This window comes from Terriglobales bacterium (assembly GCA_035567895.1).
Lineage (GTDB): Bacteria > Acidobacteriota > Terriglobia > Terriglobales > Acidobacteriaceae > Gp1-AA112.
In genome coordinates, this window is sequence record DATMPC010000103.1 from 1 (window position 1) to 57,671 (window position 57,671).

The 57,671-nt window shown below is 55.1% G+C and carries 53 protein-coding genes (1 of these 53 running past the window's edge); 14 read left to right on the forward strand and 39 right to left on the reverse strand.

The window, feature by feature from the left end:
• Positions 1–597 precede the first annotated feature (597 nt).
• The 3 genes from VNX88_21415 to VNX88_21425 form a co-directional block, all read right to left on the reverse strand.
• The gene (locus VNX88_21415) at positions 598–1,008 is read right to left on the reverse strand and encodes a hypothetical protein (protein HWY71239.1); all 411 of its coding nucleotides are present in this window, start codon (positions 1,006–1,008) and stop codon (positions 598–600) included.
• Between the two features lie 8 nt (positions 1,009–1,016).
• Entirely contained in the window at positions 1,017–1,397 is a 381-nt protein-coding gene (locus VNX88_21420) for a hypothetical protein (GenBank protein HWY71240.1), read from the reverse strand.
• Between the two features lie 479 nt (positions 1,398–1,876).
• Complete coding sequence (locus VNX88_21425) at positions 1,877–2,032, reverse strand: hypothetical protein (protein HWY71241.1); 156 nt, start codon at positions 2,030–2,032, stop codon at positions 1,877–1,879.
• Positions 2,033–2,497: 465 nt separating this feature from the next.
• Here VNX88_21425 and VNX88_21430 point away from each other — a divergent pair, with 465 nt between their 5' ends.
• The 3 genes from VNX88_21430 (at position 2,498) to VNX88_21440 (ending at position 5,025) form a co-directional block, all read left to right on the forward strand.
• Positions 2,498–3,001: an Hsp20/alpha crystallin family protein gene (locus VNX88_21430; protein ID HWY71242.1), complete on the forward strand. Its 504-nt coding sequence runs from the start codon at positions 2,498–2,500 to the stop codon at positions 2,999–3,001.
• 122 nt (positions 3,002–3,123) lie between these two features.
• Positions 3,124–3,486, forward strand: coding sequence for a DUF6804 family protein (locus tag VNX88_21435; protein HWY71243.1), 363 nt, complete (start codon positions 3,124–3,126; stop codon positions 3,484–3,486).
• A gap of 477 nt (positions 3,487–3,963) precedes the next feature.
• Positions 3,964–5,025 (forward strand): rod shape-determining protein, encoded by a 1,062-nt coding sequence (locus tag VNX88_21440; protein ID HWY71244.1) that lies wholly within the window; start codon positions 3,964–3,966, stop codon positions 5,023–5,025.
• 54 nt (positions 5,026–5,079) lie between these two features.
• On the opposite strand, the gene VNX88_21445 is transcribed toward VNX88_21440, so the two are convergent.
• The 12 genes from VNX88_21445 to VNX88_21500 form a co-directional block, all read right to left on the reverse strand.
• A complete protein-coding gene (locus tag VNX88_21445; protein ID HWY71245.1) occupies positions 5,080–5,310 on the reverse strand; it encodes a hypothetical protein in 231 nt (76 codons plus the stop codon).
• Positions 5,311–5,330: 20 nt separating this feature from the next.
• On the reverse strand, positions 5,331–5,564 hold the full coding sequence (locus VNX88_21450) for a hypothetical protein (protein HWY71246.1): 234 nt from the start codon (positions 5,562–5,564) through the stop codon (positions 5,331–5,333).
• Positions 5,565–5,574: 10 nt separating this feature from the next.
• Positions 5,575–5,820: a hypothetical protein gene (locus tag VNX88_21455; GenBank protein ID HWY71247.1), complete on the reverse strand. Its 246-nt coding sequence runs from the start codon at positions 5,818–5,820 to the stop codon at positions 5,575–5,577.
• A gap of 77 nt (positions 5,821–5,897) precedes the next feature.
• Positions 5,898–6,743 carry a hypothetical protein gene (locus VNX88_21460; GenBank protein HWY71248.1) on the reverse strand — a complete coding sequence of 282 codons (846 nt, stop codon included), beginning with the start codon at positions 6,741–6,743 and terminating at the stop codon, positions 5,898–5,900.
• A gap of 101 nt (positions 6,744–6,844) precedes the next feature.
• Positions 6,845–7,048 (reverse strand): hypothetical protein, encoded by a 204-nt coding sequence (locus VNX88_21465; GenBank protein HWY71249.1) that lies wholly within the window; start codon positions 7,046–7,048, stop codon positions 6,845–6,847.
• Between the two features lie 160 nt (positions 7,049–7,208).
• Positions 7,209–7,574 (reverse strand): hypothetical protein, encoded by a 366-nt coding sequence (locus VNX88_21470; GenBank protein HWY71250.1) that lies wholly within the window; start codon positions 7,572–7,574, stop codon positions 7,209–7,211.
• A gap of 240 nt (positions 7,575–7,814) precedes the next feature.
• The gene (locus VNX88_21475) at positions 7,815–8,591 is read right to left on the reverse strand and encodes a hypothetical protein (protein ID HWY71251.1); all 777 of its coding nucleotides are present in this window, start codon (positions 8,589–8,591) and stop codon (positions 7,815–7,817) included.
• Positions 8,592–8,637: 46 nt separating this feature from the next.
• The gene (locus tag VNX88_21480; protein HWY71252.1) at positions 8,638–9,087 is read right to left on the reverse strand and encodes a hypothetical protein; all 450 of its coding nucleotides are present in this window, start codon (positions 9,085–9,087) and stop codon (positions 8,638–8,640) included.
• Positions 9,088–10,222: 1,135 nt separating this feature from the next.
• Complete coding sequence (locus VNX88_21485; GenBank protein HWY71253.1) at positions 10,223–10,960, reverse strand: Crp/Fnr family transcriptional regulator; 738 nt, start codon at positions 10,958–10,960, stop codon at positions 10,223–10,225.
• Positions 10,961–11,022: 62 nt separating this feature from the next.
• Positions 11,023–11,220, reverse strand: coding sequence for a hypothetical protein (locus VNX88_21490; protein HWY71254.1), 198 nt, complete (start codon positions 11,218–11,220; stop codon positions 11,023–11,025).
• Positions 11,221–11,337: 117 nt separating this feature from the next.
• The gene (locus VNX88_21495) at positions 11,338–11,820 is read right to left on the reverse strand and encodes a hypothetical protein (GenBank protein HWY71255.1); all 483 of its coding nucleotides are present in this window, start codon (positions 11,818–11,820) and stop codon (positions 11,338–11,340) included.
• Positions 11,821–11,971: 151 nt separating this feature from the next.
• A complete protein-coding gene (locus tag VNX88_21500) occupies positions 11,972–12,580 on the reverse strand; it encodes a hypothetical protein (GenBank protein HWY71256.1) in 609 nt (202 codons plus the stop codon).
• A 711-nt stretch (positions 12,581–13,291) separates the two neighbouring features.
• Here VNX88_21500 and VNX88_21505 point away from each other — a divergent pair.
• Together VNX88_21505 and VNX88_21510 are read left to right on the forward strand one after the other, a co-directional pair.
• Positions 13,292–13,492 (forward strand): hypothetical protein, encoded by a 201-nt coding sequence (locus tag VNX88_21505; GenBank protein HWY71257.1) that lies wholly within the window; start codon positions 13,292–13,294, stop codon positions 13,490–13,492.
• 135 nt (positions 13,493–13,627) lie between these two features.
• Positions 13,628–15,760, forward strand: a complete 2,133-nt coding sequence (locus tag VNX88_21510) for a PAS domain S-box protein (GenBank protein HWY71258.1) — start codon at positions 13,628–13,630, stop codon at positions 15,758–15,760.
• Positions 15,761–15,898: 138 nt separating this feature from the next.
• Here the strand turns inward: VNX88_21510 and VNX88_21515 are convergent, their stop codons facing one another.
• From VNX88_21515 to VNX88_21525, 3 genes are read right to left on the reverse strand one after another with little or no spacing between them, the layout of a single operon-like run.
• Positions 15,899–16,057 (reverse strand): hypothetical protein, encoded by a 159-nt coding sequence (locus tag VNX88_21515; GenBank protein HWY71259.1) that lies wholly within the window; start codon positions 16,055–16,057, stop codon positions 15,899–15,901.
• Between the two features lie 25 nt (positions 16,058–16,082).
• Positions 16,083–16,946, reverse strand: coding sequence for a transaldolase family protein (locus tag VNX88_21520; protein HWY71260.1), 864 nt, complete (start codon positions 16,944–16,946; stop codon positions 16,083–16,085).
• A 35-nt stretch (positions 16,947–16,981) separates the two neighbouring features.
• Positions 16,982–17,143: a hypothetical protein gene (locus tag VNX88_21525; protein ID HWY71261.1), complete on the reverse strand. Its 162-nt coding sequence runs from the start codon at positions 17,141–17,143 to the stop codon at positions 16,982–16,984.
• 412 nt (positions 17,144–17,555) lie between these two features.
• Here VNX88_21525 and VNX88_21530 point away from each other — a divergent pair, with 412 nt between their 5' ends.
• The 6 genes from VNX88_21530 (at position 17,556) to VNX88_21555 (ending at position 21,273) form a co-directional block, all read left to right on the forward strand.
• Positions 17,556–18,221 carry an SDR family oxidoreductase gene (locus tag VNX88_21530; GenBank protein ID HWY71262.1) on the forward strand — a complete coding sequence of 222 codons (666 nt, stop codon included), beginning with the start codon at positions 17,556–17,558 and terminating at the stop codon, positions 18,219–18,221.
• A gap of 637 nt (positions 18,222–18,858) precedes the next feature.
• Positions 18,859–19,185 (forward strand): hypothetical protein, encoded by a 327-nt coding sequence (locus VNX88_21535; protein HWY71263.1) that lies wholly within the window; start codon positions 18,859–18,861, stop codon positions 19,183–19,185.
• An 85-nt stretch (positions 19,186–19,270) separates the two neighbouring features.
• The gene (locus VNX88_21540; GenBank protein HWY71264.1) at positions 19,271–19,453 is read left to right on the forward strand and encodes a hypothetical protein; all 183 of its coding nucleotides are present in this window, start codon (positions 19,271–19,273) and stop codon (positions 19,451–19,453) included.
• A 158-nt stretch (positions 19,454–19,611) separates the two neighbouring features.
• Positions 19,612–20,100, forward strand: a complete 489-nt coding sequence (locus VNX88_21545; GenBank protein ID HWY71265.1) for a hypothetical protein — start codon at positions 19,612–19,614, stop codon at positions 20,098–20,100.
• 56 nt (positions 20,101–20,156) lie between these two features.
• Entirely contained in the window at positions 20,157–20,636 is a 480-nt protein-coding gene (locus VNX88_21550) for a hypothetical protein (GenBank protein ID HWY71266.1), read from the forward strand.
• Positions 20,637–21,072: 436 nt separating this feature from the next.
• Positions 21,073–21,273 carry a hypothetical protein gene (locus VNX88_21555; protein ID HWY71267.1) on the forward strand — a complete coding sequence of 67 codons (201 nt, stop codon included), beginning with the start codon at positions 21,073–21,075 and terminating at the stop codon, positions 21,271–21,273.
• Positions 21,274–21,454: 181 nt separating this feature from the next.
• Here VNX88_21555 and malQ read toward each other — a convergent pair whose 3' ends face one another.
• From malQ to VNX88_21655, 20 genes are all read right to left on the reverse strand, one after another.
• Positions 21,455–23,059: a 4-alpha-glucanotransferase gene (gene malQ / locus VNX88_21560; protein ID HWY71268.1), complete on the reverse strand. Its 1,605-nt coding sequence runs from the start codon at positions 23,057–23,059 to the stop codon at positions 21,455–21,457.
• A gap of 2 nt (positions 23,060–23,061) precedes the next feature.
• The gene (pgm, locus tag VNX88_21565) at positions 23,062–24,750 is read right to left on the reverse strand and encodes a phosphoglucomutase (alpha-D-glucose-1,6-bisphosphate-dependent) (GenBank protein HWY71269.1); all 1,689 of its coding nucleotides are present in this window, start codon (positions 24,748–24,750) and stop codon (positions 23,062–23,064) included.
• Complete coding sequence (locus VNX88_21570; protein HWY71270.1) at positions 24,735–27,263, reverse strand: glycogen/starch/alpha-glucan phosphorylase; 2,529 nt, start codon at positions 27,261–27,263, stop codon at positions 24,735–24,737. The genes pgm and VNX88_21570 overlap by 16 nt, the downstream gene beginning before the upstream one ends.
• A gap of 69 nt (positions 27,264–27,332) precedes the next feature.
• A complete protein-coding gene (locus tag VNX88_21575; protein ID HWY71271.1) occupies positions 27,333–27,932 on the reverse strand; it encodes a histidine phosphatase family protein in 600 nt (199 codons plus the stop codon).
• Between the two features lie 49 nt (positions 27,933–27,981).
• Complete coding sequence (locus VNX88_21580) at positions 27,982–28,323, reverse strand: hypothetical protein (GenBank protein ID HWY71272.1); 342 nt, start codon at positions 28,321–28,323, stop codon at positions 27,982–27,984.
• A gap of 291 nt (positions 28,324–28,614) precedes the next feature.
• A complete protein-coding gene (locus VNX88_21585) occupies positions 28,615–29,847 on the reverse strand; it encodes an acetate kinase (GenBank protein ID HWY71273.1) in 1,233 nt (410 codons plus the stop codon).
• Between the two features lie 58 nt (positions 29,848–29,905).
• On the reverse strand, positions 29,906–30,826 hold the full coding sequence (locus VNX88_21590; GenBank protein ID HWY71274.1) for a universal stress protein: 921 nt from the start codon (positions 30,824–30,826) through the stop codon (positions 29,906–29,908).
• A gap of 32 nt (positions 30,827–30,858) precedes the next feature.
• Positions 30,859–31,728, reverse strand: coding sequence for a hypothetical protein (locus VNX88_21595; protein ID HWY71275.1), 870 nt, complete (start codon positions 31,726–31,728; stop codon positions 30,859–30,861).
• A 127-nt stretch (positions 31,729–31,855) separates the two neighbouring features.
• The gene (locus VNX88_21600) at positions 31,856–32,461 is read right to left on the reverse strand and encodes a hypothetical protein (protein ID HWY71276.1); all 606 of its coding nucleotides are present in this window, start codon (positions 32,459–32,461) and stop codon (positions 31,856–31,858) included.
• Complete coding sequence (locus tag VNX88_21605) at positions 32,448–33,038, reverse strand: hypothetical protein (GenBank protein HWY71277.1); 591 nt, start codon at positions 33,036–33,038, stop codon at positions 32,448–32,450. The genes VNX88_21600 and VNX88_21605 overlap by 14 nt, the downstream gene beginning before the upstream one ends.
• 252 nt (positions 33,039–33,290) lie before the next feature.
• Positions 33,291–33,638 carry a hypothetical protein gene (locus VNX88_21610; GenBank protein HWY71278.1) on the reverse strand — a complete coding sequence of 116 codons (348 nt, stop codon included), beginning with the start codon at positions 33,636–33,638 and terminating at the stop codon, positions 33,291–33,293.
• A gap of 789 nt (positions 33,639–34,427) precedes the next feature.
• Positions 34,428–35,570 (reverse strand): AI-2E family transporter, encoded by a 1,143-nt coding sequence (locus VNX88_21615; protein ID HWY71279.1) that lies wholly within the window; start codon positions 35,568–35,570, stop codon positions 34,428–34,430.
• A gap of 137 nt (positions 35,571–35,707) precedes the next feature.
• On the reverse strand, positions 35,708–36,124 hold the full coding sequence (locus VNX88_21620; GenBank protein HWY71280.1) for a TQO small subunit DoxD: 417 nt from the start codon (positions 36,122–36,124) through the stop codon (positions 35,708–35,710).
• Positions 36,125–36,268: 144 nt separating this feature from the next.
• On the reverse strand, positions 36,269–36,898 hold the full coding sequence (locus tag VNX88_21625) for a response regulator transcription factor (protein ID HWY71281.1): 630 nt from the start codon (positions 36,896–36,898) through the stop codon (positions 36,269–36,271).
• A 153-nt stretch (positions 36,899–37,051) separates the two neighbouring features.
• Complete coding sequence (locus VNX88_21630) at positions 37,052–40,213, reverse strand: two-component regulator propeller domain-containing protein (protein ID HWY71282.1); 3,162 nt, start codon at positions 40,211–40,213, stop codon at positions 37,052–37,054.
• Positions 40,197–41,279 (reverse strand): hypothetical protein, encoded by a 1,083-nt coding sequence (locus VNX88_21635; GenBank protein ID HWY71283.1) that lies wholly within the window; start codon positions 41,277–41,279, stop codon positions 40,197–40,199. Before VNX88_21635 ends, VNX88_21630 begins: the two co-directional genes overlap by 17 nt.
• A 157-nt stretch (positions 41,280–41,436) precedes the next feature.
• Positions 41,437–42,576 carry an AAA family ATPase gene (locus tag VNX88_21640; protein ID HWY71284.1) on the reverse strand — a complete coding sequence of 380 codons (1,140 nt, stop codon included), beginning with the start codon at positions 42,574–42,576 and terminating at the stop codon, positions 41,437–41,439.
• Between the two features lie 565 nt (positions 42,577–43,141).
• The gene (locus tag VNX88_21645; GenBank protein HWY71285.1) at positions 43,142–44,920 is read right to left on the reverse strand and encodes a PAS domain-containing protein; all 1,779 of its coding nucleotides are present in this window, start codon (positions 44,918–44,920) and stop codon (positions 43,142–43,144) included.
• An 80-nt stretch (positions 44,921–45,000) separates the two neighbouring features.
• Entirely contained in the window at positions 45,001–45,453 is a 453-nt protein-coding gene (locus VNX88_21650; GenBank protein ID HWY71286.1) for a response regulator, read from the reverse strand.
• 12 nt (positions 45,454–45,465) lie between these two features.
• Complete coding sequence (locus VNX88_21655; GenBank protein HWY71287.1) at positions 45,466–48,747, reverse strand: PAS domain S-box protein; 3,282 nt, start codon at positions 48,745–48,747, stop codon at positions 45,466–45,468.
• 329 nt (positions 48,748–49,076) lie between these two features.
• Between VNX88_21655 and VNX88_21660 the strand changes: the two genes are divergently transcribed.
• The 3 genes from VNX88_21660 (at position 49,077) to VNX88_21670 (ending at position 53,727) form a co-directional block, all read left to right on the forward strand.
• Positions 49,077–49,844: a Spy/CpxP family protein refolding chaperone gene (locus VNX88_21660; GenBank protein HWY71288.1), complete on the forward strand. Its 768-nt coding sequence runs from the start codon at positions 49,077–49,079 to the stop codon at positions 49,842–49,844.
• Between the two features lie 79 nt (positions 49,845–49,923).
• Positions 49,924–50,202: a hypothetical protein gene (locus tag VNX88_21665; protein ID HWY71289.1), complete on the forward strand. Its 279-nt coding sequence runs from the start codon at positions 49,924–49,926 to the stop codon at positions 50,200–50,202.
• 453 nt (positions 50,203–50,655) lie between these two features.
• Complete coding sequence (locus VNX88_21670) at positions 50,656–53,727, forward strand: two-component regulator propeller domain-containing protein (GenBank protein ID HWY71290.1); 3,072 nt, start codon at positions 50,656–50,658, stop codon at positions 53,725–53,727.
• Between the two features lie 837 nt (positions 53,728–54,564).
• On the opposite strand, the gene VNX88_21675 is transcribed toward VNX88_21670, so the two are convergent.
• Positions 54,565–57,671, reverse strand: the 3' portion of a protein-coding gene (locus VNX88_21675; protein ID HWY71291.1) for a TonB-dependent receptor. Its footprint extends 22 nt past the window's final position; only the last 3,107 of its 3,129 coding nucleotides appear in the window; the start codon falls outside the window, past its right edge — the gene reads right to left on this strand; its stop codon occupies positions 54,565–54,567.

Sequence of the window (57,671 nt, forward strand, 5' to 3'; positions counted from 1 at the left end):
CCGGCTACCGCCGCCGGTACTGACCTCGGCCCAATCGGCACTCAGCATTCAGGAATACCAAACGGCCAAAGGCAAGACCGATTTCCACAGCGAGCGACGGTACAACTCTTGACGCGCCGCTCACAATCGGGGTACCAACGAGAGAGGAGGATGGTGTGGGAGAATTCAGCGCTATGCCCCAGTCCGCCGCGGCGGACAACACCTCGCCCCACGAACGCCAAAAAGCAGGCCTTCGTGGGGACCCGAATCGGCGGTTGCCGGGGACCCCGTCTCACACCCCATCAACCGCAACAGCGCCGGTTGCTGGGGACCCCGTCCCACACCCCATCAACCGCAACAGCGGCGGTTGCTGGGGACCCCGTCGCGCGATGGCGATGACACTGCGAGGGTCGTTTCGATTGCAGTCCCTGCTGATTCACTGCAAGTTCCCTGCCTCTTCGGGCTTGGCCCCAGTGTTCATGCGGGTTTTATGCCGTGGAAAAAATTCACTGTTATTTTCACTGATAAATTCACTGTTAATTCACTGTTAGCCCTCTGATCAGTGAATGAACAGTGAATTGGAAACCTGGGGGCCTGGCAGGTCGAGGAACAAAATTCTTAATCGACAAACACCAATACAGAGCGAACTCCTGGGAGCCACCACCTCGAGTCATCCGGCAGAGAACGTATATACGGTCCGGTCTTTCTGCAGGCGAAGAGCAGCAGCATGGGCAAGAGTGCGACCATGGCCAATGCGGCGATTGCAGGATCCAAAGGGCGAAGGATGTGAACGAAAGGGTTGAACACAACCGCGAGCGCTGCAAATGCCGCGGTGCACCAGTACATTCCAGCATAGGCGCTCTCTAGAATCGCCACGATTATGGAACCGCAGACCAGAACTCCTAGCGCATATCCTGCGTCGCTTTGAAACAGCCAGGCAAATACCAGGCAGCCGAAGACAAAGAAGAGCCAGGGAACAGCGTTGCGTTTTTCGATCACGGGAGAAACTGCAACTCTGGCAACTTGCATGCTAAGCCTCAGTTCGATAAGCGTTGACGTTCTTGTTGGACGGCACAGGCAATCAGGTCTTTGTCCTGCTGTTCCCATTCCCGCAATGGGCGCGCCGGCTCAGAGGTGTTCCCCTTCTTTCCGACCACAGCATTGGAACTGGCACGTGCGGCTTCAAGGATTGGATATTCAACTCCGAGTTCGGATATGGTCTGCGAGTCAAAGTGAGTGGACCGCAACTGCCCCGTCGTCGTCAGTGTGAATTGCGCGACAAAGTGGGAAAGAGGACGAACGCTGGCGAGTTCACTTTGCAAGCCCATCTTCTTCCCAATCTCAACTGCCGACCGCTCATCGTCTGCGCTCGTAATGAGGCAATCGCCATTCTTCATTCTCAAAATGAATAACGTCATACTCGCTTCCTTTTCCTTGTGACCGGCCGCCCGTGAACTGCAGGCTCAATTCTCAGGCTGGTGGGGTGAGGCCTGGCATGGATTCCCCCTGCAGTGCGGCACGCGAGGAACAACTCTGACTACATCGTCTGAGACCATTACACTCGTCATGCAGGATCTGCGCTGTATAGAACAGCTCAATCAGAACTTTTCCGACCATGACTGCTACGAATACCGCTTGCGTCAGGGCATGTCGAGTTTCGTCCGAACCATGGGTCCTGGCGCATTCTGGGCGAAGACGATGTCTAGCTCCACAGCGTTCTCCACACACAGATTGCCAACTGGCTGAAAAGCCACTTAGGCACCGGAAACGGCATCGGCATTTACACCGGGCACAACTAGAGAAGTTGTCTCGAAACGAGACCCGACGAAGTTTCGATGGAGCGAGCGTAGTTGTGAAGTGCGGGGATTAACGGAAGTAGAGGCATCGCGACAAATGACTACACACGCACGCGGTGAACGTCCTCTGCCAAAGGCCCGAATGGACCATAAAAGATGCGGAACTCGACCGCCTGCCCCAGTTTCAGCGGCCAGCGGCTCGGCGCGATTGAACTCTTGTGCACCAGCGCCTCAACTCCGAGCTCGCTGGTGATCATCCCAATCTCAGTGTATCGGTCAAAACGGGTCAGTGTTCCTCGCATATAAACACACCTTTTCTCCATTTCTCCATGGAAAATGTACGTTGAATTGAGCGGAGGAGAAAAGAGGGGCAGGAGATTTCGTCCCGAACCTGCCCGCTCACGACCGTTTTCGACTGAACGTGCAACGATCATACACCTTGTAAGGATCAGGCTGAGTCAGACGGAAACTCTAAGAAGCAGATCCCTCGCGCGAAAAGCGCGCGAAGGATGACAGTTTCAAAATTGTGATTGGGATTTCGAGTAGTGGTCAATGGTTAAGCTGACGCACACCCACCCGCCGGGCCGGTTGACAATAGTAGTCTATAAGCCTAACGTGGTTATTGAGCAAGCATCTACTTCTTACTCGTTCAGGTCCTCTGAACTAAGTCAGCCCATCTGAAGTTTTTCCTCTTAGATCACCCCTTCAGGAGGAACTGCGTTATGACATTCTTAGCCAATTGGGAACCCGTCCGCCAGCATTCCATCATGCAAGACCGCACAAACCGCATGAACCGCCTTTTCCGCGAGTTACTTAGCTCCGAAGCTCCGGAAGAAGCACTAACAACCACCAGCTTCGCACCCCCAGTGGATATCTACGAAGACGAGCACAACATCACGTTGAAGATCGAAGTCCCGGGCATCGACGAAAACGACATTGATGTCCGCATCGACAACAACACCCTTACCGTGCAGGGCGTGCGCAAGATCGAGAAAGAAGAGAAAGAGGAAAACTTCCGCCGTGTGGAACGGCACTACGGAAGCTTCGCCCGCTCATTCACGCTGCCCCCCTCAGTGGATCCCACCCAAGTGAGCGCCCACTATGACAAGGGCGTGCTGAACATAAATCTCGCCAAGAAAGCGGAAGCCAAGCCTAAGCAGATTAAAGTTAACGTTGGGAGTGACAAGAAGGTACTCGAAGCCAAGACTCAAGCTAAGGCAGCGTAATACCTGTATTTTCGTTAGATAAGTGGGAGGCGCCTTGGATCGCCTCCCTTTCTTGCTTGTCGAGTGAGCTGTTCTATACAGTGCTCGGCCTGTAAGAGGCGTGTAATCCAGGTAGAGAAGAAATGAAGGAGCCTCTCATGTTTACGGCAGTCTTAAAAGCGATCGCGGTGGTGGGGCTAATCATTGCATTGTTCTGGCGGTCCCCGAATTATGAAGTGTTGTTGTCGTTTCTCGTCTGTGTGGCGGCGCTGGTTGTGGTCAGCCAGGCGATTCAAGTGAAAAACTACATTTGGATCGCGGTATTTTTCGCGGTTTGCGCGCTCTTCAATCCCGTGTTTCCCGTGACCATGTCCCCCAATATGCACTTGATGGTCAACATTGTCTGCGCGGGTTTATTCGCCAGTTCGCTACTGTTGTTAAAGACCCTGCCGCGAATGTCCGTGCCCTCGATAACTGATCGAACGCCGGGAAGTCAGTCGTTGTGAAGAGCTTGTCGAGGTACTCCACCTCAACGGCAACTCTCTTGGGCAGCCGCCTTGTCGCACTCGGCGAGAGCATTGTCCGTTGAGAAATGAGGCAAACCGAAGTCTGAGTTTGCCGGCGAGAGTGCTTTCAGGCGTGTTCCTCTCGAAAGGCGGCTATACCATTGGCGAGTTATACGGCACTAGCAAGCGAGTCCTCGACGCTTCTCCCATTCGGCAGCGAAATGGGAATGAGGCATCGTGATAGTTCATTCCCGTTCGCGATTATCCAATGTGGGAAAGATGCGGACCTAATGAACGTTCTGGATCGCCTCAGGGACGCGTTCGATGGTCTACCCTCCGCTTTGGCTACCTCATGTGAGTGAGCATAATTCGACCATTTAGCTGGCAACGCGAAGATAACCGCCACAGGTGCAAGCGTTCTCCGCTGTCCTCTTCCGATCAACGATCTGCTACTCCGATGCTCGTCAAGGTACCGTGATGTCACTCAACGGCCATTATCCAGGATGGCGGTTCCTTAGGATTCCTTCACTGTCCACAGTCCTAGCTAATGACCTTGCTATCGATCTCGGCACCGCCAATACACTCGTTTACGTGCGCGGCAGGGGAATCGTGGTCAATGAGCCGTCAATTGTGGCAATCAACAAAAACACAGGCGAAGTCGAAGCAGTCGGCAAAGAAGCAAAGGAAATGCTGGGGCGCACTCCTGCGAACATCGTGGCCATTAAGCCTATGAGGGACGGCGTGATCGCTGACTTCAAAGTCACCGAAAAAATGCTGAGTTACTTCATTCGCAAGGCATGCAAGCGCCGCATGTTCTTGCACCCACGGATAGTTATCGCGGTCCCTTCGGAAATTACCCAAGTGGAAAGGCGCGCGGTTACGGATTCTGCCTATCGAGCTGGCGCGAGCGAAGTTCATCTGGTGGAACAGGCCATGGCGGCCGCGATCGGTGCAGGCTTACCAATCGGCGAGCCTATAGGCAACATGGTCGTGGATATCGGAGGCGGCACGACTGACATCGCTGTGATATCGCTCGGCGGCATCGTGTATTCGCGGTCGCTACGGATGGCGGGTAATCAGATGGATGAAGCCATAACTAATCATGTGAAGCGGAAATATAACTTACTGATCGGTGAGCGCACTGCCGAGCAAATCAAGATTGAAATTGGAAGCGCTTACCCACTCGAGAAACCACGTACGATGGAAATCAGAGGCCGTAATCTGGTCGAAGGTGTCCCCAAAGCAATCACAGTAGATGACATCGAGGTTCGAGAATCATTGGCAGAATGCGTTTCGACCATCATGAACGCGATTCGGGCCGCGTTAGAGCGTACTCCACCCGAGCTTTCGGCGGACATCAGCGATCGTGGCATTCTCCTCACCGGAGGTGGGGCATTGCTGGAGAATCTAGATAAGCGCATTCGAGACGAGACCGGACTACCGGTTTCTATCGCAGACGACCCTCTTTGTAGCGTTGGGCTGGGAGTGGGAAAAATGCTCGGCGACTTCACATTGCTGAGAAAGGTATCGATCGATTAGACCTCTCCAAACCGGTTCGCAACTGAGGTCACGCGGTTCGCATGAGACTGAGGGCTATCCCTTGGCGTGGGAAGCCTTCAATCGTCGGCGGTGTGCGGCCTTCAGTCTCTTTTTCCGGGCTAGTTTTTGCGCAGCACCGGGATCTTTGCGGACAGCACGCGTGCGTTCACCGGATTCTCGATCTCCTGACGCCGCGGCATTCTTGTTCTTGGGCATGACATCCCCGTTAGCCGACTTAGCTGGGGTTTCCTTCTGCTCTTCGTCAGGCCTTATTGAAACTTCCATGGCGGTTTTCCTTTCAAAGGTTACCGATCAGATCCACTCGAATCGACTGATAAACGCTGAACCTTTCCATATGCGACCGTAAGCTCCACCACGTCCTTGTTTTCAAGCTCGGCCATGAGATGGGCATATGGCTCGCCCATGGTTTGGCAAAGCTGGCGCAACTCCGAAGGCGAAAGAATTTCGGAGCTTCCCCCGTTCTTCTCGACGGCGTATTGCGCCGATTGCGATTTGGAAATCTTGTATGTCGCACTCATCTTGGGTCCTTTACTCGTCAGGTTCAATAAGTTCCTCGGTGTGGTTAGGATGTGACTTTGCGATGCGCGTGCCGAAAAACACCGCTCTCGTCTGTCGCTCGCGTGCCGATGGACCCGCTTCGGGATAACGGTAGAAGATACGATAGCTGCACTCGCAACCCGGACACCGCACTACGTGGGCTGAAATAAAACCTTCAGCTCGTAGAGCGACGAACATCTCCCCCGTCCGGATCTTGGCGGCAACCACGTCGGACAATTTACAAACCTCTTGTTTTGGGCTCAGCAAGAACTCTCCAGTGTTCTGTTAGCGGTCATAAATCCTTGTGCCCCGTATTACTTTTTCGGCGGCTGTTCCGCGGGAATAGAGTTGAGCTCCAAGGCTGTGAGAAGAGAGCGGTCGCAGTAACCGATGCCTTCGGTGCACGCCTTCAGATTCTGCTGGTGATCTCTCGTCTGCAGGGCGGTGTTCTCAGCTTGGCTTAGGTCGCTAAAGCTGCAAGAGCCCTTTCCCTCTCTGCAATTCTCCAAATTGCGCTGGTGCTCAAGCGAGACCACACGCTTCAGCTCAAGCGGCGACAGGTCGGAATGGTCACATGATCCCCAGCCGTTGCGGCAGTTGTCGTTGTTACGTTGGTGCGCAGAGACTTGCACCTGCTTGGCCTCTGAAGGCGTGAGTTTCGAATAGTCGCAGAGATCCGAACCATTTTGGCAATTCGACATGTTTCGTCGTTTCGTGGCACCGACTAACTCTATCCGCTGTCCGGCGGTGAGCTGCGATGGATCGCAGGAGCCGAGGTCGTCGATGCAACCGGACCGGTTCCGTTCGCGTTCGCTATCGGAGACAACAATCGCCTCCCGGCGATTCAGCTTGGAGTGATCGCAAGACTGCAACCCAAACTTGCAATCGGAGAGATTGCGCTGGTAGTCGGCGACGGCTACTGAATTGGCTTCCCGAGGAGTGAGTTGCGATTGATCGCACGACGGGTATCCGCTCCTGCAATCGTCAATGTTTTTGAGATGACGCGCTCTGCTCACATCAGCCAGCTCAGCGGGCGTTAGAGTCGTGCGATCGCACAATGACCAGCCCTCTTTACAAGCGCCGAGATTCTGATCGTGAGTAGATATTTGTGCGATGGCGCAAGCCTGAGAAAGTACGAGGGCTGCTGTTAGAAGTCGCATTATGCTTCGCATGTTCGCCCGCCTTCTTTTGAGACATTTGCAATCGGCGCAAGATCCACGCGGATTGTGGGTTAGAAGAGAGACCTCGCCGTAATTGGCGCCTATATCACTCGCGCGCGTGCAGCCTCTTGAGTGAGTTCGTTACGATCTTTGCAGCGCAGAAAATGCTCCATCCAAGCTACGCACTCATGGACTCGCGCTTCGGTGATGTCCAGATCGTAAGCAATCTCGCGGTCACTCAAGCTACATCCCAGCCCGCGGTAGACTGGGCCAAGAATCCCGATCTTTTCCCAAAATACCTGCATAACTTCACCTGTCAGATTATGAGCTTTGATAAGGCATGTGATCTGGTCAAAACAGCTCACAAGGTCGGAGGTGTCGAGCTCGGGTGCTGTGAGTTATTGGCTCGTCGGAATCAGAAAAGAGGAGCTGGACGCAGACGTACGCCTCAGAGGCGGCAGCAGGTCAGTCGATCTGGCCAGGAAGTACAACGGTGGAATTGGCGGCTCCATCATCATCCAAACGCAACTGGGCTTCCTCTTCTTCGTGCTTCGAATCGGGACCGGCCGATACTGAGGCCATCGTCGTGCACTCGTGCAGTTGGGTAATCGGGCGCAGGTGGTGCATTCCAGCAAACGCATGTCCTATTGACGTGAATGGCCCATACCATTTGCCGAATATGCGGTCCCTTCCATCCGGATTGCCCTTTCCGGCGTTGCACTTTCCACAATCGGATGTGTGGATCGTCAATTTGTGTCGATGTGCCTGCCGATCTTCGTACGCGTATAGGTTCACTGGGCCTCCAGACGTAATCACTAGGTTTTCAATCATTGTCTTTCGCGGCTCCGACAGATCGTCCCGATCTCGTCCATTGTTCTCTCGCCGTCTCAACATCTCTTCGACTACTTCAAGGTAGTGCTTGTCCGGAGTTTCGTCCTCGCGGCGCTTTCGAAAACCATCGAGACTCGGCTTGCTTCCGGCCTCAGTCTTTGCATGACATTTGCTCCGAGAAATCCTCGGACTCGGCCTGGGCTGCTTAGCCATTCCTAAGACCTTTGCTAACGAGAAGGCTCAATGTTTGTCTGCCGCGGTGAGATGCGATTCGCTGAGTTCGTAATCGTCGTAGTCGATGTTCAGCACCGCCTTGCCTCCGAACCGCACCGTGGTTGTAGTGCGGTTGTTGGAAGGCATCCAGAAATTGCCGGCTTTGAGGTATGTCTGGAGTATCCGGCTCTTCTTTGTCCAGAATGACGGATTCTTCGCCGGCTCAGCTTCGATCCTCGACACGGCAAAATCCGTGGCATCTACCCAAATTGTCCCGCGATATAGAAATTTGTTGCTGCTCCTCGGCCGCACGGCAACAACATAGCAAGATTTTTCCAGCGTGCGTTCGAACCTTATCAATGTGAATTCATAATTGAGTTCATTCAGTGCGCTCTCTTGACGATTCTTAGTGTTGAGCGCTTCTTCCTCGCTCTCCAACAATTTGTGAAAGACCCGATTGATTATGAGTTTCGAGCCGTTTTCGGAAATGACGGTAAATTTCTTTGTTGACGGGGCTCGATACACAACGTTGACGATCATTTCTGACTGCAAGTTTCCAGGAAGTCCGTGATAGTCCAATCGATAAGTGCGCCGTCCCGTGTAACTCTCCAAAGCTTTGGCGCGCTCGGCATTCCCCGCCACGAGGTTGGCCACTACCTCGGAAACAGTAAGAGAACCGTTTGCCTGATTCTTCTCCAACCGGGGAACGGTTCGCGTCTCCTGAGCATGCAAGAAAAACGGGAGGGCCGCCACACATGCTGCAATGTGGAGCAGTGTTGTCTTCGGCTTCTTCGATGTCGTCAAGGTTGACTTCCAATGTTTACACTGATTTGTACGGCGGATTCGGGGATCATTCTTCAGTAGCCTCTTCGCTGTCCCAAGTCGCATATTGCCTCGGCCACGAAATCGTGAGCAGGAATGCGCTCTCTCTCACAGCCTCGATGTCATATGGGACTGCCGAATCCAGCGCGAGGAGTCCCGACACCGGCAGTTCTACCTTGCTTTCGTTGGGAACGTGTACCCTGATGCGCCCGTGGATCGTCTGAATCGAGATTCTCGCATTTGCTCGATGCTCCGTCAGACGCGTCTTGGCCTTCATAAGAACTAAAACGATGCGAAAGTCCTGCTGCTTCACGAGCGTCCTGGAACTGCGGCCTGTCCCTCGTTGCCACGACCCTTCTTTGCGGAGCAGTCGTATTTCCTGACGAAGATCAAACTGGGAAATGGAAATCGCCAGTTCTGGCAAGCGATTTAGATGGCTGATGCTTGTGCTGTCTGAGGCTTCACTTGTTGGATTCATAATCATCTCTGCCTCCGCAGCGATATGCCACGTCTCCAGATCCCATTGAATCCGAACGAAGGTCCTTCTGCTGAGCAAAATAGAACAGGAGAATAAGGAGCTTGCAAAGTCGCTGCCCACAACGCTTCAATCAGCGATGACAACAGTCCAGAATCGCTGAATTGGGCGCTTGAGAGGCTGCTGAAAACGCTGCAATAAGCTTCGCGTCAATTGCGAATTGTGATTCTGAGGCCCGATGTTGAGTGAAGAATCTCCCGCGATGCATCCGCTTTAATTGCCCCTGAGAAGCCCTTTCACGAGAATTTGGCCAAAGAGCCAGGCGCGTCAATCGAGTCCGAAATATTCCGGGAGATCCTTGGCCAAACCAGGCCTCAGGATGACAGTCTTGAGACTCCACAACCATTTTTCAACAGCCTCCTAAGCCCCGAGATGCGATCGCGCGGCCTCAAGTCCTTCAACGTAAGGATCCGACCCCTTAGTTTGAGAACTGGGTGGCTACCAGTGATTCCAGTAACGTAGTGCTGTTGCGGAGACTTCCCGCAATGCCCAGCAGCGCCTCTCCTACAAATGGATGCTGGTTTGCCAGAGAGTCCAATTGCTCGCACACCTCCATGAGGTGTTTGATCTCGCATTGGAGAGCTGCTGCTGACATGTGAACAGACTTTCGTGTCGGGTGGGCTCTTCGATTAGAGTTCGCGGTTGGGACAGTGAATCGGAATTCGCGCTCTTATGATTACAGTCTCCGCGCTGATCCTCGACTGCATAGAACAGCTCAGAGGGTATCTCCGGGAGAAGTCGAGAGAGAACTTCCTGAAAGCGCGAGAAGCGCCTGGCTATTTACCGATCGTGTGTACCGAATTGCTCATACCTGAAAGAGATGAAGGTTTATTGTAAGAACATCGTGAAAAGATCGAAACTGTTAGATGAAATGGCTGCCAAGGCCAGGGCTGAAGTGCTCCGCATCGAAGCAGCACGCCTTGAGGCTCATCGCCTTCTTCTGAGGCGCAAGGCGGAGCTGTCGAACTTAGTGCCGACAGGAAAACGGAAACTATTGATCACGCAGTGAGTTGTTGTTGGGCGTCAGCTAAGAGAAATAACAGATGCAGCGCTGACAAATCCGGCAAGGCATTTATAGCTAATCCCGAAGAACAACCGTGAGCAACGCACTATTGACGTGCAAGGAACCGTTGTAATCGATAAATCCCATCTTCCTGAATCGGTTCATAAAGTAACTGACTCGGGAACGCGTGGTGCCGATCATTTCCGCCAGAGTTTCCTGGCTCATCTTGGGAAGAACCGTCTCGGGCTTTGAATCCTTGCCATAATGCGCAAGCAGCAGAAGCAGGCGGGCGAGCCGTTTTTCGCTGGAGTTGAACAACTGGTCCACGAGGTCTTCTTCAATGCGAATGTTGCGGGAGAGCAGGTAAGCGATAAACATCTCTGCAAATTCCGGCTCCTGTTGCAACAATCCCACCATGGTTTTTTTCTCGAGCCGGACAATGGTCAGGTTCTGCATGGCAGCCGCCGAGGAAATACGCAGCGGCTGAGCGGCCAGGCATCCTTCGCCAAAGAAGTCACCCTGCTGCAAGACAGCGATTACGGCTTCTTTACCGCGCTTGGATACCACCGTGAGCTTTATTCTTCCCTTTTGAATATAGAAGACGGCGTCAGCCGGATCTCCCTGCGAAAACACTGCCTGCTTGTCCCGAAACTGATGAACGGTCTTTGCGGTTCCCAGCTTGTTTAAAAGCAAGTTCGGATCAAACGCGAGAGGTTCACGAGGCGCGCGCCCGCTGTTTCGATTACTGAGTTCCTGGATGCGTCTACTAGAGGTCGAGGGTTTTGCTATCGATTTTGACGGTCGGCGAGCCATGCCAGCCTCCTGATACGACTACACATCAAGTGTACGCAACTGTGTCAGCGTTGGCGCTGAAGTCACTTGGCGGTGCCATTTCCATTTTTGTGCGGCTTTAGCCATTCAGGAGTTTCGTCTCGCGCAACTCCGCGATCGAGAACCTCTTTCACTTCTTTGGCAAGAGACTCGAGCCGGCTGACATCCTCGTGCGTCAAGGTCAGGAATCTGGGTTGGATGGATGCGCTCTTGAAGACCTCAATTGCAGCGTCTGAAATCACTTTGTTCCTTTCGTGAACCCGAAACGGACAGTGCTTAAGGAGAACCAGGCGCTGCGGATGCCTCGTCTATTAGTAGTGGTACCCAGTTGAGGTCCACAAGCCCGCTGCGGTATTCGTCTAGCGCAGATGGGAGCCAATTCTTTCCATAGCTTCCGCCATATCCGCCTGGGCAGAAGCGAAGTCCGTATCCGTCGGCCGGTTGATTTGCACCAAACCCTCCACGAAATCAGAAGAGCCGGGCAGGAACGCTCCTTGATGTTGCATGATGGCATCCAACATCCAGGTAAAGTCGCCGGAATATTCGCGACCACTGAACGTCGCGCCGCTCTCGTGTCCTGAGCTGGATTGCATCCAATATTCGCATACCAAATTCCAGACGCCTCGTGTGGTCGATGACCAAAGCTTGAGATAGTCCAGCGAGTGGCTCGGTCCAGTCCGGTATTCAACTTGCATCGCGGTGGTTTCGTCAGCCTGGGTTAACCCGTTCCAGTTAAGCGCGACCGCGCACTCCAAAATGCGGTCGATGGTAGTGTTCTTATGGCCGGAGCGATTAGCGTCGATTCCGTCCTGCGTGCGTAACAGCGTGTGTGATGCTGCCATTCGGCCCTAATTTCTTCTTCTGGCCATTACACTCCCACAGCCAGTTCGGGCGCTGTATAAAAGTGCTCAGTCCTGACCGCAGCTCGCGATTACCCACGCAGCAAGATGAAAACCCGGCCGAATTGGCCGGGGCATTGACTAAGGAGTTCAGCTAGCGACGAGAGCTGCTGTTGTAGCCCTGTGGATAGCCCTGCTGATACGCCTGGCGATAACTATTCTTGTACTGCTGTCTGTCGCCATAGCTGGGGCTGTAGTTGTGGTCCGCGTTTTTGTAAGCCTGCTGCTGCGTAGGACGGAAACTGTGCCCTGCCTGACGATCGGACCTGCCGTCATTCACGCCATCCTGATAACCCACCTGTTGGGCGGGATTTCCGCCGCGGTTCCTATTACCGTTTCGGGAGTTATAGGAGCCGTGTCCGTATGCATTCTGGCCGTTCCCATTCCGGTCATTTCGGATGTTGTCGTTGTAAGCCTGGTCGTATCCTGACCGATAAGCTGCGCGGTCCTTATCGTTGTCGTACTGGCCGCGATAGTTACGAGCGTGGTTGTTTGCCATGTCTTCCTGCGCATGCCTCGCTCCCTGCTGGTAAGCAGGACGCTTCGCTTGGTCATTGTGGTTATCGTTTGGCTGATGCCTCCCCTGGTCTTGAGTGCGCTTGTCTTGCTGGTCGCGATCCTGAGCTGCACTACTAAGAACTCCCACGGTGGCACAGAGTGCCAAAGCCAGCATCCAGAGCAACTGCTTTCGATTGCTTTTCAAAGTTTCCTCCTGTGCTCGCTCTCATCACAAAGGCTTCGTGACGAAGCGATACTATTCCCCACTTGTAAGGTTAGACCCGCAACCACAGTTTCCGCTGAGCTGTTCTATACAGTCGGGATTGACGAGGAGCGGATTTCGGATCGGAAGAATGGAGAGCGCCCTCAGAGTTGCTTCACTCTTGCTCAGACTGCCAGTTGAACGAAGCTTAGGCACCAGCGAGAAGATCACGCCGCTGGATGCACAGCGGCTTACGACAAATACATATCCTCTCTGCTGGAAAACACGCGCTTCCTGCCAATCGGAATTACCGCGAAGCTCCGAAGGGCCCAATCAAAGTATGTCCATGCTGTGGAAAGAGGAATCAGCATTGACGATACGCGTCGGCTGACTTCAGAGCTGATGGTTATACTCCGTCGGATGGCGCCTCTGCTCAGCGCCGAACGAGTTGCATAGCACTGGAGAGGTCAATTCCCCGCCATGGCCCGCGGATATTCACGTGAGCAAAACTGCACAGCGTCGCATGAACGAAAGCGATAGGCTTTTGCACACGGGTGTGTTCAAAATGACGTAGTGTCCCACCTGTATTGGCTTGGGCGCGTGCGCGGAAGCCGACAAGTGTCCAACATGCGAAGGCACCGGAGAAGTACCCAGCGATGAATTAGTGAGTGACGAACCGTGCTAACCGCAAATCGCGATCGAGAGCCCAACATCATGAGACCAGTCGAGAAACGCTACCGCAACTTTTGCGAACATATTGCTGCCGTTTGTGAAACCGAAGCTAGAGCTTACGAGGAGCATCCGGGTCTCCACGACGGCGATTTTCAATTCATCAGCTCTCTGCGGGCCAAGTGCGATGAATGGCGCCAGCAACTGCGCCGAATGGAAGGCGCTTATCCGGATCGAGAGGCTTGATCTCCGGAACCCGTGAACACACTCTTAAGATCGGGTGCACTATCCCCGGAAGAAAAAGATTAATGAACTTTTGCGTCCGGCACGTCGAGCCCGGCCGTTATCGGGTTGAATTCGAGCAGGACGGAAAGGACACTCATGCAAAAACATCCAACGCCGACGAAACATGAGTCTCCAGCCGTGGTCAACCTAACGGAAGATGCAGTCCCGTCGCGCCACGCGACGGGACTGCTCGACCTTGAATTGAGGGAAAGCGAAGAACGCTATCGCACCTTGTTCAACCTGGTCCCTGTTGCCGTCTATTGCTGCGATGCCGCAGGTGTGATTCAGAATTGCAATCGCCGTGCCGTAGAACTCTGGGGCCGCCAGCCGGCACCAGGGGATACCGACGAAAAATTCTGTGGCTCGTTCAAGTTGTTCCGGCCGGACGGCACCTTTATGCCCCATGAGCAGTGTCCGATGGCCGAGGTAGTAAGCGGAAAATTGCGGGAGGTGCGTGACGCCGAAGTGCTCATCGAGCGGCCTGATGGCACGAAGATAACCGTGGTCGTGAATATCCTTCCGCTGAAGAACGAACGAGGAGAGGTCACGGGAGCCATTAATTGCTTTTACGACATCACCAAACGCAAAGCGACCGACGTATTGGTCGATTCGCAGAGGCAAGCTCTCCAACTGTTGGCCGAGGGCGCGCCGCTCGAAGAAGTGCTGAAATTCCTGATCGGCGTGGTGGAGCACCACTCTGCTGAGGGCATGCTCGCTTCCATCGCGCTCTTGAATGAAGCTGGCACGCACTTCCAGCGCGGCATTGGCGTGAGTTTGCCGGAAGCTTTCAACGCGGCGGTCGAAGGCGTGCCGGTTAGTTCGCCGACTGGGCTCTGTGCGGCTGCCCTGCGCCGTCGGCAAGCAGTGGCAGTTCACGATTTCAATGAGACCGCGTGGCGGCCCTTCGGAGAATTCGTTGCGCCTTATGGGCTGCGCTCGGGGTGGTCCGTTCCCATCATTTCCTCCAGCGGGAAAACGCTCGGCACGTTTGCCAACTACTATCGCGACGCCGGCGATCCGACGCCGCAAAACCGGGAATTAGTGGACATGGTCGCTCGCACCGCGGCGATCGCTATTGAGCGCAAGCAGGCTGAGGAAGCCTTACGCGAAGCCGGAGAACGTTTCCGTTTCATGGCCGAATCCGTGCCGCAGAAAATGTTCACAGCCAAACCGAACGGCGAGGTCGACTATCTCAATCGGCAGTGGGCGGAATGCACGGGTCTCACTTTCGATCAGATGAAGGACTGGGGCTGGACACAGTTCATCCATCCGGACGATGTGGCGGAGAACGCCGGCCGTTGGCAGCACTCAATTGATTCCGGCAACCCGTTTCAGTTCGAGCACCGCTTCCGGCGCGCCGATGGCACTTATCGCTGGCACCTCAGTCGCGCTTTGCCCATGCGAGATGGCAACCGCGATATCACTATGTGGATCGGCTCGAGTACCGATATTCAAACGATTCGCGAGCAGGAAGAGCGGCTGCGGAGAACTGAGAAAATGGCTGCGGCCGGCCAGCTTGCCGCCACTATGGCGCACGAAATTAACAACCCTTTAGCGTCGGTCACGAATTCGCTGTACCTCCTTCAGACCGACCCGAACCTCAACGCAGAAGCCCGCTTCTTCGTGACCACGGCGTCCACGGAGCTCGCCCGCATCTCTCGCATTGTCAAGCAGAGCTTGTCGTACTACCGGGTGGGAACAATTCCCCGCGATCTGGATCTGGGTGGCATCGTGAACGAGTCTCTGCAAATCTTCAGTGAAAGATTGCAGCGGTCGGGCATCGAGTTGAACGCGAGGATCGATAAAGGCGCGGTGCTGGTCGGCTTCCCAGACGAGCTGCGCCAGGTGATAGACAACTTGCTGCTCAATGCGCTGGAAGCCATGCCGACTGGCGGCCGTTTGGGTGTGTCCGTGCATGAGTCGTTCGACTGGACGCATGATCCTAGCGATCGACAGGGCATACGGCTGACGATTGCCGATACGGGATGTGGTGTCCCCAAGGACTATCGCAGCAAGATTTTTGAGCCATTCTTCACCACCAAGCCCGAAAAAGGAAACGGACTTGGACTTTGGATTTTGCAGGGCATCATCTCAAAACATGACGGCGTCATGAGTTTCCGCAGTTCTGATGGCGCCGGCAAGAGCGGAACGACGATATCCGTATTCCTGCCTTCCCATTCCCGGGCCCAACGTAAATCGCAGCACTCACAGTCCGAGTTCGCCGCCTAGGAGCCAATGGCAAAAGGCGCCGTCGGCGCCAGCTTGTGAAGAGGTCTGGCGAGGAGATTTTGGAACTCACTTCGCTCCAACTCGGGTTGGCGTGAATCTGCCCCGGCCGTTCGGAGGAATTCACTTCGCCCGACCGCTTCAAGGATTCGTGTTCATTTCCTCCAGCAGCATTCCTCGCATGGCTCTGAGCCTTTCCAGCAGCGCTTGGGGAAGACTTGCGGCCATGCCGGGATTGTCGACAATATCGGCGAGTTCTTCATGTACCTGATGAATCCGATCGTTGAACTTATGTGACATACCTGGATCTACCTCATTGCGGTAATCAGCTCGCAGGGGCCAGTGCTTGATCGTAATCGTGAACGAAGCGCTCAATTCCTTGCGTGGTAAGCGAATGCGAGACGTCGAACGATTCCCAGGGCTGCTCCAGGTCAAGCTTTTCGTAGGGAATCGTGTCTCCAATCCACCTATGCATGACCGGAGGGCCCACAACGGGAAAGTTTGCGATGGCCCATTGGCTCAGAACTGATGACGGGACCGTTACCAGATCAACGTCGAGGGAGAGGCAGCAAAGAAGATGTTCCAGGCAGCGAACGCTTGCTGCCAGAAGAAGCACGTGTCCGTCTCCCTGGAGAAACATCCGCTGAATATTCTTCACCAAATCGATTCCTGGCTTGCCGATTTCATCGAGACGTCCAATGAACGGAGAAACATACACTGGGCTTGCGGTTCCCCTCGTGGCCGCATAGACCGCTGCTGCCTGCTGTTGCGAAAAGCACAAGGTCATATTCACTCGCATCCCACTCGCAACCGACATCTGTGCCGCGCGAATCCCTTCGGCCGTGCATGGATATTTGATATATGCGTTGTCGATCCATGCGTACATCTCGCGTCCCTGTTCAAACATGTGCTCGGCGGGAGTAGTCGAATCGGCGAATACTTCTATGGAAACGCCCGCAGATCCAACCAGTGGGGAAATGCGCTGAACGATGCTTCTATATTCCTCGTCCTCCTGGTGAGAAGTGAATCGGCGCCCCGACGCGAGATATTTCACGATGTGCGGATTCGAGGCAATCAGAGACGGGTTCGTTGTTTGTCCATCCAGATACCCGAGCAGGCCCCTGATTCGGACCGTCTCATCTGGATCACCACTATCGAGCAGGACACGAGTTTTAGGACGATTGATCATCTTGTACACCTACGCTTCTGGCAAACTGGACTATGCTATTTCGCATCTGCAGGGGCGTGACGGATATCTTCTGGCTTCGCTGCGACGTCACTCTTGACCGGCAATCCTCTGAAACTGAGCTTGAGCAGAAACAGAAGAAAAAGAACCACGCCAAGTATGATTGCGATTCCGATCGCAGTGACTGCGGCTCCGCTCATTGCTAACAGCACTTCTTCACCACCCACCCGGCGAAACGCCGGTCCGAATGCACCTGCGGGAAGAGTATTGCTTTTCCATAATCCGATGCGCTGAGCTGTTTTATACAGTGCCGGTTCGGCGGCAAGCGCCTAATGGAAGTGTGTACCAGGAAATCAGGATCAGAATGGCTCTCTCAAATGTCATGTTTAGGCGTCAGACAGCTTCTGCTGTGCTCAACCAAAGCTGCAGAATCTCAGATCTTTGTCATCTGAGTGTGGCTGACGGGATGCAGATGTTGGCATTCGCTTGCGTGCCAACCATCGCTGCCTTCCTGATCTGTTTCGCAATAACCATGAGCCGCTAGTTCGAAACATAGAGACATCGGCAACCCCACGATGCTCGCAGCCTGGGGTTTCGTAGCGAGGACAAGACATGAACTTGGTCATATTCGGCGCGAGCGGAGGCACGGGGCGCGCCCTCGTGGAGCAAGCGCTTGACCGAGGGCACACCGTCACAGCTTTTGTGCGCAAGGCTTCTCGAATGCACATCAAGCACGGACGACTGAGGCTTGCCATTGGGGACGTGCTCGACTATGGCATGGTCGAAGCTGCCATCGCCGGACAGGACGCGGTTCTCTCAGCGCTCGGCCACAAACGATGGCTGATTAAGACTTCCATATTGTCCAGGGGTACCAGGAATATCGTTGCGGCCATGACTAAGTGCAAGGTGCGAAGGTTTGTGTGTGAAACCTCGCTTGGAGTAGGCGACAGCCGGGGTCGACTGGGGATCCTGTATACGTTCTTCCTGATTCCTCTCCTGCTCTACTTCTACTTTCAGGATAAGGAACTGCAAGAAAAGTGCATCATGCAAAGCAGCCTGGATTGGATCATTGTTCGTCCAGCCGCGCTGACCAACGGCAAACAGACTGGCGCAGTTCGCGAAGGCAAGGACATCGGGAGCTTCTTGTTCACGCATAGGATTTCGCGAGCCGACGTCGCGTCATTCATGCTGTCAGAGGTGAAAGATGATCGATATGTGAAAGATACGCCTGGCGTTGAGTCCGGCGTGAGCAGCTTAACAACCGGCTACTTGCGTTGAAACAACATTCTTTCGAGCGGGGTGATACCGAACGCGGGCAAGCGGAGCGCGGCTACATGTGCAAAATCGCTCAGCACACATCCCTAATTGCTGCGTACGATTCAACCATGTCCAGAAGACTGCAGAAAAGCAAGAGACGGCCTAAGAAAGTAAAGAAACCGATCATTGTGCACCTTCCCGCCGCCGCATAAGCTGGAGAGGTAATGCCTTCAGAACCGGCGCGAGGGTACCAATCAACGTGTGCACTTCTGCTCAGAATAGCATCGACACAGAGAGTATTGTGTCGACATGACGAGTGCTAACATCGCGCAATGCCCTTTGTGCAAGGGAGTGGGAACGGTGAATGGGGCTATGATCTGCCCAAGATGTGATGGAGATGGAATTCTGGACGCGACGGTTATCGCAGCGGAGCGTCGCGGGCGACAGCAAGAGCAAAGCGCAAATTCCTCAGCGCTTGACTAGTCGAGTAGATAGACGCCCATTAAACCAAGCTATTCTTCGTTTGACTCTTGAGTAGTATCGGCGTAGGGTTGGACATGAGTGACAGTTCCTACCCTCTTTCAGACCCTCTGAACTAAGTCAGTCCTTCTGAAGTTCTCCCCTCTTAGCGACCGACCACAACCTTAAGGAGGTTGCAATGTTTGCTCGTAATGTCTCTATTCATCTGAAGCCGAACACACTCAACGATTTCAAGCAGACGTTCGAAAAGGAAATCGTACCCATGCTGCGCAAACAGGCGGGATTCCGCGACGAACTTGCTCTGTCGGGCGATAGCGATACCTACGTGACCGCGATTAGCTTCTGGGACTCCAAGGAGCAAGCCGATACCTACAACAGCAGCACGTATCCGAACGTCTTGAAGACGTTGGATAGGTATCTGGATGGTCCACCTAAAGTGCGCTCTTCGGCCGTGATCAGTTCCACTTCCCACAATGTGACCGCAGCCCAAGTTGTAGCCGCCTAAGCTCGACTATGCGGATGAGAAGCGCCAACATCGCGCCTTCTCATCCGGCATCTAAACGAACCCTGACTCGGAAAGAGCATCTCCCGTGCAACCTGATCCTCAGCGATTCGAGAATCAGAAGATTCTCGAACAGACAAATGCGCGCCAGGCAGAGTTGGATGAGGCTTCGCGTGGCGTGGCGAATGAAGGCTGTCCCAATGAGCCTGTGTCAAGCGTTCCCGATGCTACAGGATATTCGGGCGCAGATGATGCTGCGGAGCGACAGTAGCTTCATCTGTAGGCGATTTAAATCGTTCCGTTGAGAAGTTATCGATCCTCTCCTGCCGGTCCAAAACTGTATAAAACTGCTCAGTCAGACCTCGCTTGATGGCCTATAAGTTACACAGCCTCTTCCGTACGGAGCAGTAAGCAGATCAGGAGATCAATATGGCGACTCCGGCGAGAACAACGCAAGTCAGCGGGATCTACGAAACGTTAGGACAATTGATTCAGAATCCCAAGTCGTTGGGTTTGCGGGAACAACTTCCACCGCGTGTTCTAGCCGTGTTGACCAGCACGCGAGAGATTCTTCGGGAAGAGATGAACGGGAGAGCGCCGATAGCTGGCGGAGAGAACGATTTGGCCGCCGAGTTGTCTCAGGATGCCGATACGCAACACGGCATTCCCGAAGAAGGACAGAACGAAATGTCTTTCAACCGGCTGCTGTGCCTTCGAATGGAGCAACTTCACTTGAGCAACTACGACGTTGCCGTCAGCCTTGGCTGCACTATCCAGCATGTGTGCGACTTAATAACTGGGGTCAGGGAGCCAACAGAGCTGCACATTGCAGAGCTTGCATTGCTATTTGGAGTGACTCAAGACAGCCTTGCGACAGCCGGGAAGCCGACGATGTACCGTCTGGCCGCAACGGTTTAGCTGCGCGGCATCCAGCGCGTTAGAAGCGGCCACCGAGCCCTCTGGGGGTTAACGAGATGTTGAGTCCTTTGAAAATTGGGACTGTTCTTGTGCAGACTAACACGTTCATTCCCGATTCGGTCTGGGTGCAAATGGAAACCTTCTGTGCCGGCTGGCAGGCGATCACGAACTTAAATGGCGACGATCTGGATCGGCAGATTCGCGATGGTGGCTGGAATTTCATTTTTATGGGTGGCGCGCTTCAAGGCACTTCCTGGGGATCCTGGGGCGGTACTGCCATTCGCTCCGCAGCAATTCGAGTCTTGAAGAGAACCCAGGCGACGAAGCTCAATGCATTTGAGATCACTGGTATCCACGCCAGGCGCTTTCTTGGAGTTCCGTACGTGGTTGTGACCGGCCATTCACGTCACGTGCAGAAGAGCACAGTATTGCAAAACATCGCGGAACGGATTCATCAGACCGCACGAGCTATGCCGAGTTCAACTTCCGACGGAGTAAGCGTTGCCCCCGTGCCTGCTCCAGCAGTTGCAAAGTGATCATTCCCGCCGATGGAGACGCGGATCTGTTTAGAGTGCTCTCGCGTCTATCGACCTGCTACGCCAATTTGGCAGGAGTATCCACTCCACTATCGAGCGGTACACTTGCGCGGTTCGGCGGCGGAGTTGCTCCTTCGTCCGCGTTTGGAGACTCTTGCGAATGACCTGGCGTGGCTGGAACCGTCACAGGCGGTCGATTCCGACGCGTCTCCGCCGGATTGGCGTGAGCAACTGCACAGTTGGGCGTTAATAAGAAAGCAGCAGGGACGCCCGTCTCTAAATGACGGAATCTACGTGTGCTTGGGGTCTCCTCCGTTCCAGAGCAGCAAATACTACAACGTACGAAGCGAGGTGAAGTGCAACCTAGAACATGCATTGGCGACGAGTGGCTCCCCGTAATCGGGACAGCCGAACCACCAACTATGGGGAAAAGACTGTGAGACCGGTCGAGACGCTGTACCGCAACTTTTGCGAGCGCCTTGCGCACGTTTGCGAGACTGAGGCCAAAGTCTACGAGGAACATCCGAGTCTACATGACGAAGACTCTCAACTCATCAGTTCGCTGCGAGCCAAGAGCAATGAATGGCGCAAGCAACTGGAACGAATGGAGGCCGCTCGAAAGGGAGCGAGCGTCTAGAGAAATCGAGAAGATATGGGTTGAAACAACCGTTCAACGTAATCTGGCCCTGGTCATGGGGAAATTTACAGCCCAGGACGTGTGAACTCTCTGGGGACTGCCGGAGGTTTCTGACTAAATCACCGGGGCATCCTCGACGCTTAGGCGCCCGTGAAAATCTTAAGCCTCGGGGTGCACGATTTTAGATCTGCAGGGGCACTGCTCGTGTGGGAGCGCCACGTTCGGAACCATCTGCTGACCAGTCGTTTTGGGGCCCCAAGCGCTTTGAACTTGATGTCAGTTCCTGCAGCCATTGAAAAGCTGGAAGAGACAACATCCCTTCCGGGCAGCGCCAACGCCAATTCCCCCTCGCGCGGCCGGGTACATTCATCCGAGTTTCTGCTCCGAGGTTTAGGAGATCCTGCAACGGAGCAATCGCCAGCGCCGCAATCGACGACCACGTGAGATGCATCAGCGCCGGAGCCGCCTCGGCGCTCGCGCCTGGTGCGCGTTTGAGGTAACTCCAAAAGTTCTGCCGTTGGTAATCGGGCGATTCTTCGTACCATTCTCGCGTAGGGGCATTGTCATGGGTGCCGGTGTACGCGACGGTGTTGGGTACAAAATTGTGGGGAAGATAGGGATTATCTGCATGGCCGTCGAAGGCGAACTGCAGAACTCGCGTTCCCGGCACTTGAAATTGGTCGCGCAGTACTTGAACGTCCGGAGTAATGACACCCAGATCTTCGGCGATGAACGGCAGGCGGCCCAGCTCCTTACGCACTGCTTCAAACAGGTGAGCGCCCGGACCCTCTACCCATTTCCCGGACTGAGCCGTTGATGCTCCGGCTGGAACGTGCCACGCGGCCGCGAATCCGCGGAAATGATCCAGGCGAACTACATCCACGTGAGCGAGCAGGGCGCGCAGCCGGTCTATCCACCATCGATAACCGGTTGCACGAAGGGCATCCCAGTTGTAAACGGGATTGCCCCACAACTGTCCCTGCACGCTGAAATAGTCGGGAGGGACACCGGCGACGAAGCGTGGCCGGCGCTGCTCGTCGAGCAGAAACAACTCCGGGTCCGCCCAAACATCACTGGAATCTGGCGAGACAAAGAAAGGTAGATCACCGATCAGGCTCACGCCTTTGGAGTGCGCGTGTTCCTTGAGTTCATCGCCCTGGCGGAACAGCAGAAATTGTGCAAAGCGAACTTGATCGATTTGAGTTGCCAGCTCCCGCCGCACGGTGGCAAGAGCGTCCGGACTGCGCTGAACCAGCTCTTCCGGCCATTCGAGATAATAAGCGCCGTGATATTTGGCTTTCAGCGCCCGAAATAGCGCGTAGTCTTCCAGCCAATGCTCATGTTGAGCGCAGAACTCATCGTATGCGGGACGTAGATCCTTGCGCTCTCCGGTCTGGAAGTTTGTCCATGCTTTTTCGAGGAGTTTGTTCTTAAATGGGATTACGGCGTCGTAGTCCACCACATCCGCAGCAAAGTTACACTCGCAATCCGCCGCCTTGAGCAACCCCTCCAGAATCAGGCAGCCAGGGCTGATCATCATGGCGTTTCCGGCAAACGATGACATCGACTGATATGGAGAATTCCCATAACCGGTCGGTCCGAGCGGCAGAGCCTGCCACCATCTCTGGCCCGCATAATGAAGACGATCCACCCAGGAGAACGCCGACGATCCCAGATCGCCAATGCCATATTGGGACGGCAGAGACGTGACGTGTAACAACAAACCGGAAGCCCGGTAGTCGCGTGGAAATGGAGGAACATTCACGGGCAGGCCGTTGCTGCTCATTGCTATGCTCCGGACTCCAGCGCGCTGTTCACCATTTCCTCCGCTTCGCTCACGATCGCATTCAGATGCGACTCGCTCTTGAAGCTCTCCGCGTAAATCTTGTAGATGTTCTCGGTGCCGGAGGGGCGGGCCGCAAACCAGCCGCTTTTTGCGACGACTTTCAGCCCGCCAATCGGAGCTTGATTGCCCGGCGCCTTGGTCAGCTTGCCGGTGATTGGCTCGCCGGCCAACTCCGATTCCTTGACTGCATCGGGTGAGAGCTTCTGCAATTTTGCTTTTTGTTCTGGCGTGGCCTGCGCGTCGATGCGTGTGTAGTACGGCGTGCCGAACTCTGCTGTCAGTTCCCGGTAGTGCTCCCCGGGATCCTTATCCGTGCGGGCGGTGATCTCTGCGGCCAGAAGGTCCATGATGGGTCCATCTTTGTCGGTGGTCCACACGGTTCCATCGAGGCGAAGAAAACTTGCTCCGGCGCTCTCTTCTCCTCCGAAACAGTAGGAGCCATCTACGAGTCCCGAAACGAACCACTTGAATCCTACCGGCACTTCGCGCAGCTCACGGCCGAGCCTTTTGACAACCCTGTCAATCATGCTGCTGCTTACCAGCGTCTTTCCTACAGCGGATTCCGGACGCCACCGCGGTCGGTGTGTGAGCAAGTATTGGATCGCCACCGCGAGGTAATGGTTCGGGTTCATCAAGCCCGCGCTGGGAGTGACAATCCCGTGCCGGTCCGAATCGGGATCGTTGGCGAAGGCAACCTGGTACTGATCTTTCAGCCCTACGAGCCGGGCCATAGCGTACGGACTGGAACAATCCATGCGGATTTTGCCATCGTGGTCCACGGTCATGAACGAGAAGGTTGGGTCAATGGTCGGATTGACAACGGTGACTTCCAGTCCGTAAATCGAATTGATTGGTTCCCAATACGGTCTTGCCGCTCCTCCCAGGGGGTCCACGCCAAGTTTGAGGCGGGCATCGCGAATGGCGTCGATATCCACGACGTTCTTGAGATCGCGAACGTAGGGCATGACAAAGTCTTCCTGGTGCGTGCTAGCGGCTCGGATGGCTCTGCTGAACGGAATGCGCTTTACCTCCGCATTTCCTGCGCGCAACAATTCGTTCGCTCGATCCTGGACCCAACCTGTGACGTCGGTATCGGCCGGGCCGCCGTTGGGTGGGTTGTACTTGAAGCCTCCATCTTCGGGTGGATTGTGTGAGGGCGTGATCACGATGCCGTCCGCAAAGTGGTCCTTACGATCGCGGTTGTACACGAGAATCGCTCGCGAGATGACAGGAGTCGGAGTTACACCATCATCCTGCTGGATGATCGTCTCGACGTTGTTCGCGGCGAGAACCTCGAGTGCCGTACGCTGTGCCGGGCCTGAGAGCGCGTGGGTATCCTTTCCCATATAAAGAGGACCGTCTGTTCCCTGCTCTCGGCGGTACTCGCAGATCGCCTGCGTAATCGCCAGGATGTGGGCTTCGGTGAATGTGCCGTGCAGTGGCGAGCCGCGATGTCCGCTGGTGCCGAAAGCGACGAGCTGGTTAGGATCGCTGGCGTCGGGTCGGCGCTCGAAGTACTCTTTCTCCAGGCGAGCGACGTCGATCAGCATCTCCCTGGGGGCCGGTTTGCCGGCTAGGGGTGAGAGTGTTGGCGCGTTTACTGTCGGCTGCGTTTCTAGGGTATGGGGCATTGTTCCACCTTCCAGATATCTGCTGCATATTCGGCGATCGTGCGGTCGCTCGAGAATTTTCCCGAACTTGCCACGTTCAGGATAGCCTTCCGCGCCCACTCGTCGGGATTGCCATAGAGCTCGCCGAGCCGGTCTTGCGCCTGACAGTAAGAGGTGAGATCGGCGAGGTGCATGTAGTGATCTCCGTTGGTTAGGAGAGTGTCGCGCAGCGGAGCAAATGTTCCCGGTTCGTAACGGCTGAAGTAATCAGAGAAGATGAGGTCGAGAGCTGCGCGTGTCTCCGGCTCGTGTTCGTAGTGCCAATTCGGGTTATACCAGCCACGGCTCTTTTCAACCTGATCTACCGTGAGGCCGAACAGAAACATGTTCTCCTCCCCGGCTTCCTCGGCCATCTCGATGGTGGCGCCGTCGCGCGTTCCGACTGTGAGCGCTCCGTTCATCATAAACTTCATGTTGCTGGTGCCGCTGGCTTCATAGCCCGCGGTCGAGATCTGGTTTGAAACATCGCTGGCTGGAATCAGCCGCTCCGCCAGCGAAACGTTGTACTCAGGCAGAAAAACAACTTTGATTCGACCGCGTACAAGAGGATCGCCGTCAATGGTGCCCGCGAGGTTGTTGATGAATTTTATGATGAGCTTCGCCAAGCGGTAAGCTGGTGCCGCTTTACCGGCGAAGAAGAATGTCCGCGGCACCATTTCCACATCGGGATTCTCCCGCAGCCGGTTATAAACAACGACGATCCGCAGCGCATTCAGCAGTTGCCGCTTGTATTCGTGGATGCGTTTCACCTGGCAGTCGAAGATGGTATCCGGGTCCACGATCTGTCCCGATGTCGATTTGAGCCAATTGGCAAACTGAGCCTTGGCCTCGCGTTTCGAACTGAGGAACGCTTCACGAAAGCTGCGGTTATCAGCAAACGGCTTGAGGTCGTTGAGTCGGCTAAGGTCGGTGATCCAGCGATCGCCAAGTACATCTGTGATGGCACTCGCCAGTGCGGGATTCGCTTCCAGCAGCCAGCGTCGTGGCGTCACCCCGTTGGTTTTGTTGCTGAAGCGTTCAGGAAACATTTCGGCCAGATCTTTAACCGTGGTCGTGCGCAGCAGTTTCGAGTGGACAGCAGCCACTCCGTTCGTGCTGTGGGATCCCACTATCGCCAAGTTGGCCATGCGGATTTTGCGCGTCCTTCCCTCTTCCACCACACTGATGCGTTCGACGCGTCCCTCGTCGCCCGGAAAGCGGACGCGGGTTTCATCGAGGAGCCGACGGTTAACCTCGTAAATAATCTCCAACTGGCGGGGAAGAAGCGCTTCAAACCACGCAGCCGGCCATTTCTCGAGGGCCTCTGGCAGCAAGGTGTGATTGGTGTACGCCAGCGTTCTCTTAGTCAGGTCCCAAGCCTGATCCCATCCCAGGCGCGCATCGTCCAACAGGATGCGCATCAACTCAGCAACAGCCATCGAAGGATGCGTGTCGTTGAGCTGGATGGCAGCTTTCTCGGGCAGCCTTTCCCAATCTGTATTGTGGCGCAGAAAGCGACGTACGAGGTCGGCCAACGAGCACGCAACCAGGAAATACTCTTGCAGGAATCGCAAAGATTGTCCCGCAGTGGTGGAGTCGTCGGGATATAGCAGGCGAGTCAGCGATTCTGCTTCGAGAGTCTCGCCCAGCGCGCCGACGAAGTCGCCGGTGCCGAATTCCTGAAAGTCGAAGGAATCCGGAGCAGCCGCAGCCCAAAGACGAAGGGTGTTAATCGTCTTCCCTCCGTAACCCACGACCGGACGATCAAAAGGTATTCCGTACAGGCTCGATGGCCGGTTGGGAATGACCTCGAAACATCCACCGCGCAGCTTGAAGGTGCAGTTGAGTTTGATTTCGACTTTTTCGTGCGCGCGGCAGATTTCCCATGGATCAGCGTCGCGCAGCCAATTATCGGGATTCTCTCGCTGCCAGCCATTCTCAAATGACTGCCGAAACATGCCGTACTCGTAGCGTAGACCGTAACCGGTGGCCGGGAGCTGCATGGTGGCCATCGAGTCGAGGAAGCACGCCGCCAGGCGGCCTAAGCCTCCGTTTCCCAAGCCTGCGTCAGGTTCCTGCTCGATCAGTTCAAGCCAATCAAGGCTTTTCTCTCGGATCGCCTGCTGCACTGCGGGATCAAGCAATAGGTTCGTAATGTTGTTGGCGAGCGAACGTCCAATGAGGAATTCCAGCGAAAGGTAGTAAATGCGTTTAGCATTCTGTTGCTCATAGGTTGTCTTTGTCTGCACCCAGCGCTGCGCCAGGATGTCGCGCACTGAGCGGGAGAACGCCTCGAAGCGTTCGCGGGCGCTCGCTACCTTCGGGTCGATGGCCCGATCAAAAACCAGGTGCCGGTCGTAGAGCGCGTCTTCTTTTCCGACAAAGGGGATGGAACTGGAACCGTAACGTTGGAGAAGCTCGGAAAGATTGGCTGTCTTCGTCGTCATCGGGACAACTTTCGCGGAGTCTGGGCGCACTACACTTTTTGTGCTCATTCGGGAATCCTCGTAATCCGGTTTACCTGCAATTGATAATGTTCCACATCAGGAAACTACTCGGTTGAGTTATGCCGCCACGTGATGATCGTCGTTCCACAGACGGATCACGGGCCGGGACAAATTGTGCTCGTAACTGAGGGCGCTCAGGCTCGCCGGATTCAGCAGAAAATACTTTCCTCCGGACCCTGGACCAAGCGCCAGCCAGCGCGCGGTCAACACCCGAATAAAGTGTCCGCTGGAAAAGAGCAGTACGTCTCCCGCGACGCTACGGACACGCCGCACCACACGGTCGGCGCGCTCGCCGATTTCTTCGGGCGATTCGCCGTCTGGTGCGCCGTCGCGGAACAATTGCCAGTCTGGATGCTTTTCCAGGATTTCGGGGGAGGTGAGTCCTTCGTATTGACCGTAGTTCCATTCCACGAGGTCGGGATCGACTTCGGCTCCGGATCCGAACCCAGAAAGCTCGCAGGTTCGAGACGCGCGGCGCAACGGACTAGTAAACACTTTGGCAAATTTCATGCCCTTCAGCCGTTCTCCGAGCCGCACAGCGTTCCGCTCGCCGTCGGGAGTCAGGGGCAGATCCGTAAGGCCGGTATGCTGCCCGGTGTGAGTCCAGGCCGTGTTGCCGTGCCGCGCTATATACACCACTGGAAGTACTTCGCTCATGCTACCTCTTTCCTCTAACGCTTGAATTCACTTGTTGCTTTTCGGGTATTCAAATCCGTCGTCTATGTGTAAATGGCCGGATCAGAACTCGTGCGATTCCGGCCGCAGCCTTCGGACTTGATTGCGGAATAACCGCTGTCACTCCTGCTTCGAAGTCTCCAAGCGATGAGACCACTAGCAAGCCCTTCCGTCGGTCGAACCGCAGGGCGATGTGTACAACGCACTGATCGCACAACCAGTACCGCTCGATATGTCCTTTGCCGTTGCACGGCTTGCCGTGACCGTCGCCCGAAGGAGTCTCGAAGTATTGCGTTTCAACTTCAAATAGCCTTCCTTGATGCAGGTAACGGAACTCGGCGCTGCAAGCAGGGTTCGCACACTTGTGAAGCACCGCAACTCCTCCCGACAGAGTCGTATGACGAAACTGGTTGATCGTAGTTGAATCGTCGACCGAGCCCGTCGTGCCGCAAGGCCGCTGCTAGCGCCTACAACTAGTCTCAGCATTCACAGTTCCAACGTAATCTTGTCGCGCAAGAGTGATGATGTCTGGTTGTATAGACCAACTTAGAACTCCGGAAACGCGGGCAACCACGTTGCTCGCATATAGCGTCGCGAATCATTCGTGACCATAGGCTGGCAGGTGACAGATGCACAGTCTGTGAGCTCACTCTTCGGCGTTCCTTTAACCTGCTGTACCCACGTGCACCGCGACATTGGTGAGCTTCCAACATTCCTCCGCAATTGCCCAATCTTCCTCGGCACGAATGACTAGAACTCGGACCTTGGAGTCAGTGGTTGAGATCTCCTGATCGAGTACTGGCCGTGCATTTAATTCGTTATCAAGTTTGAGACCGAGAAATCCCAGCGTGCTGCAGGCTGCAGCCCGCACATCTGGGGAGTTCTCACCTACTCCGGCAGTAAACACTAGCGCATCCATTCCACCCAACACCGCAGCCATGCCTCCGATAGCCGTTCGTAAGCGATGCACAAAAATATCGAATGCCAGCTTCGCTCGCTTGTGACCGCGTTGCATGGCAGCCAGGATTTCACGCATATCGCCGGAGAGGCCTGAGATTCCAAGCAGACCCGACTTTTGATTCAGCACCTGGTCGAACTGCTCGGCACCGAGGTGACTTTGGCGCATCAGGTAGATCAGGATTCCAGGATCCACCGCGCCCGAGCGCGTTCCCATCATCAGTCCGTCCAAAGGAGTGAATCCCATTGTGGTATCAACACTGCGGCCTCCATCAATCGCGGTGATAGAGCACCCGTTCCCTAAATGGCACGTAACAAGTTTGAGCGATTTAGGGTCCTTTTTTAGCAGTTGAGCCGCACGTGCGGCGCAGTACTGATGATTGATGCCGTGAAATCCGTAGCGGCGAATGCCGCTCTCGAACCAGTCGTACGGTCCCGGATAAATTGCCGCCGCTGCCGGCAGGTGGCGATGAAATCCTGTATCGAAGACGGCTACCTGCGGAACAGATCCTAAAATGCTCTCGACAATATCCATGCCCTCCAGTTCGGGAGGAATATGCAGTGGAGCGAGCTCTGACACGCCGGCGATTGCTGAACGCACCGCGGGCGTAACCGTCACGGGCGTCTCGAAGTTCGGCCCACCGTGGACGATGCGGTGTCCCACCGCATCGATCCCAGAAACGGAAGTCAGGACACGCGCGCTTCCTTCGCTCAACGTGTTTAACAAATGCCTGACGACCTGCTCACGGGAGGAGGCCTGGATTTGTTCTTTCTGAACGACTCCGTGCGAGTTCTTCACCGCAAGAGTGGCGGTGCCGTCGCCAAACTCGACTTTACCCTCCCAGAGGCAAGCGGGTGGACTCTCCGGGAGTGTCGCGCCAATTTCGTAAAGGCAGGCTTTTTGGCTGCTCGAACCAGAGTTGAGCACGAGAATTTTCATCGGTCGGGAACTCATTTAGCGATCAAGTGTTTCACGTCCTGTGTATGCAGGAGCATAGCTATCGAGTTCGCACGGTTAACACTGGACAAGGAGCACCGCAAACTACTCGATATGAATTGGTAGACACAAAACGTTCGGTAAATCTGTGACTCTCCGGCACGGCAAGCACAACTAAATCGGCGGCCGTGCGATCAGCTACCTGCAAGATGAGATCGCTCTGTGTGCCGATCTCGCTTGGCAATTGCGAAAGGCTCGTCAGTGCCCTATTTGGACTAGAGTCGCTCAGCTCAGTTTGACAGCATTCGATCTGAGATACTTCCGCGACAACACGCCCCGATCGGTTTTCGAGAACATCAACTACGGTGAGCCGGGAGCCGTATTTGCGCGCAAGGGAAAAGGCATACTTTTCCGCGAGTTGGGAACGCGTGGAGGCCTCGCTTACCAACAGGATATTTCCTGGTCCGAATTGCTGTATCCGTGTCCGACTAGAAGAAGGCCCCACGCTCAGAACTGGACAGAAAACTTGGTCTATAGCGAGTTCGGCAACCGATCCCAGAACTAGTTTGCTCCAGCCAGTTCGTCCGTGTGTACCAACAACGATCAGATCGAGGTCGAGATCCTTCACAGCTTGCGGAAGAATCTCGCTCAGATCTCCGACCTCGACCATTACCTTAACTTCAAGATTTTTTGCCCGGCTCTGGTCGCGAAGGCGCGACACTAGCCCTTCAAGTTCGCTCTGAGCATCGTCGCGGGTCTTCCAAACTACATCGGGGTCCGCGAGCCTGTACGGCGTGGGATCAATGCAGTGAAAAAGATGTAACTGCGATTCGTAGCGGCTGGCGATTCCCAGCGCAAAGTCGAGGGCACGCGCCGAACATTCCGAGAAATCTGTGGCCAGCAGCATATTGGTCACGGTCACCTGATCGGTCGAGACAGATAACCGTTGTGGCACTTCTGAAAGCCAACTTGCTGACTGCATGTCTTCCCTTCTGAAGCGGAGTGTGAAGGACGCTAATTGGCGTCAGCAGATGGCCGTACGCGGGCTTCCTGAACTACCGCCCGTTTCTCTTTGTTCTGCACTGTGTTGTTCTGGGCCAGGCTGTTCTGGACAGCTTTGTTCTGGGCCGCATTCACGACATAATTCTGGTGGTCGATGGTTAGGATTTTCTTGCCGTAGAGTCGGACCTGGACCAACGTCTGATCCTTTTCGGGAAGCCAGAATCCATCGATCTTCTGGTACTGCCGTACGAAGTCGGCTCGTTCTATCCAGAACGACAGCTTTTTGGCGGGATGCCCTTCGATCCTGACTACTGCGTAGTCGTCAACATCAATCCACAGTTTGCCTTCAAACAGATACTTGTCTTTCCGCTTTGGAACTGCCTGTGCGACGAAGCAGTGGTAAGGTCCAACCTGCTGTTCACCGAGCAGCTCCAGAGAATAGTTCGCCGATGAGATGGCACTATCGTGATGCACCTTCCCGGCGGCTGCTTCGATCTCGCTGGAGATTAGTGGGTTCAGCGCCATTCGACGAATGAGTCCCGATCCTGCCTCAGAGGTCGCAACAAACTTCTTCTGGTCCGGCGCGCGAAACTCCATCTGCCCTACCTCCTCGGCATGCACCTTCCCTTTTAAATCGACCACCTGATACGTTCTACGGACTGTGTAATCAACCAGCGCTGACTTTCGAAGCGCGTTATGGGCATCCAGCTCGGTGAAAAGCTGGCTCTCGGCGATGCCCGATCGCAGCGGCTCGAGTGGAGCCGTAAGTTCTGATTGGTTCTCCTGATTAGACTTTGCCTTTGTATCCAGCGCCGACATTGTTACTGCAACAAATGTAGCGATCATCAGAGAAAGCGTGATTTTAGAACCCCGCATTGCCATGTTACTGTTCCTTTTTTCGGTCCTTTCTTGCCCGAAACTACGCACACCACTCAGGAATCTGTCTTTATCGGTCTCTCGCTCGTAGCAGCGACCCATCCTTACCTCGTCGATCCAGAGCCTCGAGTACCTAACGGGCGTCGCTCGCGGAATCGGATCCCTGACTGCTCTGTACTGGAACCGGCTGCGGGCTCGCTGGTAAGGATGATTGTTTAATGGTCTTGGCCACGTTACGGGCCAGATTGTGGGTAGCCTTCAAGTTGCTTCCCATGAATCGGACGTTGCCGTCGACTGTGTGCTCCAAAACAACTTTTCCATCTCTCGTACACAGTTGGCTAAGGACAGTTAGCTTCGTGGCTCCGCTAACAGTAGTCACAGCACGCCGAGTCTCGCTCCCTGCCGTGTACTTCTGCACGGTTGTTTTCAGAATCAGCAGGTCGGAAACATCTTTGGCATTACGATCGCCATCGCGAACTACCTGCTTGAATCGCTTTGTCTTGCTCAGCTCATCAAGAAGGCTTTCGTAGATAGCTATCCGGAAAGAAGGTGTGAGGTTTACGTCGCCAGGGTCAACCTTGTCGACCTGCACGCTCCATTGCACGCCACTCGAACCGTCGCCTTTCGTCGAGGACTTCGCCGTCCCGGCTTGAGCATGCATTTGGCACGAATATGCGCCGGCCATGGTCACAATCAGAACTGCAAGTCCGAACAATGAGATTTGTTTATTTGCTTTCACGTGGCACCTCCGCAGCGCTTTGTTTTGCCGGTTCGTGATCGGTCTGGCTCACGTGTGCGCCCTTGGCCAAGAGCTCACTTCTGAGAACCTCACCTTGCCCTTTGTTAACCTGGAAGATCGCTCCATGAAATCCACCATTGCCGTCAACGTATTCAAGGGCAACGGTGTCGTACTTCTTGTGGGCAAAGAGGCTCACGACTCGGCCACCCCCGAATGGAGCCGCAGCCTTACCCAGAGTCATAGGCGTGCCGCCGACCTGCGTGTCTTGCTCGCCTAGAAAGATGTCCTGGACAGAGACTATCTTTACTTGCACGGCGGGTTTGCCGTCTTTCTGAAACTGCAAAGCATCGTCTTGAACTGACAAAGTCCCGTTCGCGTTGCTTGACGCGCCTTCAAACCCAAGCAGATGGGTCGCGCGAATACTGACAGACTTAGTCACATTCGTCGTTTGGGTTGCATTCTGCCCAAAGGCCAGGGCGCTCCACCAAATCACCAAGATCACGAGCGCTATGGCTGAACGACGCATAAGAAGCTTTCCATCCGGCGTGCGGTACCACGGAATAGCAGTGCGATTCATGTTTTCTCCAAACCGGCCCAGCCGGGATTCGTTCATCCGTTGAGCGGGCTCTACCAAACTCTTCTTACTCACCCAAGCATTCGAGGTTCCAGATCCGAGCCGTGTCCGAGATGCGGCAGCCGCACTCCAAAGTCAGTGACATAGCGTCGATAGTCATCGAGGAAGCAGACCGCATGTTCGAACTTCTGAGTTGGTGAAAGCCAAGGATTTGACAACTGACAGGTGAACCAGAATGGGATTGGGCCCTGATACCTACTTGGACTGCCTGACATCCGCAGACTTGCGACTGACGATCGGAACTTCCAACGACTGACCTACGATGTCGTTATAGCGAATCGTCTTCTCACCAACCAGTACCAGCAGGTTACGTCCCGCGGCATACTTTACCGGGGTCGCGCCTGACGGTGGCGTATATAGGACTACGTAAACGGTGTCGCCCACTCTTACGGAAACGTCATAGCTGGCGTTGCCACCTCCGTCGCCAGACGACTGGTGAGCTTTGACAGCAGTGATTGTGCCGACTTGATATTTCTCAGCGGACTGGCTGAACGCCGGCAACGTGAACAAGCAGATACAGATCACACTCATTAGTCTCAGCATGCATTGCTCCAAGGCTGTAGATTCCTTCTACCCCTGCCTCGAAGCATTCAGAGTTCCAACGTCGGATCACACAAGAAACAAGCGGAAGGGAGCTGGCTCCGCGATCTTGGATGAAACGCATCCCGTGCCAAGAATTTGGCAGATGACAAGGACTCGGATGTCGCAAACAGAATCGTTGTCTCTCGTGGGCAGGGGCACCTAAGAATTCGTGGTTCTGGCAGCTAATCACCAGGCCTCGCACTTGGCATCTCGCTTGCAAGCTCAACTTGCAGCGAGGCAGCAGCCGGTTCAGACGAAGTCCGCAGCCAACCAGCACGGAGCGCTTGAGAGTGAAAGACACCGGCGGCAAGTTAACCGACATATGCAGTCCCAGGCTGCGCCTTGCATCATTGCCAACCTGAAGCAATAGTTTAAGAAAGGCTTAGGCGATACGAGAGCAGCTATGAGCGCTATCGAGACGACGCCAGAAGAAACTAACGACAGGATCATCTCCTCGATCATCAATTGGGTCTGCCCCAGATGCGGCGGACATATGGTGGAGTATCAATGTTGCGGCAGGTGCCGCAGGAACTGGCTCCCGGAATGGGAATGGGCAAACTACGCAAAAACCAAGTCTGCCGGCAGCAGCGGAGCAGACGTAAACCGCCGCCAGACGGCGAGCCATATTCCTGCTGCCTCCCGCCCCAGGTGAGAAGGACCTCCCGATAGTTTGTGTTGTGGCCTAGTCTCAACCGGGCTGCGTCTCGCTTCTTCGCACAATTCAGCGTGATCGTCCATGTGATTTCTTGATCAGATAGTCCCGGTCTCCAGTAGCTCAGGCACTTTCCCATCAACGTCGAAATGGGCATGACGGCCCGGCCCGCTTTGCTCCGCAGCATATGCACGCCAGATCACACGCATCGACGCCATCATTGGCACGGCGAGATAAATGCCCACGATACCTCCGATCTCTGCGCCAACTAGCACACCGAAAATCGCAGCCAAAGGATGGATCTTCAAGTGATGTCCCATGATTCGCGGCGTAGTGTAGTAGTCCTGAATCACTCTCCAAACTCCCAGCAACGCCGCCATCAAGATCCAGTGCGAGTGATTCAGAATGCCGATGCCGATAACCGCTGCGAATGTGCTTATCCAACCAACCGCGGGGATGAACTCCAACAATCCGCCCAGAAAGCCCAATGCTATGGCGTGCGGAAATCGCAGAAGGAGCATCGCTCCCGAATAAAAGAGAAAGGAAAGACCGCAAAGAAGTACTTGCGCCCTCATATATTGAGTGAGCATTATGTGCAGTTCGCGCGCTACGGCACGAATTCTGGGACGCAGGTTCGTGGGGAAGAATAGCTGAATGAAGATGTCCGCGATGTGATCGCCGTCGCGCAAAAAGAAGATCGCCAGGATGGGAATTACAAACAACAAACCGAGGACTCGCGCGGCGTTCGAAAGATAACGATCGGTCGTTGTTACGAGGCCCTGAATATCCCCTTTGTGCCTGGTTAAGAATGCCCTGAAGCGGAATTCTTGTTCTTCGCTCCAGCCGTATTCCCCTCTCAGTTCGGTCGCTATATTTCCGGTGGAGAGGCCGTCGAGCAGGACCGGCACCTGATCCACCAGCTTCACGGTATTCCTGGCCAGACCTGGTGCGAACTCATATCCCAGTAGAGCCATCAAAATCACAAAGGCGAGGTACACCTCCACCACCGCGGGCCCCCTCAAATTCCTGAAAAACAGAGAATGCCGTTGCAGGAACTTGACGAGGGGATTAATCAAGTAAGCGAAAAATACGGCAAACACGAAGATCAGGATGATGCGACGAGCACCGTAGACGGCTACGCACACCATTGCAAAGAACAGTATGGTTAGGAGGATGTCCGCCGTACGGCGCTCGGGAAATGCCATTTTTAGTTGTCCATGCGCGAGAAATCCGCGCGGCACTTGCGTTCTCAACCGAAGTCGATGCAAGGCAAGGGCCATTATCGCGGAGTGCTACTTGGCCGGAGACAAAGATCAGTACTGAAGAACTCTCTTCTGATTGGTAGCGCACTACTGAGAGTGAGAACTTTTTTACGGAGTTAGAGTGGACTTGTCCTCGATGAAGTTGGGGGAATGATAATCTCCCGACGTCCAAACATCCGTGCGTCAAGAGACAAAGCGCCTGCGCCCAGGCAAATTACAGCAACGGCGATCACTGCCGACAAGACAGCAGTCGTTGGGGACTCAAGAGGGCCGATGCTGGATCTCGGAAACCAGGAAAAAACGCTGCTCACGCCGATCATCGCGGCTACTAATGCCACGAACCGAGTAAGGAGTCCGATCAGAAGCAGAACGCCAACTGCAATCATGGCAGCGACGACAGCTAACATTAGGAATCCGAATTGATGTCTATCACTGAAGTAGGCCGTACCTTGAGTAATAAGTACAGCTCCCCCAGCCGCTCGTAGAAGCAGAAGACCTGCACCCGGCCACCCGTCCGGAAAGGTAGAGAACATTGGAAGCAGCGATTGTCTCCTTCACGACTAAGACCCACGACCAATTCCGCAGAGTAGAGGTTTCGTTCACGAAATGAATCCCTAGTGCTTGGAATCTTTTCCTACCACTTTTGAGGTATCGGCAAGATTGACTGGGAATTTTTGTCAGAGCTGGATGATCCCGCGCCGCACACCAATAGCGACCGCCTGCGTCCGATCGGAAGCGCCGAGCTTTTCCATGATGTGCTTGATATGCACTTTCACGGTTTCTTCTGTGATGAAAAGCTTCTCGGCAATATCGCGGTTCCGGTTGCCGGCAGCAATTTTCTGGAGAACCTCAATTTCCCGTGCGGTAAGAGTCTCGTCGCTGTAATGCTCCGCCAAGTGGGCTGCGATCTCCGGTGGAATGCGCTTCTTACCTGCATGCACCTGACGAATTACCTCCACCAGTTCCTTCGGGGGCATACTTTTCAGCATGTAGGCGCGAGCTCCAGCTTCGAGGGCTCGCTGAATCTCCACGTCGCCGGCAAATGTTGTCAAAATGATGATGCGGGCTGCGGGAAACTCTGAGTGGATAGCGATCATCGCATCGATGCCGCTCATGTCGGGAAGCCGAAGATCCATCAGGGTTACGTCGGGGAGATGTTCCCGAAATCGCTGAATGGCGTCCCGCCCATTGGACGCTTCACTCACCAGCAGCATGTCCGGCTGATTTCTGATAACTGTAGCCACACCCTCGTGCAGCAGAGGATGATCGTCAACGCTAAAGACGCGAATTTTAGCCGCCTCGGGCATCTACACCGCTCACTTTTGTGATTTCTGATTCTTGTGGGATCTGTTTTCGTGCCGCATCTTTCGACAGCCAAGTATAGACGCGAATGCATCAAGTCCGAGGCTCAAAAGGGACGAGGCCCTGATAATTCGAATTTGACCACGGGCATTTATCTATCATCCTTCCCGGTAATTATTGTCGGGACGGCTTGGGTTTCTCCGTCGCCAGCGGATGTTTGCAAACCACGAGGAAGCTGAATTCGAAGGACTGTATTCGAAAGCAATGTCGCTGGGGACGCGCAGGTCGACTTCAGTTCCACCTCCAGTGCGACTCAGCACCCGCAGCTTCGCTCCGATCCTCTCGGCTCGTTCCCGCATGCCTGAAAGTCCCCAGTGTCCATCGCGTCCGAAATGCAGAACCTGAGGATCGATCCCGCCGCCATCGTCCTGGACGAGAACTCGCAAGTGGTCTGTTGCATACTGAAGGTGAACATCGATGTTGTTGGCTCCCGAATGGCGGAATGCATTCACCAATGCTTCCCGGCCTATGCTGTAAACGTCGTCACGGATCGCGGGCCGCAACGGTAAAGAAGCACCTTCGACTACGACGCGGAAATCAACTCCTTCCTCACCCAGTTCCTCGGGAATTCGTGAGAGTGAATTCTTCAGATCCTGTGCGCTCTCGATCGAAGATCGCAGTCCTCGCAGCATGTTGCGGCCTTCAGCGACGACTTGTCCTGACAATTGCAAAATCCGATTCAGAGTGGGACGTGACGGAGAATCGGCGGGCAATTGATCCACCGCAACGTGAAGCTGCATAGACACGCTGAGGACGCCTTGCAGAAACGTGTCATGCAGCTCGTGTGCGATGCGGGTTCGTTCGGCAAGCCTCTCCTCAAAGCGAATACTAAGCAGCCGGGTCACCTGGTGCATGCGTACCCGGTAGAGCACCAAGGTCAGCAACCCGGCGAAAACCACACAACTCAACCGAAACCACCACGTTTGCCACATGGTTGGCTCAACTTCGAAGGCCAACTCAGCCTCCGAGCTGTTCCACAGGCCATCACTGTTACTGGCCATCACACGGAACCGGTATGAACCCGCCCCGAGGTTTGCGTAGGTGGCTTCCCGGTTCGTCACAGCTTCATTCCAGCCGTGATCAAAGCCGTCCAGTCGGTAACGGTAGTGGACCCGCTCAGAGTTGCCGAGACTCAGCCCCACATAGCGAAACGTAGTTCTTTGTTTTGCTGCCGAAACCTGGACAGGTTCTCGGAGATTGATCGGACTGCCATCGGCCAAAACTGCCTCAACGTGAACGAGAGCCGGTGCGGAATTGACGGTCGCCCGCAGCGGATCAGCCATGGAAAGACCACGATTCGTGGAAAACCAAATACCCCCCTGCGTATCGGCGACAACCGATCGGTGCCGCTTTACTCCTTCGGTACCGCCCAGTCCATCCGCGATGCCGTACTCGCGCACATCATTGTCACCCACTACGTCCTCAATTAAGCTGCTGCGTTTCACCTGCAGCACATGATTCGCGGTTGCAACCCAGAGCCATCCGTTCCTGTCTTCCGCCATTCCGTATATCTGCTCGCGCAGCGAGTCGGGCACGTTTTTCGGCGCGTGGACCTGCCCCGCGCTAAGAAAGGCGAGGCCTTCGGCAGTTCCAATCCACAGCGCCCCTGTCGAATCCAGCAGTAGTGAGTTGACGTCCTGAGAAGGCAACCCGTCGCGAACGCTGTAACTACGCCAGCCAGTCTTAGACAGCGCACTCACACCATTGGGGGTGCCAAACCACATCGTTCGATCGAGTCCCTCGACAATCGAGGACACGGTGTTCGACGCCAATCCGCTCGGAGTCGGGTAGGTTTTGAAATGGCCGTTCCGCAGTTCGCTCACGCCGCTATTCAGCGTCCCCAACCAGAGCGTTCCATCGTGACTTTCGTAAACTGCAGAGACGCTGTTTTGAGCCAGCCCATCGGCCTGCGTGTACGTCTTGGCCGCAAACGAACCGTTGGAATCGTGCAGATGCGTCAGCCCGCCACGCTGTCGTCCGAGCCACAAGTCGTTTCCCCGGCCGGCGATTGAGTAGACAATATCCTGAGTCAACCCGGCAGCCCTGAGAGTTCCGAGATCTCCTTCCTTCAGTCTCCGCAAGCCGCCCTCGATGGGCGCAAACCAAATCTGACCGTCAGGGCCGGCGTACACTGGCCCTATACTTTGCGATTTCAAATCGGGAACTGTGTAGGTAACAAACGCGCTGTCACGGAGGCGCTCAATGCCTCGCACACTACCAATCCAAATGTTTCCTTCCCTGTCTTCGAACAGCGCAGTCACGGCAGCGTCGGCGGAAGTACTTCTGAGCAACGCGGAAACACCGTGAGTATTGAGACGCTGCAGCCCGCGAGTCGTGCCCACCCAGATGTTCGCGTCCCGGTCTCGAATCAGGGAGAGCACTTCAAGATGAAGGAGGGGGGACGGCACACCTGCGCGAGTGAGTTCGGTTCCGTCCCAACGCAACAGACCATTGCTGGTTCCGATCCACAATTCAGAGTTTTGGATAGGCAGCAGGCAGTTGACTTTAGCCCTGGGCAGTCCCTTGGCCACTGCGGAGACACGCCCATCTTTCAGGTAGAACAGCCCGCCCTGCTCTGCTCCTAACCAGATTTTTCCGTCGCCGGCGTCGACCACAGAGGTGACCGCATAGTTTGGTATGGCAACGCGATGCTGGGCGAGACTGGTGGACCAACTGAAACGCGTTGACTGGTCGTCAGGAGTTGTTGCATCCCCGGCGGAAGGAGAGAATTCCTCTCGCGGTGAGACTCTTACAAATCGTTCGCCGGTATATGTGAGAGTGCCCATGGGGAGTGACGAAAGCAACACAGCTCCTCCCGTTTTCTGACCCATTGCCGTGATGCCGTTCTCAGCCTCGCCGCGGATAAGGTCGAACACTCCATCGCGGTAGCGCAGGAGCTTGGTATTTTGCAGCAGGATCCAAAGATTTCCTTGTGCGTCAGCCAGAAGCTTCCGCACTGCACCAATCGGAGATGAGGAGGGAGTTGCCTGATCGAATTTCCGGAAGTTCAAACCGTCAAAACGGATCAGGCCCTTGTCTGTCCCAATCCAGAGGTAGCCATCGGGGGTTTGGGCAAAAGATGAAACTGCTCCGCCCGGAAACCCTTTCTCAATTCCCCAGGACTCGTGAAGGTATTGCGACGGCATCCGATTTGGATTAACCGCAGATACCGAAACCGCAAAACAAACTGTAGCCAGTCCAGCTATGGCCCATTCAAGTAACCAACGCCGCGCAAAATGATCGCTACGGGAGGTACTCAAATTTTTCAATTACGACCTCGCTGTCGTTCTGGAGAGGATTCTTGTCGCTGGCGACGACATAAAAGAATAGCTCTACTCTTTCCTGGCCCGGGGTTGGGATTCCAGAGGTGAATTCGTGTTCAGAAACCAGCGGCGCCCCAGCGATGGATGACCCGCGGAACGTCTTAAAGCTTACGCGTCCCGACTCCCAGCGCATCACGTGCGTCAGGGTGCCCCTGGGCTCCTCAAATGCGAAAACATTTCCAGGGATGTAGAACGGTTGAATTCCGTATTGTGCGTCGTTCTTTTTTGTAGAGTCTCCCCAATGGCTGATCTCTACGTCCATCTCACGATAGTATTGGTCACCACCCGAGGAATCGAATGTATTCATACTGACAACAGCGGCCGGTTCTAAATGGGAAGTGTCACGAACGGTGAGCGCATATGTACCGTAGCCGAGACTCCGATTTAAGACCATTTCTGCACAAGACCATCTACCTGCCTTTTTCTTGATTTGCAGATGAAGTGCACCGTTGGCATCTGTCCAGGCATTGTCCGGATCATAAGGATTGTTCGTGCCGCCGCGATCGCTCGAGATTGTGCGAACGTCCCAATCGTACCCGCTAAACTTCAGTGGCTTTGTGGGAGCAAGTATCGGCGTGCCAGTGCCCTTGACGATCTTTACTAGAACCACCGAACCACCCTGCGCGGGCGCTAAGTCCATCGTGGGGGGTGGACGATAATCGGGTTCTATAAGTAGAGCAGCGTAATCGAATCCGAGGTGAGTTTCGGTGCTCCAGGTTGAGTCGGCGTGTATGGGTATAAAAGGCTTGTCTGGCCAGGGCTGCACCCACCACGGCCCACTGTGCGCATAGATAACGATCTGCTGTCCTGGGCGAGCGTTTCTGACACGCCCGGCGATCGTGTCGATTTTCTCTCTCCCACCCTGCGCAGCGGGCGGAATCTTGCTGAACTCGATCGACGGGCTAGTGTTGTCCTTATGTGATTGGCAACTGTTCAGCGCAAAACACAAAACCAGCAACAGTACCGCTTGCAACCGCTTTACGAAAACCAGCCTGGTTTTCATGACGGCCCCTTAACGCTTCCGAACCGCAAACACGAGCGAGATCTTCAGATGTTTCCTTTTGCCTGTTCGTAGTCCAAGAGGCTACACGAGGCAGCGTCAGTTTACATCTTCATTCCTGGCCCTGTTCTGTCGATGCGAGCGAAGTAACACTTGCGCATTAAATGACCCCGTACCCAAGCAGCCCCGCGGACGAGTTGTTTGCGGCTGCTGCGATGGGCGTCACTCCTGCTTCATTCTCGTTGCGATCCCGTTTTCGGATTGCTGCTCCCTCGGCCTCCTTGGTGAAAATGAGGCGGCCCTCCGGGTCGAGATCGATTCTGACGAAGTCCCCAAACTTTAACTGCGAAGTTGCTACTAGACTCGCAAGAGGAGACACGAGATTTTTTTCTATCGCCCGCTTCAAATGACGAGCCCCATACTTTGCGTCGGTACCCTCTTCCAGAAGAAAGTTCTTGACGCTTTCTGTGCAACCGAAGAGGAATTTTTTCGAGCCGGATGCTCCCAGGATGCGCCGCTGCACCATCTCCAACTCGAGTTCGAGGATCCGCTGCAGATGTGATGAGCGCAAGGTCTTGAACACGACAACCTTGTCGATGCGGTTCATGAACTCCGGCGTGAACTTGCGCCGTGCAGCTTCCACCGCGGTACGGTCGATCTTTTCGTCAAATCCGTCATCAACGACTTCCTGCTTCGGTGAGAATCCGAAGCGGCCGTTCGCCAGGTTCGACATCTCGGCCGCCCCGAGGTTGGACGTCATAATAATGATGCACTGCGAAAGATCCACGCGACGGTTGTCGCCCAAAGTAAGAGTCCCCTTATCCAAAACTCCGAGTAGTAGCTGCCACAATGCGTCGGAAGCCTTTTCGATCTCGTCAAACAGCAGTATGGAAAGCTTCAGCTTCTCGGTGTGCCACTGATCAATGGCCTGCTGGGTCAGCAACGGATGAGTCTCCTTATGGCCCAGGTATCCCGGGGGAGAACCGATCAGCTTGGCAATTTCATGAGAATGCTGAAACTCAGCACAGTCGATCTTGATGCAGGCGCGAGGATCGCCAAACAATGCCTGCGCCATCGCCTCCACCACGCGGGTCTTGCCCGAACCGGTCGGTCCCAGAAACAGCATATTGGCCACCGGACGTCCGGGAGGATTCAGCCCAGCCAGAAACGTCTGGTATATCTGCGCTACTTCTTCGACGGCGTGCTCCTGGCCAACGATGTTTCTGTGCAGACTATTCGCGAACGCAGCCGCCTCTGTGTTGCGACGCGTAGGATCCAGCGCGATGGTGAGATTTCTCATAATCCTTTGACCTCTAACTCATCCGATCTATCCGACTAGGCCGATTTCTTCGCTTCTGAGCGAAACTCGATAACTTTTCCAGGCTGCGTCTGAGGAGACTTAGACGGGTTCTGAAAATTCCTCGGAGTGTAAAACTCAATTACCTTTGCCATGACACATCTCCTTAATTCATGCTTCTGGCCCGGGACCCAACCCAACTTAACCTTTGAACTCCGGTAGCCCTACCATGACCATCCACATTGACAACGCACCGAATCGGACAACCGGAGTTTGTGCAAGATCGCTTTACAAACCGCGCATGATCTCATCCACATGACGTTTTCTCCTTTGCACGATCAGAACTTTCTCACGATCTCTCCTGTGGACACATCACGAGATGCAGTGTTTTTTTGTTACCACGGGAGGCGTTCCGATAGGTACCTCATTCGGGTAGCACTGGAGCTATACCTCACCGGCCCGATGCTCCGTAAACCTAAGAGGATGGAACGCCTTCAGCGAATGGGGACGAGACCTAGACCTTCGGTCAAACGCCAAGCATTGACAGGTTTTTGCGCTATGACAAGCTCTAATCAGCAGAGGAGTGGAAGGCAACAGCGCTTGGGATGAACAGTTGGACCTCTGTCCCGTTGGTCGGGCTACTGGCGATTTCGAGTAGTCCCCCGATTCTCGTCGCGCGCTCCCGCATTCCCGCCAGACCCCAGTGCCCGTCACGCCCTGCGAGGAGCACTTGAGGATCGATTCCACACCCATTGTCTCGAACCCGCATGCGCAGGTTGCTGTCGGCATATTCGAGTTCGAACTCCACGCGCTTGGCTCGGGAATGACTGAATGCGTTGACCAGAGCCTCTCTCCCAATTCGGTAAATCTCATGCCAGACTTGCGACCGCAGCGGCTCCTGCCGCCCAACAACGGCTACGCGAAAGTCGACGTCGGGTTGAACCGCGACTTCCTCTTGGACGCGCGACAAGGCCTGAACCAGATCCGGCGTGCCGGTCGACCGGAGATCCTGAATAGTCGCCCTGCCCTCCTGAATCCCCTGGTTCATGATCTGCAGGATTCGATCTAACCGCGGTTTCACCGACGAATCCGAAGATACCTCATCTGCCGCTACGCTCAGCAGCATCGATGCGCTCAGGAACGTCTGGAGAAGTGTGTCATGAAGTTCCTGCGCAATTCGAGTTCGCTCTTCCAGGCGCACATTCTCTCTTCGGACCCGGTTTTCTTCCCGTTTGCGCGATTCAATTTCGGTTGAGGTCGCATACCATCGTCGAACGCGGCCTTCTTCTACTAATGGGTTGTACCGAAACAGGAACCATCGATAGACGCCATCTCTTCCACGCAATCTTGCCTCGAGCTCAAACGGGGCGCTCAGGGCAAGTCCACGCTCCCGTACTCTGCGCATTCTCACCGCGTCATCGGGATGAACTATTTTGCCGATGTCCTCTGACGTAAACTTGTCGAGCGTCAACCCCGTGTATTCCCTGGCAACACGATTTGCATGGATCCGTTTGCCGTCGGCGTCTAGCACCACAATAATTTGAGGAACCAGATCCACAAGTTGCTGAAGTTCCTGCTCGGCCCGCTTACGTTCGGTGATGTCTGTTACCGCACCCACAAATTCCAGATCCTCCGATCTGGCTTGTGCGACTGGATGGCCTACGACCCGAACATGTTTCACTGAACCATCGGGAAGCAGCAGGCGATGTTCAAAATCGAATTCCCTTGCCTGCTGCCTAGCACAGTCGATTACCTCTTGAACAAGCGGCCTGTCATCTGGATGGATTCGTTCAAATACGAGATCCAGCGTGGGCTGGGTGCCTAGTTCTATTTCGATAATCCGATACGTTTCTTCGGACCAATAGATCTTTCCGCTGGCCACGTGCCACCCGAAACTGCCGGTATGGCTCAACCTCTGGGCTTCTGCTAAGTAAGCTTCGTTGCGCTGTAGTGCCTCTTCGGCCCGCTTGCGCTGACATCGCTCCTCGGTCTCACGCAACGCTCGACGAACCCGAAGCGCAATTTTCGATAGCCGCGTTTTGAAAACATAGTCGGTGGCGCCCTGCTTAAGTGCTTCAATGGCAAGTTCTTCGTCCATCGTTCCAGAGACGAAGATGAATGGCACTTCCGGACAGATTTCCTGCGCGAGTTTTAAAGCAGAAATGCCGTCGAACAGCGGAAGAGTATAGTCCGCCAGGATCAGCTCAAATCCACCCTTCTGAAGAGACGTGAGGAAGTCAGCTCGAGTGTCGGCACGTATCAGTTCGCAGTGGAGACCATCGGCCTCCAGGCTTGCCTGCACAAGCTCGGCGTCCCTCGGCTCGTCTTCAAGATAGAGAATTCGCAATCGTCACTTCCCCGCATGTCTCAAGCAATTTTCAGTCCACACGGCTCAACTGGGCCCCCCGGATTTCAAAACTTCTGTTCCTACTTCTTCTTTGTGCTGCCCGGGGGCGGCTCGTTGATAATCGCCCAAAAGACTCCGAGTTCCTTGATGGCATTGACGAACTCATGAAAATCCACCGGCTTCACGACGTATGCATTCACGCCGAGCTTGTAGCTCGCCACCATATCCCGTTCCTCACGCGAAGACGTGAGTACTACCACGGGAATGAGCTTCAACTTGTCGTCGGACTTTATCTTCTCCAGCACTTGCAGGCCATCGACCTTTGGCAATTTCAGATCGAGCAGCAGAACCGCGGGATTGTCGCCACTGCGCAGCTGGAATTTTCCGCGGTAAAAGAGATAGTCCAGCGCCTCTTCTCCATCCGAAGCAACTACGACTTCGTTGCTGAGGTTATATTCCTCCAGCGCGGTCATGGTGAGTTCGACGTCCTTGGGATCGTCTTCCACCAGCAAAATACGTCCGATATTAGGCATGCTCTCGAGCTCCTACGGTTTAGGTAACGAAAGATAAAAGGTTGCACCGCTCCCTACTTGGCCCTCGGCCCAGACCCGGCCTCCGTGACGATGGATAATGCGCTGTACGGTCGCCAATCCGATGCCCGTGCCTTCAAACTCGTCCGCTCTGTGCAGACGTTGGAATACTCCAAACAGTTTGTTGGAATACTTCATGTCGAAACCAACTCCATTGTCCTTAACGAACACAACCACACCGTTTGTTGGTTCGTCCGTGCATCCAATCTCAATCTCCGGTGTCAAGCGCGTGCGCGTGAATTTAATGGCATTGGAAATCAAATTGACCAGCGCAAGCTTCAGCATCGACCTGTCTCCATACAGGTCAGGTAGCGGCCCGATCTTCCAGGTCATATTGCGCCCTTCCGTCTCCCGCCACACTTCGTTCTGAACTTCTTTTACCAACTGTTCCATGCTAACCATAGATTCACGCGTTTCAGCGCGCCCGATTCGGGAAAAGGCCAGAAGATCGTCTATCAGCGTGCCCATTCGTTTCGCCGATTCGAGAATCATCGTCATATAGCGGCGACCTTTATCGTCTATTTTTGACGCGGCGCCTTTTTGCAGAAGCTCTGTAAACCCGACCATATGCCGGAGCGGGGCACGCAGGTCGTGGGATATGGAATATGCGAAAGCTTCCAGTTCTTTATTTATGGCCTCGAGTTCACCCGAGCGCCTTGTGAGCTCCTGATTGAGTTCGCTGACATGCTCATCTCGGTGCTTGCGCTCGGTGATATCGCGGATCGCACCCGACACGAGCATGCCCCCCTCCGTCTCCAGTGGACTGAGACTGATCTCCACGGGAAACTCCGTTCCATCTTTCCGCCGTCCGTATAACTCAACACCCGCACCCATCGGCCGCACCCGAGGTTGGGTGAAGAACGTAGCGCGATATTCCGGATGTCGAGCACGAAACCGTTCCGGAACTAGAATCTCAATCTCCTGCCCTAAGAGCTCTTCCCGCCGATAGCTAAACAGCTTCTCGACCTGGGCATTCACCAACACGATCTTGCCCTGGCGATTCATCACGATCATGGCATCGGGAGCGGCTTCCAGAAGCCCACGGAACTTCTGCTCGGCTTTCTTGCGCTCAGTAATGTCGCGGATCGCGCCGGAGACCAGCGTGCCCTCCTCCGTCTCCAGCGGACTGAGGCTGATCTCGACGGGAAACTCCGTTCCATCTTTCCGCCGCCCGAACAACTCCAGACCTTGGCCCATCGGTCGCACGCGGGGCTGCGTGAAGAACTGCGTGCGGTATTCAGGATGTCGAGCGCGAAACCGTTCCGGAACCAGGATCTCAATCTCCTGCCCTAAGAGCTCTTCCCGCCGATAACTAAACAGCTTCTCGACCTGGGCATTGACCAACACGATCTTGCCCTGGCGATTCATCACGATCATGGCATCGGGAGCGGCTTCCAGAAGCCCACGGAATTTCTGCTCGGCTTTCTTGCGCTCAGTAATGTCGCGGATCGCGCCAGAGACCAGCGTGCCCTCCTCCGTCTCCAGCGGACTGAGGCTGATCTCTACTGGAAACTCGGTTCCGTCTCTTCGTCGTCCGTACAACTCCAGACCCTGGCCCATCGGTCGCACGCGAGGTTGAGTAAAGAACTGCGTGCGATATTCAGGATGTCGGGCACGAAAACGTTCCGGGACTAAAATCTCAATCTCTTGTCCAAGGAGCTGTTCCCGCTGATAGCCAAACAGCTTCTCGACCTGGGCATTCACCAACACGATCTTGCCCTGGCGATTCATCACGATCATGGCGTCCGGAGCCGATTCCAAAAGCCCACGGAATTTCTGCTCAGCTTTCTTGCGCTCCGTGATATCGCGGACAGCGCCGGAGACCAGCGTGCCCTCTTCCGTTTCCAGCGGACTGAGGCTTATCTCGACGGGGAACTCCGTGCCGTCTTTCCGGCGACCGAACAACTCCAAACCTTGACCCATCGGCCGCACGCGTGGCTGAGTAAAGAACTGCGTGCGATATTCCGGATGCCGCGCACGAAACCGTTCCGGGACTAGAATCTCAATCTCCTGCCCTAAGAGTTCTTGCCGCTGATAGCCAAACAGCTTCTCCACCTGGGCATTGACCAACACGATCTTGCCCTGGCGATTCATCACGATCATGGCATCCGGAGCGGCTTCCAGAAGCCCACGGAATTTCTGCTCGGCTTTCTTGCGCTCAGTGATATCGCGGATCGCTCCGGAGACCAGCGTGCCTTCTTCCGTCTCCAACGGACTGAGGCTGATCTCCACGGGAAACTCCGTTCCATCCTTCCGCCGCCCGAACAACTCCAGACCTTGGCCCATCGGTCGCACACGTGGCTGAGTAAAGAACTGCGTGCGATGTTCCGGATGCCGCGCACGAAACCGTTCCGGAACCAGAATCTCAATCTCCTGACCCAGAAGTTCTTCTCGCTTGTACCCAAACAGTTTCTCCACTTGGGCATTGACCAGCACCATCTTGCCCTGCCGGTTCATCACGATCATGGCATCGGGAGCGGCTTCCAGAAGCCCACGGAATTTTTGTTCGGCCTTCTTCCGCTCCGTGATATCGCGAATGGCACCAGACACAAGCACGCCCTCTTCCGTCTCCAGCGGACTGAGGCTTATCTCGACGGGGAACTCCGTGCCATCTTTCCGCCGCCCGAACAACTCCAGACCTTGGCCCATCGGCCGCACGCGTGGCTGAGTAAAGAACTGCGTGCGATGTTCCGGATGCCGCGCACGAAACCGTTCTGGAACTAGAATCTCAATCTCCTGCCCTAAGAGCTCTTGCCGCTGATAGCCAAACAGCTTCTCGACCTGGGCATTCACCAACACGATCTTGCCCTGCCGATTCACCACGATCATGGCATCCGGAGCAGATTCCAAAAGCCCACGGAATTTCTGCTCGGCTTGTTTGAGCTCCCGCTCCATGCGGCGGCGGTTCTCGCTAAACCAAGTGACCAGTGACCCGAACACAACGAGGATGAAAAGGTATGGGACTTGGGAAGGTGCGATGACGAACGAGTGAAGAGGTTTTGTGAAGAAGTAGTCGAAGCTTGCACCCGAGAGCAGAATCGCCAGCACGGCAGCCCAGGCGCCTCCATACCAGGCGGACACGGCTATAGCGAACAGGAAGGGTGCAATCAAACCACGGAACTGAAAGCGGTCCAGAAAAAGGGCAACGCCAAGCGCAATGGCGACGGACAAGACAGCGAGACCGTAGCGCCAAAGCGCTGCTGGAATCCTCGAAAATAGACGGTTTGCTGGCGTCACGGCGAGCTCAGGACGTACCTGTCGACTCGATCTCTGGGAAGTTGGGCCCAACATAATAACGCACGGGAGTTCTGACCCTTCGTCAAACGCCAAACCTTCGGCATTAATCGCGCAGCCATAGGCTCTCGAGTTGCCGCTCCTGGCTTGCCATGCATTGAAAACAAACCCACATCGCCGGCGCCGATGACAGCCCTTCACGTGGTCACATGCATGCTTCGTACCACCGCGGGGAAAACGGCGGCATTCCTTGCAAGCGACGAAGTCGCCATCGCCCAAGCTGCTGAAGTTTGTGAAGTGAGAAGGAATCAAGGCCACGAAAGGGCTCTATCTTGAAAATCAAACTTATTGTCGTGTTGTTGGCCACGGTGTTCGCGATGGCCGATCGATCATTCTCCGAGGTAACGCGATTCAGTTCCAATGCTCAACCGGCAAATGCCGAATCGGACACTCTCGCGAGCGTACTCGACGTTCCCTCGGCAACCCCGCGAGGACCTCAGGATCTGCTTCAAGAATATGAAGCAGCAATGCGCTCCATAACCCAGCAGTTTTCCGCGAGACTTGCGGTAATTGCCGGGGCCGTGCACAGCGGCGAGTTGACCACGGAGCAGGCGGAAAGCATCAGCTCGGAACAATACCAACAGGCGCAAATGCAGTTTGATTTGCTGAGCGCCTTGCGCGAGATATTGCAGCAGGACATTGCACGTGCAGCCGCAGCTCCTCGAGTTGCGCCCAGCGCGACCGTGCAAAACGAAATTGTCATGGTGGCACTTCCCTTTTCTTCCCTGCAGCTAAATCCCTCGATCATCGAATACCTTGATCTGAGCTCGGCGCAGGTTACATCCATAGAACAATTAATGTCGGACGAACGCCGCAGTCTTGTGCCGTTGATGGCGCAAATGCAGGAAACCAGGGAGCAACTGCTCAGCGTTACGGAGCAGAGCCAGACGAAAGACGACAAGGAAGTAAAAGCGTTGGCCGCCACGCAGGCCCGTAATCTGTCGAAACTCATCGTTTCCAATTCCCGAATGCGGACAAAGATCTATCAGCTACTCAGTCCGACGCAACAAAAGAAGCTGGACGAATTTCAACGGCAATAGTGGACGGCGGAAGCAATTCCGATGAAAGCGCCGCACCGCGAAAGCTAGATAAACCATCAAAAGCAATGGAGGTAAGACAATGAAGATCACGTCATCGCTATTTTTCGCAGCGGTTTTAACTTTCGCCGCAGCAGGATTCGCACAGGATGTCGCTCACGGTGTGGACAAAGCAGCCAAGGATACTGGCCACGCCACTAAGACTGCGGCAAAGGAAACCGCACACGGCACGGAAAAGGTCGCCGATAAAACCGCAGACGGCACTGCGGCCACGGTTAAGACGACGAGGCGCGGAGTCACCAAAGGCGCCAAAGCAGTCGGCCATGGCGTAAAGAAGACTGCCAAGGCAACCGTGAAATAAACCGAGCCTGACTCAAGACGGTTCTGTTTTGGGAGGCGCGTTGTCTCCGCCTCCCAAGCGATACTCGCTCGGGGCCGATCGAGTGTTCTGGGGAAAGATAATGCTGCACAAAGGCCAAATCGATATCCTTCTTACTGCACTTCTCGTTCTGCTGGTGAGGTTCTGCCAACACCTCAAGGAGTACGCGCTTGACTTCGAATCCCGCGGCGCGTCGACAGGACGCAAAACGAAAATTTCGGATTTAACCAACGACGACCGCTAGCCGAGATGAAGTCTGCGTATCTAGTGGCTGCCTTCTTTGTCGCACCTCCTGTATTGTGGTGCGTCTTCTTTATCTATTGCTGGATAGCATTTCGCAAAGAACGCTAGGTCCACTCACTCTGCTAGAACTGAAGCTTAAGCGCCAACTGGATCGAACGCGGGCCGCCGATCTGGTAGAGGGGAGAGGCCGCGATGAGACCGACGATTAGACGGCGGGTGCCGTTTTCTCGGATTTTAGCGAGCTGCTTATTTAGCCTCCTCGTCTGCGGTCCAGCGAGGGCTCTTGATCCCAGCCGGCTGGTCTCTCAGTACGGGCACTCAGCCTGGCGGATTCAAGACGGAGTTTTCAGCGGCGCCCCTCACGCCATCACCCAAACCGCGGACGGCTATTTGTGGATCGGGACAGAAAGCGGGCTCCTGCGCTTCGACGGTGTTCGATTTGTTCCGTGGACGCCACCAGAAGGCAAGGCTCTGCCGAATTCCGCCATCTACTCTCTTCTAGGCACAGGCGACGGGAGCTTGTGGATCGGAACCGGCAGGGGTTTGGCCCGATGGAAAGATGGCCGTCTGGTCAACTATCAGGGCGTGGTCGGACGCATCAATTCCATTATTGAAGATCGCAAGGGGGCACTTTGGATCGCGCGTTCACGATCTGGTGACGCAACCGGACCCCTTTGTCAGGTCATGGGCACGAATCTCCGTTGTTATGGGAAGGCCGATGGAATCCAGGTTCTCTACGGCGAACCCTTGGTCGAAGACTCTTTGGGGAACCTCTGGATCGGAGGCTCCAAGGGACTGTGCCGATGGAAGCCCGGTTCCTCCAGCATCTATCTAGAAAAGGAATTGAAGCAAGCTGATGGGCTCAGCGGGGTAGCTGGCTTGGCCGCAGCAGAGGACGGTTCTCTATGGGTTGGGATTACACGACCCGGAAAGGCGCTCGGCCTTAGACAATTTGCTAAAGAAGTCTCGAAGAGCTACATAGTGCCCGGAATAGACGGGAGCAGTTTGGCAGTGAACACACTGTTCCTCGACCGCAGCAACACTCTCTGGGTTGGGACCCCAAGCCAGGGTCTCTTTCGCGTTCACGACGGTAGAGCCGCCCACTTTCGCAGCGCGGATGGTTTGTCAAGCGACTCCATCGAGCACTTCTATCAGGATCGGGAAGGCAACCTGTGGGTAGTGACGTCCAAGGGCATCGATTGCTTTCGCGACCTTCGCGTTGCCAGCTTCTCGGTAAGGGAAGGTCTGAGCGCTGATGTTGTCGATTCCGTACTTGCGGCGCACGATGGCACGGTATGGATTGGGAACCATGGCGGCTTGGATCTCATTCGGCAGGGTACCTTATCGAATATCACTCCGCGCGACGGCATGCCTGGAGAACGCGTCACCTCCCTGTTTGAAGACGATGCAGGCAGGTTATGGGTGGGCGTCGATGGTGGTTTAGCTGTCTACGACCACAAACGATTTCAATCGATCAGACGACCTGATGGCAGCTCCGTGGGGCCGGTTGTGGCAATGACTGAGGATACTGATCACAACATTTGGGCCGAAACCATTGGAAGCCAGCCCTCGATGGTTCGTATTCGGGATCAACAAGTTCGTGACGTGTTCCCTGCATCGCAGATTCCGCGTGCGTCGAGGCTCGCGGCCGATCCCCAAGGCGGCATTTGGCTGGGTCTCCGTAGCGGTGCGCTGGCCCGATACCATAATGGAAATTTCGAGACGATCTCGGTAAGCCAGAAGCAGGAGGTTCAGCCGATCAGGGACCTGCGAGTCGACTCTGACGGCGCGATTTGGGCTGCAACCAACCTTGGGCTCTTTCGATGGAAGGATGGGAAAGGAAACATTCTCAGCTCCCGGAACGGGCTTCCCTGTGACTCAATCAACGCATTCGTCAGAGACAACTCAGGCTCGCTTTGGCTTTCCACCGAGTGTGGCTTCGTTGTGATCGCTGATTCCGAAATTGAGAAGTGGCGCAAACAACCGGGGAGTACAGTGAAGGCAAGCACTCTTGATGCGTACGACGGCGCGCAACCTGCAGCTGCGCCCTTCAGCCCCCCGGCCTCCAAGTCAGTGGACGGGCGACTCTGGTTCGCAAATGAGAGTATTGTGCAGATGATTGATCCCAGCCATCTGGCGGGGAATACGATTCCTCCGCCGGTTCACATTGAACAAATCGTTGCCGACGGAAAGAACTACTCCCCCCGCGAGAATGTTCGTCTTCCTCCGCATACGCGTGACCTGGAAATTGACTTTACAGCATTGAGCTTTGTGGTCCCGCAGAAGGTTCACTTTCGCTATAAGCTGGAAGGCCGAGACGCCGACTGGCAAGATGCTCAGACGAGGCGTCAAGCCTTTTACAACGACCTTCCGCCCGCCAACTACAAGTTCCGCGTGATCGCCTGCAACAATGATGGGGTTTGGAACGAGGACGGCGCATTCCTGGATTTTTCCGTTGTCCCGGCCTACTATCAGACGACCTGGTTCCGCTCGTTGTGTGTGATTGCCTTCCTCGCGTTGATTGCAGCGCTTTATCGACTGAGGCTGCGGCAGGTAGCACGCCAATTCAACATGCGTCTCGAAGAGCGCGTTGGCGAGCGCATACGCGTCGCTCGAGATCTACACGACACTCTACTGCAGAGTTTTCAAGGCTTGCTGATGAAGTATGAGGCGGCCACCGACCTGCTCCCGGATAACGCCACCGAGGCGCGAAAGCTGTTCGAATCCACCACAGAGCAGGCCAGGAAGGCGATTATCGAGGGCCGTGATGCAGTGTATGGATTGCGCTCCTCCACCATCGTCACCAACGAACTCGCCCGGGCCATAAGCGCGGTGGGAGAAGAACTCGCTGCTATTCAGTCTGACGGGAATCGTTCCGAGTTCCGCGTGCTTGTGGAGGGCGCATCCAAAGACATCGTTCCGCTCATCCGCGATGAGATCTACCGCATTGGTTGCGAGGCGGTGCGTAATGCATTCAAGCACGCACATGCCAGAGGCATCGAGCTCGAACTCTGCTACGACCAACGAAAGTTTCGCTTGCGAGTTTCGGACGACGGAAGAGGCATTGATCCGAAAATCCTTGCCGAAGGCGGAAGCCCCCGACACTACGGCATGCCCGGCATGCAGGAGCGCGCCAGGCTAGTGCGGGGTAAGCTGACTGTTCTGAGCAAGCCTGGTTCGGGCACGGAGATAGAGCTGACCATTCCCGCCTCCGTTGCGTACATGAAATCGCCAGAGCCGGCCTCGCAGTACCACCTGCGGTAGCGAGTGGGTCGGACCGATGCGTCCTAGCATCGGCCCCCAATACAATTCGGATTCTTGCGGTTGACGATCATCCCCTGTTCCGAAATGGGATAGCCGCCCTTCTCGCTGGCCAGCCGGACATGAGTCTGGTTGCAATGGACGGGAAGCGATTCAGCAGTTCCGCGTCTGCGGCCACAGGCGTGCAATGCACTAATGTCTCGAATTCACTTTGAAACTGTCATCCCTCGGGCCGCCGCGTGAATGTGAATGTGCCTCCCGAGTTGAACGCGGCCCGGGGGATCTGCTGTGCTTCCCAGCGAATTTGAGTAGAGCAACGGATTACGCTTGAACTCACCTTAATTCACTGGTGTTCGCGGAACAGCGAATTTATCAGCGAATCTAACAGTGAATTTTTCTAAAAACGGCCGGCGAGCAACGGACGGTTCCCCCCAACCGCCTGCTGTGTCTTGGATTTACGGAGAACTGCGATTTTTTCCGCCACAAGGAACAGTGAATAACAGTGAATAAGCAGTGAATTCGGAAATTCGCGATCCGTTGCTCGCACCCACGTCGCGGTGATTGCGACGAGCAATCACCCCTAACCCGCGAGTTTCAAAATGAAATTTTCGTTGACTTGCAATCTTGACTCGTGGTACCACCGAACCATGTTCGGTGCTGAGGGAAGGGCGCTGGACATTGCGAAAGCAGAGCGCGACGGCCATCGACTCCCTCTATCCTTGTGCCCTACTCGCAGCAATCAAGTCCGGCACATCTCGGAAGACTCTTCGTCCGCCGCGGCGGCGCTCAGAATGACAGTCTTGCACGTGTGACTTCTTCAGAAAGTCTAAATGGCCGTGCTCAGAACTGCAGCTTAAGCGCCAACTGGATCGAGCGTGGGCCGCCGATCTGGTAGAGAGGGTTGAGGCCTCCGCTCTGGCCGCCGCTTCCGAGGAAGCTGTTCAGCATCTGGGTTGATTGTCCAAATTGAGGAGAGGTCATAAAGCTGATGGGACTTCCAAAATTTGGGTGGTTGAAGATGTTGAAGAAATCCGATCGCGCCTGAAGAGATAGCCGCTCGGTAAACCGGAACTGCCGGCGCAGCGTCAAGTCCCACTGTGTCGCGCCGAAGCCGCGAAGCGCGTTACGTCCCAGATTTCCTTGCGCCGTAGCCGGAGTAGCGAACACCGCCTTATTGATAACCTTGCCTCCCGGCGCGTTGGGACTATTGAGATAGAAGGGCACACCCGGAACCACATCCGGACGCTGCACGCTGTTGATTCCGGATAGAGCACTTTCCAGAGCTCCGAAAGGATTGATTCCCGTTACGACATTCACCGGAGGAGCACTTCGCGCGTAGATGATCGAATCCGTAGACCAGCTTCCAAAGATTTGTTTTAGGATCCCACTCTCTGGTCCCGGAATGTCGTAGGAAACAGCGGCCGAGAAAGTGTGGCGTATGTCGTAGTCAGACGAGGCGCGTTCCGATGCCGGTGTTGTTTTGCTCAGCGGTATGTTCTGGAAATTGCCATCCGCGGAGACGTCGTCGATGGAGTGTGACCAGGTATAGGAAACGAGCGTCTGCAGGCCGTGCGATAACCGGTGACGAAATTGCTCTTGAAGCGCGTTGTAACTGGAGGTTCCGGCATTGCTGAGCACATCAAACTCACCGGTAGCGACGTTCGGATTCGGGGCAAAGTAGATGTCATGTCGCATCAGTTTGCGGCCGCCGGCGCCCACGTACGTGAGACTTAGAACATTGGATCCCCCGAAATTCTCTTCGACTGCCGCGTTCCATTCGTACGTCCTTGGCAACTCATGATTCGGATCTACCACCTCGAGGAATCCCGCTGGCGGCGAGGTAGTGAACGGCGGTGGAGCCGCGCTGGCGGCGCTTATCGGGAATGAAACGTTGGCAATCGTCTTCGACAGAGCGTACGGAAACGCACTGGATCCATTTGCCACCTGGGAATATCCGAGATCGTAAAAAATCCCACCGCCGGCCCTGACCACAAGGTTTGGAAGAGCTTGCCACGCAATCCCGAGCCGGGGCGCGAAGTCGTCTTTCTGCGCACTCCACAATGGCGTGCCCGGCGGCGCGAGCGCCATGGTGGAAAAATTGTTTACCTGATTCACCGTGAAAGGAAGGGTTCCATTGGGAGAGGATGGTGCATCGTTGTACTCCCAGCGCACGCCGTATGTGACAGTTAGCTTCGGAGTTACCTTCCACGTGTCTTGCGCATAGAGGCTCCAATTCGGGAACACCAGTGTAGAAGGCGTCCGGGCGGCTATGAATGCTTGAGGTGCCTTGTTGGCGAGAACGTTCGCAAGAGACCGATAGAGATACTGGAGCTGATACGGAGCCGTGTTTTCTTCCGGGCGCAAACGACGATAATCCACTCCAAACTTCAGCTCGTGCGCAGCAATAGTGTGAGTAACGGAGTCGGCTACGTTGATCTGCTGTATCAAGTTCGTTCCGAGCTCGCCGTCTTCGAATCTGAGACCGAAGGGATTCGTATCGCCGAGAAATAAAAACAGTGCGTTCTGTAGAGAATTCCCTAAAGGAAACAGCACTGAAGGGGATAGAGGGACTCCCCCGCCAAAATTATCAAGGGAGTAAGAGCTCTGAGCTCTGCTTCGGCTGTAGTTGAAGCGGACCTCGTTTGTGAGCCGCGGGGTGAACACCTGGTTGCTGCCGAATGTAGCGGTTTGCGTGTGGTAGTCGGTATGCAAGACGGTGTTGTAAGCCAACTGTTGCGATGGAGTGGACGATCGCTGGTCTGAGTTCGAGGGTGCGTCGCTGTACCTTCCAAACACCGTCACTTTGCTTGATAGCAAGTAGTCGATGCGGCCACTATAAGAATCGAGAGTGGACGGATCGGAATAGGTCGCAACAAATGCGGCTGTGCCATTGCCAAGGTCTGGGCCGTTCGGTTTTGGGAATCCATTCATGAGCGGCTGCACCGCTGCCGGCGCGCTCTGGATGGTTGCCAGCGTGGGAACATAGGTGTTCGCTACCTTGGGCTGGCGCATTCTCAGGCCTTCATAAGAGCCGAAAAAGAAAAGCTTGTCTTTGATGATGGGGCCGCCAAACACGCCGCCGAAGTCGTTCTGCCGCAATGCCGCTTTCTTCAGGCCTTTGTTGTTGGCGAACCAGTCGTTGGCGTCGAGCACGTCGTTGCGGAAGTATTCGAAAGCGGTGCCATGGTAGCCATTGGTGCCGGACCTGGTAACTACGGAAACCTGGGCGCCGGGAGCTCGCCCGAATTCAGGAGCAAACGTCGATGTCTGAATTCGGAATTCCTGCAGAGCATCGAGCGATACCAGGTTGCTCATGCCCCCAAAGGCGCTCGTCGCCGGAAGCTGTCCTGCACCCCCCTGGCCCAGATTGGAACCGCTGGTTCCCAGATTCGCAGCCACTCCATCCACCATGAAGTAATTGGCATCGGGCCGCTGCCCGTTCACGCTGAATTGCCCCTGCTCCTGGAAATTTGAGGGAGTCAGCACGACACCGGGTGTCAGATCAAGCAGCGAGCTGAAGCTGCGACCGTTCAGCGGCAGGTTCTCCACCAAACGGCGGTCGATCAGAGTACTCACCGCCGCCGACTCCGTGTTCACCAGAGGCGCGCCACCTTCCACGGTAACGCTATCGGAGGCGACGCCTACCGGCATCTCGAAGTCGATTTCGAGAGTGTCCTGCACATGAAGAGTTACATCGGGCTTGATTAACTTCCTGAAGCCCGCCTTTTCCACCTCGAGGCGATAGCCGGCGGGGGGAAGGTTCGTTAAGTAGTATGCGCCCGATTTATTGCTCGTCGTTTCGTAATGGGAATTGGTGCCGGCGCTCACCGCAGTGATTCTCGCCCCGGCGATCAGCGCCTTCGTGGGATCGGTTATGTGGCCCGAGAGCGAGGCATTCGTAGATTGCGCGCGAAGCATGCACCCCAGCGCGGTAACGAATAAGAGCG

Coding starts and splice junctions, on each gene's coding strand:
- VNX88_21415 (HWY71239.1), bottom strand. CDS start 1,008: ATGCAAGTTGCCAGAGTTGCAGTTTCTCCCGTGATCGAAAAACGCAAC.
- VNX88_21420 (HWY71240.1), bottom strand. CDS start 1,397: ATGACGTTATTCATTTTGAGAATGAAGAATGGCGATTGCCTCATTACG.
- VNX88_21425 (HWY71241.1), bottom strand. CDS start 2,032: ATGATCACCAGCGAGCTCGGAGTTGAGGCGCTGGTGCACAAGAGTTCA.
- VNX88_21430 (HWY71242.1), top strand. CDS start 2,498: ATGACATTCTTAGCCAATTGGGAACCCGTCCGCCAGCATTCCATCATG.
- VNX88_21435 (HWY71243.1), top strand. CDS start 3,124: ATGAAGGAGCCTCTCATGTTTACGGCAGTCTTAAAAGCGATCGCGGTG.
- VNX88_21440 (HWY71244.1), top strand. CDS start 3,964: ATGTCACTCAACGGCCATTATCCAGGATGGCGGTTCCTTAGGATTCCT.
- VNX88_21445 (HWY71245.1), bottom strand. CDS start 5,310: ATGGAAGTTTCAATAAGGCCTGACGAAGAGCAGAAGGAAACCCCAGCT.
- VNX88_21450 (HWY71246.1), bottom strand. CDS start 5,564: ATGAGTGCGACATACAAGATTTCCAAATCGCAATCGGCGCAATACGCC.
- VNX88_21460 (HWY71248.1), bottom strand. CDS start 6,743: ATGCGACTTCTAACAGCAGCCCTCGTACTTTCTCAGGCTTGCGCCATC.
- VNX88_21465 (HWY71249.1), bottom strand. CDS start 7,048: ATGCAGGTATTTTGGGAAAAGATCGGGATTCTTGGCCCAGTCTACCGC.
- VNX88_21470 (HWY71250.1), bottom strand. CDS start 7,574: ATGATTGAAAACCTAGTGATTACGTCTGGAGGCCCAGTGAACCTATAC.
- VNX88_21480 (HWY71252.1), bottom strand. CDS start 9,087: ATGAATCCAACAAGTGAAGCCTCAGACAGCACAAGCATCAGCCATCTA.
- VNX88_21485 (HWY71253.1), bottom strand. CDS start 10,960: ATGGCTCGCCGACCGTCAAAATCGATAGCAAAACCCTCGACCTCTAGT.
- VNX88_21495 (HWY71255.1), bottom strand. CDS start 11,820: ATGGCAGCATCACACACGCTGTTACGCACGCAGGACGGAATCGACGCT.
- VNX88_21505 (HWY71257.1), top strand. CDS start 13,292: ATGAGACCAGTCGAGAAACGCTACCGCAACTTTTGCGAACATATTGCT.
- VNX88_21510 (HWY71258.1), top strand. CDS start 13,628: ATGCAAAAACATCCAACGCCGACGAAACATGAGTCTCCAGCCGTGGTC.
- VNX88_21515 (HWY71259.1), bottom strand. CDS start 16,057: ATGTCACATAAGTTCAACGATCGGATTCATCAGGTACATGAAGAACTC.
- VNX88_21520 (HWY71260.1), bottom strand. CDS start 16,946: ATGATCAATCGTCCTAAAACTCGTGTCCTGCTCGATAGTGGTGATCCA.
- VNX88_21525 (HWY71261.1), bottom strand. CDS start 17,143: ATGAGCGGAGCCGCAGTCACTGCGATCGGAATCGCAATCATACTTGGC.
- VNX88_21530 (HWY71262.1), top strand. CDS start 17,556: ATGAACTTGGTCATATTCGGCGCGAGCGGAGGCACGGGGCGCGCCCTC.
- VNX88_21535 (HWY71263.1), top strand. CDS start 18,859: ATGTTTGCTCGTAATGTCTCTATTCATCTGAAGCCGAACACACTCAAC.
- VNX88_21545 (HWY71265.1), top strand. CDS start 19,612: ATGGCGACTCCGGCGAGAACAACGCAAGTCAGCGGGATCTACGAAACG.
- VNX88_21550 (HWY71266.1), top strand. CDS start 20,157: ATGTTGAGTCCTTTGAAAATTGGGACTGTTCTTGTGCAGACTAACACG.
- malQ (HWY71268.1), bottom strand. CDS start 23,059: ATGAGCAGCAACGGCCTGCCCGTGAATGTTCCTCCATTTCCACGCGAC.
- pgm (HWY71269.1), bottom strand. CDS start 24,750: ATGCCCCATACCCTAGAAACGCAGCCGACAGTAAACGCGCCAACACTC.
- VNX88_21570 (HWY71270.1), bottom strand. CDS start 27,263: ATGAGCACAAAAAGTGTAGTGCGCCCAGACTCCGCGAAAGTTGTCCCG.
- VNX88_21575 (HWY71271.1), bottom strand. CDS start 27,932: ATGAGCGAAGTACTTCCAGTGGTGTATATAGCGCGGCACGGCAACACG.
- VNX88_21585 (HWY71273.1), bottom strand. CDS start 29,847: ATGAAAATTCTCGTGCTCAACTCTGGTTCGAGCAGCCAAAAAGCCTGC.
- VNX88_21590 (HWY71274.1), bottom strand. CDS start 30,826: ATGCAGTCAGCAAGTTGGCTTTCAGAAGTGCCACAACGGTTATCTGTC.
- VNX88_21595 (HWY71275.1), bottom strand. CDS start 31,728: ATGGCAATGCGGGGTTCTAAAATCACGCTTTCTCTGATGATCGCTACA.
- VNX88_21605 (HWY71277.1), bottom strand. CDS start 33,038: ATGAATCGCACTGCTATTCCGTGGTACCGCACGCCGGATGGAAAGCTT.
- VNX88_21610 (HWY71278.1), bottom strand. CDS start 33,638: ATGCTGAGACTAATGAGTGTGATCTGTATCTGCTTGTTCACGTTGCCG.
- VNX88_21620 (HWY71280.1), bottom strand. CDS start 36,124: ATGTTCTCTACCTTTCCGGACGGGTGGCCGGGTGCAGGTCTTCTGCTT.
- VNX88_21625 (HWY71281.1), bottom strand. CDS start 36,898: ATGCCCGAGGCGGCTAAAATTCGCGTCTTTAGCGTTGACGATCATCCT.
- VNX88_21635 (HWY71283.1), bottom strand. CDS start 41,279: ATGAAAACCAGGCTGGTTTTCGTAAAGCGGTTGCAAGCGGTACTGTTG.
- VNX88_21640 (HWY71284.1), bottom strand. CDS start 42,576: ATGAGAAATCTCACCATCGCGCTGGATCCTACGCGTCGCAACACAGAG.
- VNX88_21650 (HWY71286.1), bottom strand. CDS start 45,453: ATGCCTAATATCGGACGTATTTTGCTGGTGGAAGACGATCCCAAGGAC.
- VNX88_21665 (HWY71289.1), top strand. CDS start 49,924: ATGAAGATCACGTCATCGCTATTTTTCGCAGCGGTTTTAACTTTCGCC.
- VNX88_21670 (HWY71290.1), top strand. CDS start 50,656: ATGAGACCGACGATTAGACGGCGGGTGCCGTTTTCTCGGATTTTAGCG.